At 65.3% G+C, this 51,441-nt stretch carries 57 protein-coding genes and 1 tRNA gene; 26 read left to right on the top strand and 32 right to left on the bottom strand.

Annotated features, from left to right (window positions below):
• Positions 1-444: 444 nt before the first annotated feature.
• Positions 445-1,029 (top strand): RNA 2',3'-cyclic phosphodiesterase, encoded by a 585-nt coding sequence (gene thpR, locus ACFQEY_RS06160; protein ID WP_379765909.1) that lies wholly within the window; start codon positions 445-447, stop codon positions 1,027-1,029.
• 19 nt (positions 1,030-1,048) lie between these two features.
• Here thpR and ACFQEY_RS06155 read toward each other — a convergent pair whose 3' ends face one another.
• Complete coding sequence (locus ACFQEY_RS06155; RefSeq protein ID WP_379765906.1) at positions 1,049-2,470, bottom strand: hemolysin family protein; 1,422 nt, start codon at positions 2,468-2,470, stop codon at positions 1,049-1,051.
• 289 nt (positions 2,471-2,759) lie between these two features.
• Here ACFQEY_RS06155 and serA point away from each other — a divergent pair, with 289 nt between their 5' ends.
• A complete protein-coding gene (gene serA / locus ACFQEY_RS06150; protein WP_379765903.1) occupies positions 2,760-4,364 on the top strand; it encodes a phosphoglycerate dehydrogenase in 1,605 nt (534 codons plus the stop codon).
• Position 4,365: 1 nt separating this feature from the next.
• Here the strand turns inward: serA and ACFQEY_RS06145 are convergent, their stop codons facing one another.
• From ACFQEY_RS06145 to ACFQEY_RS06120, 6 genes are all read right to left on the bottom strand, one after another.
• The gene (locus ACFQEY_RS06145) at positions 4,366-4,767 is read right to left on the bottom strand and encodes a type II toxin-antitoxin system VapC family toxin (RefSeq protein WP_379765900.1); all 402 of its coding nucleotides are present in this window, start codon (positions 4,765-4,767) and stop codon (positions 4,366-4,368) included.
• Positions 4,764-5,126, bottom strand: a complete 363-nt coding sequence (locus ACFQEY_RS06140) for an antitoxin VapB family protein (RefSeq protein WP_379765897.1) — start codon at positions 5,124-5,126, stop codon at positions 4,764-4,766. Before ACFQEY_RS06140 ends, ACFQEY_RS06145 begins: the two co-directional genes overlap by 4 nt.
• Before the next feature lie 76 nt (positions 5,127-5,202).
• Positions 5,203-6,486, bottom strand: a complete 1,284-nt coding sequence (thrC, locus tag ACFQEY_RS06135) for a threonine synthase (RefSeq protein ID WP_379765894.1) — start codon at positions 6,484-6,486, stop codon at positions 5,203-5,205.
• Between the two features lie 96 nt (positions 6,487-6,582).
• Entirely contained in the window at positions 6,583-6,795 is a 213-nt protein-coding gene (locus tag ACFQEY_RS06130; protein ID WP_379765891.1) for a DUF7569 family protein, read from the bottom strand.
• A gap of 118 nt (positions 6,796-6,913) precedes the next feature.
• Positions 6,914-7,591, bottom strand: coding sequence for a uracil phosphoribosyltransferase (gene upp / locus ACFQEY_RS06125; protein WP_379765888.1), 678 nt, complete (start codon positions 7,589-7,591; stop codon positions 6,914-6,916).
• A gap of 58 nt (positions 7,592-7,649) precedes the next feature.
• Entirely contained in the window at positions 7,650-7,865 is a 216-nt protein-coding gene (locus ACFQEY_RS06120) for a hypothetical protein (RefSeq protein ID WP_379765885.1), read from the bottom strand.
• 104 nt (positions 7,866-7,969) lie between these two features.
• Between ACFQEY_RS06120 and ACFQEY_RS06115 the strand changes: the two genes are divergently transcribed.
• The gene (locus ACFQEY_RS06115; protein ID WP_379765882.1) at positions 7,970-8,284 is read left to right on the top strand and encodes a hypothetical protein; all 315 of its coding nucleotides are present in this window, start codon (positions 7,970-7,972) and stop codon (positions 8,282-8,284) included.
• Between the two features lie 218 nt (positions 8,285-8,502).
• On the opposite strand, the gene ACFQEY_RS06110 is transcribed toward ACFQEY_RS06115, so the two are convergent.
• A complete protein-coding gene (locus ACFQEY_RS06110) occupies positions 8,503-9,807 on the bottom strand; it encodes a CobW family GTP-binding protein (protein WP_379765879.1) in 1,305 nt (434 codons plus the stop codon).
• Positions 9,808-9,953: 146 nt separating this feature from the next.
• Here ACFQEY_RS06110 and ACFQEY_RS06105 point away from each other — a divergent pair, with 146 nt between their 5' ends.
• From ACFQEY_RS06105 to ACFQEY_RS06090, 4 genes are all read left to right on the top strand, one after another.
• Positions 9,954-10,160: a hypothetical protein gene (locus ACFQEY_RS06105; RefSeq protein WP_379765876.1), complete on the top strand. Its 207-nt coding sequence runs from the start codon at positions 9,954-9,956 to the stop codon at positions 10,158-10,160.
• 94 nt (positions 10,161-10,254) lie between these two features.
• Positions 10,255-10,551, top strand: a complete 297-nt coding sequence (locus ACFQEY_RS06100; protein WP_379765873.1) for a DUF7990 family protein — start codon at positions 10,255-10,257, stop codon at positions 10,549-10,551.
• The gene (locus ACFQEY_RS06095; RefSeq protein WP_379765869.1) at positions 10,551-11,549 is read left to right on the top strand and encodes an ArsA family ATPase; all 999 of its coding nucleotides are present in this window, start codon (positions 10,551-10,553) and stop codon (positions 11,547-11,549) included. The genes ACFQEY_RS06100 and ACFQEY_RS06095 overlap by 1 nt, the downstream gene beginning before the upstream one ends.
• A gap of 139 nt (positions 11,550-11,688) precedes the next feature.
• Entirely contained in the window at positions 11,689-13,530 is a 1,842-nt protein-coding gene (locus ACFQEY_RS06090) for a carbon starvation CstA family protein (protein WP_379765866.1), read from the top strand.
• 94 nt (positions 13,531-13,624) lie between these two features.
• On the opposite strand, the gene ACFQEY_RS06085 is transcribed toward ACFQEY_RS06090, so the two are convergent.
• Together ACFQEY_RS06085 and ACFQEY_RS06080 are read right to left on the bottom strand one after the other, a co-directional pair.
• The gene (locus ACFQEY_RS06085) at positions 13,625-14,287 is read right to left on the bottom strand and encodes a DUF8052 family protein (RefSeq protein ID WP_379765863.1); all 663 of its coding nucleotides are present in this window, start codon (positions 14,285-14,287) and stop codon (positions 13,625-13,627) included.
• A complete protein-coding gene (locus ACFQEY_RS06080; RefSeq protein ID WP_379765860.1) occupies positions 14,280-14,660 on the bottom strand; it encodes a cupin domain-containing protein in 381 nt (126 codons plus the stop codon). The genes ACFQEY_RS06085 and ACFQEY_RS06080 overlap by 8 nt, the downstream gene beginning before the upstream one ends.
• Positions 14,661-14,778: 118 nt before the next feature.
• Here ACFQEY_RS06080 and ACFQEY_RS06075 point away from each other — a divergent pair, with 118 nt between their 5' ends.
• The 4 genes from ACFQEY_RS06075 (at position 14,779) to ACFQEY_RS06060 (ending at position 16,633) form a co-directional block, all read left to right on the top strand.
• Positions 14,779-15,012: a hypothetical protein gene (locus ACFQEY_RS06075; RefSeq protein ID WP_379765857.1), complete on the top strand. Its 234-nt coding sequence runs from the start codon at positions 14,779-14,781 to the stop codon at positions 15,010-15,012.
• 86 nt (positions 15,013-15,098) lie between these two features.
• Positions 15,099-15,785: a DUF5828 family protein gene (locus ACFQEY_RS06070; protein ID WP_379765854.1), complete on the top strand. Its 687-nt coding sequence runs from the start codon at positions 15,099-15,101 to the stop codon at positions 15,783-15,785.
• Between the two features lie 111 nt (positions 15,786-15,896).
• Entirely contained in the window at positions 15,897-16,136 is a 240-nt protein-coding gene (locus ACFQEY_RS06065) for a hypothetical protein (protein ID WP_379765851.1), read from the top strand.
• 119 nt (positions 16,137-16,255) lie between these two features.
• Entirely contained in the window at positions 16,256-16,633 is a 378-nt protein-coding gene (locus ACFQEY_RS06060) for a helix-turn-helix domain-containing protein (RefSeq protein WP_379765848.1), read from the top strand.
• Between the two features lie 72 nt (positions 16,634-16,705).
• Here ACFQEY_RS06060 and ACFQEY_RS06055 read toward each other — a convergent pair whose 3' ends face one another.
• Entirely contained in the window at positions 16,706-17,338 is a 633-nt protein-coding gene (locus tag ACFQEY_RS06055) for an IMP cyclohydrolase (RefSeq protein ID WP_379765845.1), read from the bottom strand.
• Between the two features lie 215 nt (positions 17,339-17,553).
• Here ACFQEY_RS06055 and ACFQEY_RS06050 point away from each other — a divergent pair.
• Positions 17,554-17,626: transfer RNA gene (locus ACFQEY_RS06050), tRNA-Gln, on the top strand.
• A gap of 133 nt (positions 17,627-17,759) precedes the next feature.
• Here ACFQEY_RS06050 and cgi121 read toward each other — a convergent pair.
• The 3 genes from cgi121 to ACFQEY_RS06035 all read right to left on the bottom strand — a co-directional run bounded on the left by cgi121 (position 17,760) and on the right by ACFQEY_RS06035 (position 22,045).
• Positions 17,760-18,413, bottom strand: coding sequence for a KEOPS complex subunit Cgi121 (gene cgi121, locus ACFQEY_RS06045; RefSeq protein WP_379765841.1), 654 nt, complete (start codon positions 18,411-18,413; stop codon positions 17,760-17,762).
• Positions 18,410-20,914: an ATP-dependent DNA helicase gene (locus ACFQEY_RS06040; RefSeq protein ID WP_379765838.1), complete on the bottom strand. Its 2,505-nt coding sequence runs from the start codon at positions 20,912-20,914 to the stop codon at positions 18,410-18,412. The genes cgi121 and ACFQEY_RS06040 overlap by 4 nt, the downstream gene beginning before the upstream one ends.
• Before the next feature lie 453 nt (positions 20,915-21,367).
• On the bottom strand, positions 21,368-22,045 hold the full coding sequence (locus ACFQEY_RS06035; RefSeq protein ID WP_379765835.1) for a class I SAM-dependent methyltransferase: 678 nt from the start codon (positions 22,043-22,045) through the stop codon (positions 21,368-21,370).
• 155 nt (positions 22,046-22,200) lie between these two features.
• Between ACFQEY_RS06035 and ACFQEY_RS06030 the strand changes: the two genes are divergently transcribed.
• Complete coding sequence (locus ACFQEY_RS06030) at positions 22,201-22,644, top strand: DUF2391 domain-containing protein (RefSeq protein ID WP_379765832.1); 444 nt, start codon at positions 22,201-22,203, stop codon at positions 22,642-22,644.
• A 52-nt stretch (positions 22,645-22,696) separates the two neighbouring features.
• Here ACFQEY_RS06030 and ACFQEY_RS06025 read toward each other — a convergent pair whose 3' ends face one another.
• Together ACFQEY_RS06025 and ACFQEY_RS06020 are read right to left on the bottom strand one after the other, a co-directional pair.
• Positions 22,697-23,212 (bottom strand): magnesium transporter, encoded by a 516-nt coding sequence (locus tag ACFQEY_RS06025; protein ID WP_379766071.1) that lies wholly within the window; start codon positions 23,210-23,212, stop codon positions 22,697-22,699.
• A 140-nt stretch (positions 23,213-23,352) separates the two neighbouring features.
• On the bottom strand, positions 23,353-23,925 hold the full coding sequence (locus tag ACFQEY_RS06020) for a magnesium transporter (RefSeq protein WP_379765829.1): 573 nt from the start codon (positions 23,923-23,925) through the stop codon (positions 23,353-23,355).
• A gap of 193 nt (positions 23,926-24,118) precedes the next feature.
• On the opposite strand from ACFQEY_RS06020, the gene ACFQEY_RS06015 reads away from it, so the two are divergent.
• A complete protein-coding gene (locus tag ACFQEY_RS06015; RefSeq protein ID WP_379765826.1) occupies positions 24,119-24,697 on the top strand; it encodes a DUF7090 family protein in 579 nt (192 codons plus the stop codon).
• A gap of 16 nt (positions 24,698-24,713) precedes the next feature.
• On the opposite strand, the gene ACFQEY_RS06010 is transcribed toward ACFQEY_RS06015, so the two are convergent.
• Together ACFQEY_RS06010 and ACFQEY_RS18775 are read right to left on the bottom strand one after the other, a co-directional pair.
• A complete protein-coding gene (locus tag ACFQEY_RS06010) occupies positions 24,714-25,583 on the bottom strand; it encodes a DUF7089 family protein (RefSeq protein WP_379765823.1) in 870 nt (289 codons plus the stop codon).
• Positions 25,583-25,672: a hypothetical protein gene (locus ACFQEY_RS18775; protein WP_459863860.1), complete on the bottom strand. Its 90-nt coding sequence runs from the start codon at positions 25,670-25,672 to the stop codon at positions 25,583-25,585. Before ACFQEY_RS18775 ends, ACFQEY_RS06010 begins: the two co-directional genes overlap by 1 nt.
• A 175-nt stretch (positions 25,673-25,847) precedes the next feature.
• Here ACFQEY_RS18775 and ACFQEY_RS06005 point away from each other — a divergent pair, with 175 nt between their 5' ends.
• The gene (locus ACFQEY_RS06005; RefSeq protein ID WP_379765820.1) at positions 25,848-26,276 is read left to right on the top strand and encodes a hypothetical protein; all 429 of its coding nucleotides are present in this window, start codon (positions 25,848-25,850) and stop codon (positions 26,274-26,276) included.
• A gap of 136 nt (positions 26,277-26,412) precedes the next feature.
• On the opposite strand, the gene ACFQEY_RS06000 is transcribed toward ACFQEY_RS06005, so the two are convergent.
• The 4 genes from ACFQEY_RS06000 to ACFQEY_RS05985 all read right to left on the bottom strand — a co-directional run bounded on the left by ACFQEY_RS06000 (position 26,413) and on the right by ACFQEY_RS05985 (position 29,825).
• Entirely contained in the window at positions 26,413-27,594 is a 1,182-nt protein-coding gene (locus ACFQEY_RS06000; protein WP_379765818.1) for an aspartate kinase, read from the bottom strand.
• Between the two features lie 367 nt (positions 27,595-27,961).
• The gene (locus ACFQEY_RS05995; RefSeq protein WP_379765815.1) at positions 27,962-28,738 is read right to left on the bottom strand and encodes an OapC/ArvC family zinc-ribbon domain-containing protein; all 777 of its coding nucleotides are present in this window, start codon (positions 28,736-28,738) and stop codon (positions 27,962-27,964) included.
• Positions 28,739-28,749: 11 nt separating this feature from the next.
• A complete protein-coding gene (locus ACFQEY_RS05990) occupies positions 28,750-29,184 on the bottom strand; it encodes a DUF2073 domain-containing protein (RefSeq protein ID WP_379765812.1) in 435 nt (144 codons plus the stop codon).
• The gene (locus ACFQEY_RS05985) at positions 29,184-29,825 is read right to left on the bottom strand and encodes an Era-like GTP-binding protein (protein ID WP_379765809.1); all 642 of its coding nucleotides are present in this window, start codon (positions 29,823-29,825) and stop codon (positions 29,184-29,186) included. The genes ACFQEY_RS05990 and ACFQEY_RS05985 overlap by 1 nt, the downstream gene beginning before the upstream one ends.
• Positions 29,826-30,967: 1,142 nt before the next feature.
• Here ACFQEY_RS05985 and ACFQEY_RS05980 point away from each other — a divergent pair.
• Positions 30,968-32,752 (top strand): Cdc6/Cdc18 family protein, encoded by a 1,785-nt coding sequence (locus tag ACFQEY_RS05980; RefSeq protein WP_379765806.1) that lies wholly within the window; start codon positions 30,968-30,970, stop codon positions 32,750-32,752.
• A 93-nt stretch (positions 32,753-32,845) separates the two neighbouring features.
• Here the strand turns inward: ACFQEY_RS05980 and ACFQEY_RS05975 are convergent, their stop codons facing one another.
• Positions 32,846-33,994 carry a S24/S26 family peptidase gene (locus ACFQEY_RS05975; RefSeq protein ID WP_379765802.1) on the bottom strand — a complete coding sequence of 383 codons (1,149 nt, stop codon included), beginning with the start codon at positions 33,992-33,994 and terminating at the stop codon, positions 32,846-32,848.
• Between the two features lie 116 nt (positions 33,995-34,110).
• On the opposite strand from ACFQEY_RS05975, the gene ACFQEY_RS05970 reads away from it, so the two are divergent.
• A complete protein-coding gene (locus ACFQEY_RS05970) occupies positions 34,111-35,766 on the top strand; it encodes a DNA-directed DNA polymerase II small subunit (protein ID WP_379765799.1) in 1,656 nt (551 codons plus the stop codon).
• An 85-nt stretch (positions 35,767-35,851) separates the two neighbouring features.
• On the opposite strand, the gene ACFQEY_RS05965 is transcribed toward ACFQEY_RS05970, so the two are convergent.
• From ACFQEY_RS05965 to ACFQEY_RS05950, 4 genes are all read right to left on the bottom strand, one after another.
• Entirely contained in the window at positions 35,852-36,484 is a 633-nt protein-coding gene (locus tag ACFQEY_RS05965) for an IMPACT family protein (RefSeq protein ID WP_379765796.1), read from the bottom strand.
• Positions 36,481-37,038 (bottom strand): hypothetical protein, encoded by a 558-nt coding sequence (locus ACFQEY_RS05960; protein WP_379765793.1) that lies wholly within the window; start codon positions 37,036-37,038, stop codon positions 36,481-36,483. Before ACFQEY_RS05960 ends, ACFQEY_RS05965 begins: the two co-directional genes overlap by 4 nt.
• A gap of 4 nt (positions 37,039-37,042) precedes the next feature.
• Entirely contained in the window at positions 37,043-37,648 is a 606-nt protein-coding gene (gene pspAB, locus ACFQEY_RS05955; protein ID WP_379765790.1) for a PspA-associated protein PspAB, read from the bottom strand.
• A gap of 90 nt (positions 37,649-37,738) precedes the next feature.
• A complete protein-coding gene (locus tag ACFQEY_RS05950) occupies positions 37,739-38,653 on the bottom strand; it encodes an MBL fold metallo-hydrolase (RefSeq protein WP_379765787.1) in 915 nt (304 codons plus the stop codon).
• A gap of 173 nt (positions 38,654-38,826) precedes the next feature.
• Between ACFQEY_RS05950 and ACFQEY_RS05945 the strand changes: the two genes are divergently transcribed.
• A complete protein-coding gene (locus ACFQEY_RS05945) occupies positions 38,827-39,786 on the top strand; it encodes an NAD(P)H-binding protein (protein WP_379765784.1) in 960 nt (319 codons plus the stop codon).
• Positions 39,783-40,460 (top strand): DUF7530 family protein, encoded by a 678-nt coding sequence (locus tag ACFQEY_RS05940; protein ID WP_379765781.1) that lies wholly within the window; start codon positions 39,783-39,785, stop codon positions 40,458-40,460. Before ACFQEY_RS05945 ends, ACFQEY_RS05940 begins: the two co-directional genes overlap by 4 nt.
• A 163-nt stretch (positions 40,461-40,623) precedes the next feature.
• Here ACFQEY_RS05940 and ACFQEY_RS05935 read toward each other — a convergent pair whose 3' ends face one another.
• Positions 40,624-40,791: a DUF5786 family protein gene (locus ACFQEY_RS05935; RefSeq protein ID WP_379766068.1), complete on the bottom strand. Its 168-nt coding sequence runs from the start codon at positions 40,789-40,791 to the stop codon at positions 40,624-40,626.
• A gap of 148 nt (positions 40,792-40,939) precedes the next feature.
• Between ACFQEY_RS05935 and ACFQEY_RS05930 the strand changes: the two genes are divergently transcribed.
• On the top strand, positions 40,940-41,989 hold the full coding sequence (locus ACFQEY_RS05930) for a DUF5784 family protein (protein ID WP_379765778.1): 1,050 nt from the start codon (positions 40,940-40,942) through the stop codon (positions 41,987-41,989).
• A 105-nt stretch (positions 41,990-42,094) separates the two neighbouring features.
• Here the strand turns inward: ACFQEY_RS05930 and ACFQEY_RS05925 are convergent, their stop codons facing one another.
• Complete coding sequence (locus ACFQEY_RS05925; RefSeq protein WP_379765776.1) at positions 42,095-42,379, bottom strand: DUF5789 family protein; 285 nt, start codon at positions 42,377-42,379, stop codon at positions 42,095-42,097.
• Between the two features lie 173 nt (positions 42,380-42,552).
• Here ACFQEY_RS05925 and ACFQEY_RS05920 point away from each other — a divergent pair, with 173 nt between their 5' ends.
• From ACFQEY_RS05920 to hemB, 3 genes are all read left to right on the top strand, one after another.
• Positions 42,553-43,362, top strand: a complete 810-nt coding sequence (locus tag ACFQEY_RS05920) for a PHP domain-containing protein (RefSeq protein WP_379765773.1) — start codon at positions 42,553-42,555, stop codon at positions 43,360-43,362.
• Positions 43,363-43,496: 134 nt separating this feature from the next.
• Positions 43,497-43,661 (top strand): DUF6757 family protein, encoded by a 165-nt coding sequence (locus ACFQEY_RS05915; RefSeq protein ID WP_379765770.1) that lies wholly within the window; start codon positions 43,497-43,499, stop codon positions 43,659-43,661.
• Between the two features lie 137 nt (positions 43,662-43,798).
• A complete protein-coding gene (gene hemB / locus ACFQEY_RS05910) occupies positions 43,799-44,779 on the top strand; it encodes a porphobilinogen synthase (RefSeq protein ID WP_379765767.1) in 981 nt (326 codons plus the stop codon).
• Between the two features lie 352 nt (positions 44,780-45,131).
• Here hemB and ACFQEY_RS05905 read toward each other — a convergent pair whose 3' ends face one another.
• The gene (locus ACFQEY_RS05905; RefSeq protein ID WP_379765764.1) at positions 45,132-45,374 is read right to left on the bottom strand and encodes a ferredoxin; all 243 of its coding nucleotides are present in this window, start codon (positions 45,372-45,374) and stop codon (positions 45,132-45,134) included.
• Positions 45,375-45,499: 125 nt separating this feature from the next.
• Between ACFQEY_RS05905 and ACFQEY_RS05900 the strand changes: the two genes are divergently transcribed.
• Both ACFQEY_RS05900 and ACFQEY_RS05895 read left to right on the top strand, forming a co-directional pair.
• On the top strand, positions 45,500-45,754 hold the full coding sequence (locus ACFQEY_RS05900; RefSeq protein ID WP_379765761.1) for a DUF7967 family protein: 255 nt from the start codon (positions 45,500-45,502) through the stop codon (positions 45,752-45,754).
• Positions 45,755-46,252: 498 nt separating this feature from the next.
• Complete coding sequence (locus ACFQEY_RS05895) at positions 46,253-48,895, top strand: valine--tRNA ligase (RefSeq protein ID WP_379765758.1); 2,643 nt, start codon at positions 46,253-46,255, stop codon at positions 48,893-48,895.
• A 51-nt stretch (positions 48,896-48,946) separates the two neighbouring features.
• On the opposite strand, the gene ACFQEY_RS05890 is transcribed toward ACFQEY_RS05895, so the two are convergent.
• Together ACFQEY_RS05890 and ACFQEY_RS05885 are read right to left on the bottom strand one after the other, a co-directional pair.
• Complete coding sequence (locus ACFQEY_RS05890) at positions 48,947-50,002, bottom strand: quinone-dependent dihydroorotate dehydrogenase (protein ID WP_379765755.1); 1,056 nt, start codon at positions 50,000-50,002, stop codon at positions 48,947-48,949.
• Between the two features lie 148 nt (positions 50,003-50,150).
• Positions 50,151-50,354 (bottom strand): AbrB/MazE/SpoVT family DNA-binding domain-containing protein, encoded by a 204-nt coding sequence (locus ACFQEY_RS05885; RefSeq protein WP_050024870.1) that lies wholly within the window; start codon positions 50,352-50,354, stop codon positions 50,151-50,153.
• A gap of 439 nt (positions 50,355-50,793) precedes the next feature.
• Between ACFQEY_RS05885 and ACFQEY_RS05880 the strand changes: the two genes are divergently transcribed.
• Positions 50,794-51,123 carry a non-histone chromosomal MC1 family protein gene (locus tag ACFQEY_RS05880; protein ID WP_379765751.1) on the top strand — a complete coding sequence of 110 codons (330 nt, stop codon included), beginning with the start codon at positions 50,794-50,796 and terminating at the stop codon, positions 51,121-51,123.
• Positions 51,124-51,441: the final 318 nt, after the last annotated feature.

Below are 51,441 nucleotides of genomic sequence, written 5' to 3'. Positions count from 1 at the left end.
CGAGGCTGGGGAGGCGTGAGGTGCGGGGCGGTTGCGGTGCGGTGCGGTTGCGGTGCGGGGAGGGACTCAAAGGGGCAGCCGCGAGGCGGGCACAGGCGACGTAAGCAGGGAGGGACCGAAGGTCCCTCTTGAAGCCGGCGCGGAGCGCCGGCGACAGTGAGGCGCGAAGCGCCTCTGGCAGCCGGACGTAGTCCGGCGACATCGAAGGAACGAGCGAAGCGAGTGACGAGGAGCACAGCGAGCGTGCGCCCGCCTCGTGGCTGGGGCTTTGGACGTGTTCACCGAGCCGTCAACGATTTATAAGCGAGCGACGAGAGCTTTTGGGGTGTCCGCCGCCACTTCATCAGCAACCATTCATAAGCAACCGGCTGGGGCGTTGAAGGCAGTCAGTGCAGATCTGAGCGAAACTGTTTATAAGCGACCGCGACCGATCCGTACGCGATCATGCGCGCGTTCTTCGGTGTCGAACTGCCCGGCCACCTCGCGGATCCCATCGCCGACGTGCAGGCCACCTTCGACGGCGTCGAAGGACTGCGATTCGTCGACCCCGAACAGACGCACGTGACGCTGAAGTTCTTGGGAGAAATCGGTGATGGCGGAGATGGCGACGACCAGACCGAACCCGCACTCGACGACGTGATCGCGGCCGGCGAGCGCGCGGTCGAAGCCGCCGGCGTCGATCCGTTCGAGTGCACCGTCGAGGGGCTCGGCGTCTTTCCGCGCCTCGACTACATCTCCGTCGTCTGGACGGGTATCGACGAGGGGAGCGCGGAGTTGACCGGGCTTCACGAGGCCCTCGAAGCGGAAACGATGGCGCTCGGCGTCGACCCCGAGGACCACGAGTTCACTCCACACGTCACCCTCGCGCGGATGAACGACGCCCGGGGGAAGGAACTGGTTCAGCGCGTCGTTCGCGAGCGCGATCCTGAGATCGGACGATTCACGGTCGAAGACGTCAGTCTCGTGACGTCGACGCTGACGGCCGACGGGCCGGAGTACGAGACGGTCGCGTCGCTCCCGCTCGGGTAGCGACGCCCGGCGGCACCGCTCACTCGGGCTCCTCGGTTTTCTCGGAATCGTACCCGGTTTCCACGGTTCCCTGCGGGCCCTCGTCGTCCACCTCCGACTCCGCGTCCGCATCTGACTCCGCGTCCGCATCTGACTCCGCGTCCGCATCCGACGCCGCGCCCGTGGTATCTCCGGGCGTCGAGGCGGCGTCGCTCACCGTTCCGGGGTGCTCCACGCGAACGCGCGTGACCCGCGTCGCCGTCGCACCGGTGACCGTGAGCGAGACGTCACCGAACGCAACCCGGTCGCCTTCGTTTGGGACCCGGCCGACCTGTTGGGTGATCAGCCCGGCGATCGTCTGGCTCCCGTCGCTCGGAAGGCCGAGGCCGAGCGTCTCGTTGAGGTGCGCGACCGTCGTCCACCCGCGGACGACCGCGGCGTCGGGCGCGACGACGTCGACGTGATCGGTCTCCCAGCGTCCGACCAGCTCGCCGACGACCTCCTCGACGACGTCCTCCACGGTGACGATCCCGACGACCGCGCCGAACTCGTCGACGACGACCGCCATCCGAAGCTCCGACGAGCGCATCGCCGCGAACAGCTCGTCGACCGGCTGCGTCTCCGGGACGAACGTTGGCTCGCGGAGGGCGCTCGAAAGCGGCTCGCCGCGCTCGTCGGCGCGGATCGCGTCGCGAACGTCGACGATCCCGACCACGTCGTCGCGGTTCTCGCCGTAGACGGGGATCCGGGTGACGCCCTCCCGCCCTGCGGTCGAGAGGACCTCGGCGGGCGTCGCGGTGTCGGGCAGCGTGACAAGGTCGGTGCGGGGGACCATCACCGCGGAGACGCGGGTCGACTCCAGATCGAGTATCCCGCGGATCATCGCGCTCTCGTCGGGATCGAGCGCGCCCGCCTGCTGGCCCGAGAGCACGAGCGTCTCGATCTCCTCGCGGGTGAGGTACGACTCGATCGCGGACTCGCCGCCGGTGAAGCGATTGACGACGCCGGAGAGCGCCTCGAAGGCGTACAGGATCGGACGGAGGACGCGCTGAAGTACGACGACCGGCCGGGAGACGCGCAGCGCGTGTTTCTCCGCGTTCGCGACCGCGTAGGACTTCGGCGCTATCTCGCCGAAGACGATGACGAACACGGAGGTGACGAGCGTCGAGCCCGTGGCCGCCCCGCCCGCCGAGAAGCCGAACCGGACGAACACCGCGGTCGCGACCGAAGCGGCCGCGATGTTGGCGACGTTGTTGCTCACGAGGGCCGTGACGAGAAAGCGGTGCGAGTCCTCCCGGAGCGTCGCGAGCGCCCTCGCACCCGGCACGTCGGCGGCGACGAGCGAGTCGACGCGGTGGCTCGCGACCGAGAAGACGGCGAGCTCGGAGCTGGAAAAGAAGGCGCTTATCGCCGTCAGCACGAGGATGGCGGCAACGCCGACGAACGCGATCGTGAGATCCATGTCGAATCATTCGGGCGGATACAAAAGGCAGTACCGCCACCGGCCCCGAGCGAGCGCGAAGCACCCGGGCCCCCGAGCGAGAACCGCGCAAGCAGCCGCAAGCAAGGATCGCGCCGGCAACCACAAGAAAGCGAGAATCGCGCCGTCGACCGCTCCGACGCGAGTGAGCACGAACGGGGGATGTTCCACCGGAAACGAAGGGGTAGTCGATCACGATCGCGGATCGTTATGGACGGCAAAACGGCGCGATGAGGAAAGCGTTAACCTCGCCCCGCCGATGGATACGCGCATGAAGGTACTCGTGACCGACCCCATCTCAGATGCGGGGTTGGACCGACTCCGAGACGCCGGCCACGAGGTCGAAACGGACTACGAAGTCGAGGGCGACGCCCTCCTCGACGCCGTGAACGACGCTCACGCGCTCATCGTGCGCTCCGGAACCGACGTGAACGAGACCGTCTTCGAGGCCGCGAGCGATCTCGTCATCGTCGGCCGCGCGGGGATCGGCGTCGACAACATTGACATCGAGGCCGCCACCGACCACGGCGTCATCGTCGCCAACGCGCCCGACGGCAACGTTCGGGCCGCCGCCGAGCACACCGTCGCGATGACGTTCGCCGTCGCGCGCTCGATCCCGCAGGCGCACGGCCGCCTCCTCGACGGCGAGTGGGCGAAAGGCGAGTTCCTCGGCACCGAAGTGAACAACAAGACGCTCACCATCGTCGGGCTCGGTCGCGTCGGGCAGGAGGTCGCAAAGCGGCTCGACTCGCTCGGCATGGATCTCGTCGTCTTCGACCCGTACATCTCCGAGGAGCGCGCCGACCGGCTCGGGGCAGAACTCGTCGAGGATCTCCACGAGGCGCTCGGCCGCGGCGACTTCGCGACGATCCACACCCCGCTCCTCCCCGAGACCGAGGGGATGATCGGTGAAGACGAGCTGGCTCAACTGGAGGGTGGTTACCTGATCAACTGCGCCCGCGGCGGTATCATCGACGAAGCGGCGCTGGCCGAGGCGGTCGAGGACGGCGTCCTCGCGGGAGCCGCGCTCGACTCCTTCGCGGAGGAGCCGCTCTCGCAGGACTCGCCGCTGCTCGACGTCGAGGAGATCGTCGTGACGCCGCACCTCGGCGCGTCGACCGAGGCGGCCCAGGAGAACGTCGCCGTCGACACCGCCGAGGCCGTCATCGCGGCGTTCGACGACGAGCCCGTCCTGACGGCGCTCAACGCACCGTCGGTCGACGAGACCGCCTTCCCGCGGATCAAGCCGTACATCGCCGTGGCGGAGACCGCCGGGAAGGTCGCCGCGCAGCTGCTCGACGGTCGCATCACCGAGGTCGAGACGACCTACGAGGGCGACATCGCCGACGAGGACGTCGAGCTCGTCACCGCGAGCGCGCTGAAAGGGGTCTTCGAGCCGCTGGAGTGGCAGGTGAACGCGGTGAACGCGCCGCGACTCGCCGAGGAGCGCGGCATCGAAGTCATCGAGTCGAAGACCCGCCAGACCGACGACTTCCAGAGCCTCGTGCGCGTCACCGTCCGCAACGGCGACGACGAAATCTCGGTCGAGGGGACGCTGTTCGCCGGCGAGGACCCCCGTATCGTCCGCATCGACGGGTTTCGCGTCGACGCGGTTCCGTACGGACACATGCTCGTCGCGCGCAACACCGACGAACCCGGCGTCATCGGCCTCATCGGCACCGTTCTCGGCGACCACGACGTCAACATCGCCGGGATGTACAACGCCCGCGAGACGCAGGGCGGGGAGGCGCTCACCGTGTACAACCTCGATCAGGACGTGCCGGACGCCGCGATCGAGGCCCTGCTCGACGACTCCCGGATCGTCGAGGTCACGGAGATCACGCTCGACGAGGCCGAGGAGCGGCCGGCGGAGTAGTTCAGTAGACGGCGACCGGAACAAACGAGTCGAAATCGTCGACGTTTCGGGTGACAACGGTCATTTCTTCGGCGTCGGCAACGCCGGCCATAAGCAGATCCGCGGTGGCGGCGTCGACGCCCCGTCTCGTGTGATCGTCGGAACGGTACAGTTCCGCTTCGAAGCCGCTCGCGGGAACGGCGTGCTCGCTCGTTATCGGGATCACGTCGAGCCAGTCGAACGTCACCGAGAGGGTCTGCGGGTCAAACGTGTCGTTCAGACGCCAACCGACCGCAATCTCCTTGTAGTTCATCGCGGTCGTCGCAAACTCGTCTTCCGCGTGTGCTTCGAGAAACCGCCGAACGTCGTCGGATCCCTGCAAATAATCAATCAGGAACGTAGTGTCGAGCAGATACCGAGTCACGCCGATCCTCCGGTTTCGATGCGCGCGTCGTCGGGGTCTGTCTCGTCGGAGTCAGCGTCGTCGTCCGAACGGCCACTGCCATCGCCACCCTCGTCACCGTCAGAGGAGTCCGCAAACCGGTCGATCGCCGCCGCCTGCCGCTCGGCCGCTGATTCGTTGAACCGCTTCCGCGATGCGGTCGCACTCTCACGGATCGACTCGACCTCTTCCGTCGACAGCGATCCGAACCCGTCGCGCCAGTCGCCCTCGCTCTCGTCGATTAGCCGATCGAGGAGGTCGGTGAAGCTCTCATCGTCGCGTTTTCGCGCGCGAAGCCGCTCGTACACCTCCTCGCGAACGCCGATCGTCTTGGTAGCCATTTTGTGTTTGTATATGTGTTTGTGTGTATAAAAGTAGCAGGGGAAAGTGGGGGAGAAACGCGCGTAGACGACTCGGTTACTCGCGCAGGTGCTCGACGACCGCGTCCACGTCGTTCGGGACGGGCTCGGGATCGGAGCCGGCCTCGTAGGCCGCGTCGGGGTCCTTTAAGAGGTGACCAGTCGTCAGGCAGACGACCCGCTCGTCGTCGTCGACGACGCCCTCGCGGCGGAGCTTCTTCAGGCCGGCGAGGCTGGCGGCGGAGGCGGGCTCGACGCCGACGCCCTCCTCGGCGAGCTCGCGCTGCGCGTCGGTGATCGCCTCGTCGCTGACGGCGACGGCGGTACCGCCGGTGTTCCTGATGCCCGGGATCGCCTTCGGCGCGTTGACGGGGTTGCCGATGCGGATCGCGGTCGCGCGCGTCTCGACCTCCTCCCAGCGCCGGACCTCGTCGTTGCCCGCCTCGATCGCCTCGACCATCGGCGCTGCGCCCTCGGCCTGCACGCCGGTGAGCTTCGGGACCTCGTCGACGTCGAGCGCGCCCGACTGGACGAGCTCGCGGAACGCCTTGTACAGCGCCGAGGTGTTCCCCGCGTTGCCGACGGGGAGGACGACCCGGTCCGGGAACGTCCCGTAGTCGTCGCGGAACGCCTCCAGTATCTCGAAGCCGATCGTCTTCTGGCCCTCCAAACGGAACGGGTTCAGCGAGTTGAGCAGGTACGCCTCGCCGCGGGCGGCCAGCTCCTGCACGATGTCGAGGCAGGCGTCGAAGTTGCCGTCGACCTCTAGGATGCGAGCGCCGTGAAGGCTCGCCTGTGCGATCTTCCCCGCCGCGACCTTCCCCTGGGGGAGGAGCACGAGGGTCTCCATGTCGCCGCGGCCGCCGTAGGCCGCGAGCGCCGCCGAGGTGTTCCCGGTGGAGGCGCACGCGAGCGCGCCGACGCCGAGCTCCTCGGCGACGCGCACGCCGACGGTCATCCCGCGGTCCTTGAACGAGCCGGTCGGGTTCATTCCCTCGTGTTTGATCCGGAGCGCCTCGACGCCGACCGACTCCTCGATCCGCGGGACGCGGTGCAGCGGGGTGTCGCCCTCGGGGAGCGTCACGCCCAGGTCGAACGGGAGCGCCTCGCGGTAGCGCCAGACGCCCCGATCGGGACCGTCGGTGGACGCGCCCGCGCCGAAGTCGTCGAACGTCGGCGGGTCCGTGTAGCGAACCTCCAGCAGGCCGTCGCACTCGTCGCAGGTGTACCGCACGCCCTCGAAGGGGGCGAACGTCTCGTCGCACTCGATACAGGCGAGCCACGTCCCGTCGGCGGCGCGGTCGGGCGTCGCCGGAGCGGGGGCGTCGATGGCGAGATCCATTACGTCGGCGTCCGTTCCGGCGGGGCTTAAGACGGGCGGTCCGGACGGACGTTGCCGAGGGAATCACCGGATCTGCCGTACGGAAACGGATCCCCCTCAGTCGACGATGATCTCGGAGCTCCCGTCGGACTCTTGCCCGGACCCCAGTCGATCCTGATAGCGCTGGATCCAGTCGGCGAAACAGTCGGGACAGAGCCGCTGAGTGTCGATGTTCGCCCGGTCGACGCTCAACCGGACGGTCCGCGAGAGCGCGTCCGTCGTGGGGTCGCCGCAGGCGTCGCAGGGGTCGGTCGTCGGCGCGTTGCTCATACCGATCGGTCTCGGGGGCGGCTCTTAAAAGTACGTCGCGGGGGTGACAGTCTGGATCGCCCGCGCGACCGGCGGTCGATGTGAACGCTTGCCGGCTCGGACACCGGATGGCGCGAACTCAGACCGTTCGGAACGCGCGGTCGCCGGCGTCGCCGAGGCCCGGAAGGATGAACCCGTCGTCGTCGAGCCGGTCGTCGATGGCGACCGTCAGCAGGTCCGCCTCGGGCACCGACTCGCTGACGCGGACGAGCCCGTCGGGCGCGGAGACCGCCGAGAGGACGAACAGGTCCTCGAAGTCAACGGCGTCGTCGAGGACGTGATCGAGGACCGCGCACATCGTCGAACCGGTCGCGAGCATGGGATCGGCGACGATCACGGTGTCGTCGGGACCGATCTCGGGAAGCTTCACGTAGTCGATGGTGATCGGGAACTCCCCGTCGGCCGTCATGCCGGCCTCCTCGTCGCGGCCGGCGGAGATGACGCCCTGTTTCGCGCGGGGGAACGCCTTGAGCAGCCCCTCGACGAACGGCGTCGCGGCTCGCAGGACGTTGATGATGACCACGTCGTCGAGGCCCTTCACGCGCTCGCCGGTCGTCTCCTGAAGAGGGGTCCGAACGGGAACGTACTCCGTCTCCATCGCGCCGTCGATGATCTCGTAGCCGCAGATGCGCCCGAGCTTCACGAGACCCTTCCGAAAGGCGACCTGCTCGGTCTCGACGTCGCGGAGCCGCGAGAGGGTGTCCTTCGCCAGCGCGTGCGTGATGAGGTACGCGTCGTCGCGGTCTTCGATGGTCATTATCGGGAGACCGGTCGCGTTCGGCTTAAAAGATGGCGAAACTCGCCGGTTCGGGCGGTCAGCGCAAGACCATCACGTACGTCAGCGCGAAGACGATCAGCGCGAGCGTCGCGACGTTCTGCACCGAGAACGCGACCACGTCGAGCAGGTCGAGCCCCCAGATCGTCGTCCACGCTAACCACGTCGACAGGATCGCGTTCAACAGCAGGAGAACCCGCGGGTCGCCCTTCGAGTTCTCGACCCCCTCGCGGATCCCCTTCGGTTCCTTGCTCATACGTCAAACGCCGGAGGAACGCCACTTAGCTCTTGTCCGTGCACTCCGTACGGAGCGTACGGAAGCGCCGCTGTGCGTTCACGACAAATACCCGTCCACGACAAATGCGCATCCACAACAAACACGGGGATCGGATCGATCCGGTCCCGTTCGTCGTGACGGTGGGGCTGGCGTTCATGCTCGCGCTCTCGTTCGGCCCGATATACGGGCTCGCGTACGGCCTCACGCTGACGACGTCGCTGGCGCTGTCGACGCTGGCGTTCGCGGGCGCGGCCGCCCTCGCGTACGATCAGCTCGTTCGAGCGGCCCCCGCTATCGACGCGGGGCCGCTCCCGCCCGGCCCCCGGTTCGAGCGACTGCTGTACGCGGCACTCGGACTGGGCGTCGTGTTGGTCGCGCTGACCCTCCCCTTACTCTGAGCCGCGGCGGGGCGTCGCCGCCGATCGTCGACGGTCGACGAGGAGGGACTCGACCGCGACGGCGACGGAACTCCGGCGTGTCCGGAGTGCGGCGATTCCATGCGGTTCGAACGCGCGAGCGGTACGGGGTGCGCCTGCTGACACCGGTTTTCGGGACGATTCTCGGGAACGTGAGCGCCGACGAGAATCTCGGTCGGCGGAGGGGTGCTCGATCGGCGTCAGGGCTCCCTGAGCGCCAGAGCCTCTCCCTGCTCGGTCGGGAACGGGTAGTCGTCGGTCGCACCGTCCTCGGCGGGTGAAAGGGTGTCCCACTCGTCGTCGGTGACCAGCGCGCCGTCGAGCCGGCTTCGGATCGCCTCCTCGTCGATCCCGGTACCGATGACGACGAACTCCGTCAGGCGGTCGCCGTGCTCGTCGTCCCAGTCGAGGGACGGGCGGTTCGAGCGAAGCATGTCGCGCTCGACGGCGGGGAGGCTCGCGATCCACGGCCCGAGCGCCGCGACGCGGACCGACGCGCCGGCCTGCCCGACTTGTTGGCGTTGGTCGGTTCCCGCGATCCAGAGGGTTCCCTTCGATCGGACGACCCCGGCGGGAAGATCCCGGAGAAGCGCGGCGAGCCGCTCGGGGTGGAACGGTCGGCGGCGTCGGTAGGTGAACGAGGTGACGCCGTACACCTCGTCCGGATGGCGGTGGGCGTGATCGTGGTCGTCACCCTCCGCATGTTCGTCGCCCTCCGCGTGTTCGTCCGCGTGATCGTCGCCCTCCGCGTGGCCGGCCGCGTCGCTCCCGCGGTCGCGATCGCGATCGTCTGCGAGCGCGCGCTTCCACCCCGGCAGGTCGCCGATCTCCCCCTCGTCGAAGATTCCGACGTCCAAGATCCGATCGGGGTCGACGTCGGAGAACTCGGTCACGATCGTCTCCGCGTCGGGCTGGAGCGCGCCGACGAGGTCGATCGCTTCGTCGATCTCGGCGGCGGTACAGAGGTCGGCCTTGTTACACACGACCACGTTCGACACCTCGATCTGCTCGACGAGGAGGTCCGAGAGGGGGCGGGCGTCCTCGTCGCCGTCCGCATCGACGCGGCGCTCAGGGACGTCGTCCCCGGAGAAGGCGTCGATGAACTGCCGCGTATCGATCACGGTGACGAGCGCGTCGACGCGGTAGCGAGCCGCCGCTCGCGACTCCGTCGTGAACAGCCGCGCGACGGGGGCCGGCTCGGAGATGCCCGAGGACTCGACGATCAGCGCGTCGAACGAGCGCTCGTTGGCGAGTCGGACGACCGCGGTTTCGAGGTCGTCCTGCAGCTCACAGCAGATACAGCCGTTCGACAGCTCCGTGACGCCCTCGACGTCGATCTCTGACTCCTCGGCGATGAGCTCGGCGTCAACGTTCACGTCACCCATGTCGTTGACGAGCACCGCGATGTCGCGGTCGCCGGCGGTGGACAGGAGGTGGTTCAAGAGCGTCGTCTTACCCGCGCCGAGGCTCCCCGAGAGCACGGTCACCGGGATCCGGTCGTCCATGCGATCCGGTCGGTCGGCGGGGCCTTCAACTCCGCGGCGGCGGCACCGACCCCCGGAATCGATGCCCGATCGTTGAACGCTCCAGAATCAACGCCCGATCATCGAAAGCCGATACGTTGATACGTCCCGCCCGCCCACCGCGGACCATGCTCCAGTACCTCACCGTGGTGGGTATCGCCGCGGTCGTCGCGACCCTCCTGATGGTCGGTATCATGCTGTACCTCGTCTGGTGGGCGATGGGCGAGGACGCCCACAGAGCGAGCCCCGGTAACGACGAACAGCCCGAACTCGACGAGGCCGACGGATCGTCGGAGTCGCAGGGAGAACTGCCCGCCGACGGCAACTCGGTCTGATCGAACCGCGAAAGAGGTTCGCATGCGCGACCGCGACAGGGCGGCATGCGCGACCGCGACACCTTTTAACGCGCCCCGGGCGTCACGATGGATAATGACAGTTGCAGACCGGATAGCCGCCTTTCGGGCCGCTCTCGACGAATGGCTCCGCGGGCTGTACCACGGGATGATAACCCACCCGGCCTACGAGAAGATCGAGAAGGAGGCCGAAGACGTCGAAGACGAGTTCATGCTCGCGTGCTTCCCCGACGCGTTCGGGATCCCGTCGCCGGTCTCGTACTACACCGCCGAGCTGCTCCCCTACCTCGAAGACGAGTTCGAGGCATGGGAGCGGCGGCTGTGGGACCGCGAACTGCTCATCGAACGAAAGGGGCAGCAGTACCACTTCTGATGGAGCGATTCGTCTTTTTCGGCGGGAAAGGGGGCGTCGGCAAGACCACGGTCTCCTGTGCGTACGCGTACCGCTGTGCCAACGCCGGAGTGCGGACGCTCGTCGTCTCGACCGACCCCGCGCACTCGGTGTCGGACGTGTTCGATCAGCGGTTCGGCGACGAGCCCGCGTCGGTCGACGGCGTCGAGGGGCTGGACGCGATGGAGATCGATCCCGAAGACGAGATGCAGCGGCACCTCCAAGAGATTCGCGAGGGGCTCTCCGAGCAGGTGTCGTCGTCGATGGTCTCCGAGATCAACCGCCAACTGGAGATGTCACACGGAACGCCGGGGGCGTACGAGGCCGCCCTCTTCGACGCCTTCGTCGGCGTGATGCGCGAGGAGGGGGAGCCGTACGACCGCGTCGTCTTCGACACCGCACCGACCGGCTCCACGCTGCGGCTCCTGGGGCTCCCCGAGTTCCTCGGCGACTGGATCGACCGGCTGCTGTACAAGCGTCGGCAGTCGATCGACCTCTTCGAGAAGGCGGCCATCGGAAACATGGAGCCGCGCCGATTGATGGACGGCGATCCGGTCTTGGAGCGCCTCCAGAACCGAAAGGAGTTCTTCGAGTTCGCCGGCGGCGCCATGCGGAACGACGCCGCGTTCTTCCTCGTGTTGAACCCTGACCAGCTCTCGGTCAACGAGACCGAGCGGGCGATCGAGGGGTTCACCGAACGCGACCTGCGGGTCCGCGGGCTCGTCGCGAACAAGCTGACCCCGGAGCCGGACGACGACGAGGACGGGCGGGGCGCTCGCTACCTCCGCGAGAAGGTCGCGACCGAGCGCGACCGGATCGAGCAGGTCCGGGACGGGTTCGATCCGCCGCTCGTCGCCGAGATCGAGTCGCGGGTCCGCGAGATTCGCGGAGATCTGCTCGCGGATGTGGCCGCGGAGTTGGACGTCGACACCGGTGCCGGAACTCGCGCGCGAGCGGGACCGCCAGGAGACGAGAGTTAATTTCACATGAGATCCCAATAATACGCCGTCGTTCGGCGCTGAGAACCGCACAAGGGCGGGTGGTTTCGGACTGATCATCACGATTGAAGACAATACTTAAGTATTCGATCGTGAATCGGTACCACGAGGCAGGGAATCAATGACAAGCGTAATCTGGATCGTAGTTGCTGTGCTCGGGACGTTCACCGTGGGGTACATGGGGTACTCGCGGTACCTTTCGCGGTTCGTCGACCTCGACGATGAACGGGAGACACCGGCACACAAGTACGAAGACGGACAGGAGTACGTACCGGCGAAGAAACCGGTACTACTGGGGCATCACTTCTCGAGTATCGCGGGCGGCGCGCCGATCGTCGGCCCGATCACGGCGGGGGCCATCTGGGGATGGGTTCCGGCGCTGTTGTGGGTCGCCATCGGCAACCCGCTGATGGGCGCGGTCCACGACTTCATCTCGCTGTCGAGTTCGATCCGACACGAGGGGCGGTCGATCGGGTACATCGTCGGCCAGTACGTCGGCGAGCGGGGCAAGAATCTGCTGTTGTGGTTCGCGTTCCTCACGATCATCCTCGTGGTGGCGGTGTTCGCCCTCGTGGTGGGCATCGTGTTCAACGCGTATCCGCAGGTGACGACCGCGAGCTTCGTGTACATCCTGTTGGCGCTGGGCTTCGGGATGTATCTCTACCAGCTCAACGGTCCGTTCATCCCGGGGACGATCCTGTTCGTCGCCGGCGTGTTCGCGGGCGTGTGGCTCGGCATCCAGTACCCGTTCGCGCTGTTCGCCGGCGACTACCCGGCGGGGACGTTCGTCCTGTTCAGCGGAGCGGGTAACTGGGTCCCCGGTGCGGCCGCGCTCGGCGGCAACACCGCCGCATGGGTCCCGATCGTCATGGTCTACGGGGCCATCGCGAGCGCGTTACCGGTGTGGGTACTGCTCCAACCGCGGGATTACCTCTCGTCGTTCCTGCTGTACACCGGCGTCGGTGGCGGGATCCTCGCGATCATCGTCGGAACGATATTCGCGACTTCCTCACAGCCGCTTGTGGTCGATTCATCGATCGGTATGTTCGAAGGGTTCTGGGGCGTCGAGGCCGCGGGACTGTATCCGCTGTTCCCACTGCTTTTCATCACCATCGCCTGCGGGACCATCAGCGGATTCCATTCGCTGGTCTCCTCCGGGACGACGTCGAAGCAGCTGAACAAGGAGAGCGACGCCCGGCTGATCGGGTACGGCGGCATGCTCGGCGAAGGACTGCTCGCGGCGCTCGCGCTGTCGACGCTCGCGGTGGCCGGATTCGCCGGTGACGCGGCCGCCGGCGGCATCGGCGGGGCGCTGCCCAACTTCGCGAGCGGTGGCGGGATCATCCTCACGAGCCTGGGCATCCCCGAGGCGATCGGGGCGGTGTTCATGGCGCTCGTGCTCGTGAGCTTCCTGCTCACCTCGACGGACACGGCGGTTCGTCTAGGTCGGTACATGATGGAGGAGATCGTCGGGATGGACGACGGGATGACCGTCAGCGGACTCTCCGGTGACCTCGGCTCGATCGGTCGCGGGCGGTACACGAACCCGATCCTTCAGATCGGTATCGCGTACGTGCTCGTCATCTCCGGCGAGTGGGCGACGCTGTGGGGGCTGTTCGGTGGCGCGAACCAGCTGCTCGCGGCGCTCGCACTGCTCACCGGAACGGTCTGGCTCGCCAACTGGGACGAGTCCAAGCAGCTGATCTCCACCGGCGTTCCGATGGCGGTGATGGTCACCATCACCGTGCTCGGACTCGCGTGGCTGGCGATCTACGAGAACCTCTATCTCAACCTGATCGGCGGCGGCGCGGGGACGCTCGGGGCGCAGCTCTCCTCGGGCGCGCAGATGATCCTCGCGCTGGTGCTGATCGGGCTCGCGCTCTCACTCGTGAAGATCGGAATCGGAAACCTCAGATCGGTTCGAAGCGGCGACGCGCCGGCGGCCGAGCCGAGCGACGACTGACGGCGGTACGGTCCGGTCTCCACGGCCCTGCCCTCCATTCAATATATTTTGCTCGTTCGAGCGACTGCCCCGAGGCGCGCGAAGCGAAGCGCGACTACCGCCAGAACCGCTTGGCGAACCGCGAAAAGAACCCCTCGTCCGGTCGCTCCACCCGCTCCCACAGCCGGAATGCGCCCGCGATGTCCGCCGCTTCGCTGGCGACGAGTCGCTCCTCGTCGGGCGCGACGACGACCACGTTCACCTCGTAGTGGCCGTAGTAGCCGAGCTTCAGAAGCGTCCGGTCCCGGAACCCCTCGACGAAGTCGGCGACGTCATCGGGGAGGCGGTCCGCGACAAGGACGACCGTGACGTCGGTGCCGAAGTGCTGTTCGTTCGCTTCGACGCGCTCGTCTGCGACGTCGTGAGCGAACGCGACCAGCCGCTCCAGTTCGCCGACGGTCGGGGTCGACACGCGGCGAGCGAACAGGTACTCCATCATCTCGTGATCCGCGTAGCTCAACGCGGGGTGGAGGAACTGCTTCTGGTTACGCATGCGCATCTCCGCGTACAGCTCGAACCGCTCTCCGTCGACGACGACGTCGGCGTCGAGGTCGTAGCTGTACATCAGCCGGTCGGAGACGCGATCGAGGTACTCGTCGTCGTAGTCGGGGACGTTCTCCCTGATCTCGGGCGGGAGATCCTCGGGATCGTGGGGATTTCCGCCGTCGTCCGCGTCGGCCGGCGGCGCACCGTCGTCCGCGCTCGCGGGCTCACTCATCGTTCGGGTCGTACGGAACGGCGTCCGCGTCGGCCGGCGGTGCGCCGATTGCGAGCACCGTCACCGGCCCGTCGGCATCCTCGCGGTTGTACGCCCGCTGGGGGCTCTCGGAGTCGACGACGAACAAATCGTCCGCGGTGATCTCGTAGGTGTCTCCGGGCGTCTCGACGGCGAGCGTTCCGTCCATGACGTAGAACGCCTCCTGTTGCGTCTCGTGGTAGTGGTACGCGAGCGGGAGTTGTTCGCCCGGCTCCGCCCGAAACCGGTTGATCGCCGCTTCGTCGAGCCCGCCCGGATCGGAGAGCTTCCGGCACTCACAGGGGCGGTCGGGTTCGGGAGCGACTGCGTCCGTGTCGACGACGCGATATCCCATGTGAATAGGTTCCACGGTACGGTAAAAAGGGCGTCGGGTCTCGATCCGACGGGCGGCCGGCTCTCCGGCGAGTATGGGTTTTAACACTACTGAGCGCCTGTTTTCGGGTGAGACACCCATGAGCGACCAAGAGATCCGGACGGAGGCGTGCGGCCGGTGCTCGATGTCGACTGTCGTCGGGGCGGTGAGCGGCGACCAGTCCAACGAGGAGCGAGCGGAACGGGACCCGTTCGGCGGCGAGCGAATCGAGGTGGACGAGTCGTCGATCCGTCGCGTGTCGCCGGCGGGGTACCTGAGCGACCTCAAAGATCGGATCGACGATCTCGGTCGTCGGCTCGCCTACGGGAAGTGAGCGGAATTTTGCGGCACCGTCACCGCGATCGACTCACGTCAGTTCGGAGAGACTTATACGCGTTCGTTCCGTAGCGGGGGCACGCGATGGAAGAGAGCATCTCCGGCTTCAAGGTGCGCGGGGACTGGGGCGACATCGTCGAGCACGGTGAGCGGATCGCCCTCGCCCTCCGCGAGACGGGTGCCGGCGGCGATCCGTTCCACGAATTCGACGACTGGCGACCGAAGTCCCACGAGCGCATCGACGAGGACGTGTCAGCGAAGACCGCAGAACAGGCGTCCGTCAACGAAGGGGAGGGAGAGCAAGCCGGCAAGACCCCCGGCGACGACCTCCAGACGGCCGGAGAGAAGCTCACCGAATCCTACGAGAAGGTTGAAGAGAACGACACGGAGAGCGCGGTGGAGAGCTGGGGCGAATCGATCGAGCACGTCGCCCGCGCCGCCGACTCCGCGAGTCGCAAGGCACTTCGAAAGGTCGAAGACACCGTCTACCAGAAGGTGATGACCCAGATGGCCCCGTACTACTTCGACAACGAGCTCGTCAGCGCCAACGTTCAGGAAGTCGGCCGCGGCGAGGACGGCGAGACGTTCGTCTTCGAAGTGAACATCAACGACGACGAGCTGAAATCGGAAGTGAGCGATATTCTCGCCGAGTACGAGGCGGAGATCGACCGCTGGCACGTCGAGGCCGAGAAGCGAACCGAGGACGTCGCCGCCGCCGAAGGCGTCGAACCGCCCGAGAAGGAGGGCGGACCCGACTCGACGCTGACGTGACGGGCGGTGCTCCGCGGTCGACGCCCGCAGACGGGCGAGCACGCAACCCGACGACGACGGGATGTGCCGTTGATACGTCGAATTTAACTCGCAAACTCTCGAATCGAACCCATGACCGAGGTACTCCGAGTCGAGGCCGGTGAGCTGTCGGCCGACGAGCTGATCGACGCGCTCAACGAGGGGAGACGGATCCTCGTCGACGTCGAGGTCGCCGGCGGAACACACGAGATCGTACTCCGATACGACGGGGAGACGTACCACTGCGACACGCCCACGAACCTTCACCGCCACGCGGAGGAAACGGAGATGCGGGGCTGTATCGTTCGGATGGGATACGCCGCCGACGAGTGACCGAGCGCCATCGACGAACGAACGCCATCGACGAACGAACGCCATCGACGAATGGCGAGTCGAACGTGGCGAGACGCGGCGATGGCGACTTTTAACCCGAACGGGATCGAACGTCGTCCATGAGCAACCCCGAGATCGAGGATCTCGTCGGCGACGTGTCTCCCTCGTTCGAACACGTGCTCTCCTGTGTGTTCGGCGTCCAGGACCACGAGAGCCGTACCTACCTCACGCTGCTCGATCATCCGGGGAGCACCGTCGCCGAGCTCGCCGAGGCCCTCGATCGAGACCGGTCGAACGTGAACCGCTCGCTGTCGACGCTGCGGGACAAGGGGCTCGTCGAGCGCCGGAGGCGGCTTCTCGATTCCGGCGGCTACGTCTACCAGTACACCGCGATCCCGGTGTCGGAAGCGAAGGCACGGCTTCACGATGCGCTCGATGAGTGGGTCGATGGCGTCCACGCCGCGATCGACGAATTCGATCCGAACGGCGAGATGTGAGATCGGCCGGCAGAGACTGATATCGGCCGGCAGAGACTGAGATCGGCCGGCGAGTATCGTTTGTCGCGTCGGCTACTCCGCAGTCGTTTCGTCGTCGTTGTCGTACGCGAGCGCGACACCGTCGGCGGAGACGGCCGCGCCTGCCGCGCACACCGGGTGCTCGAAGTCGGCCCCGAGGACCTCGGCCGCGGCCGCTTTCGCGTTCGCCATCGCACCGGCCGACTCGTCGGCGGCGGCCGAGAGGTCGTACGGTTCGGGGCTGTCTGTCTCGTAGGTGGCGACGATGGTTGGTTCGTCGACCGCCTCGACGAGAAGCGCGTCGCGGCGAACGACGCCGATCGTTGCCGTGTCGACGCCGACGATGCCGGCGATCCGGGGTGTGTCGTAGTCGTCCTTCTCGTAATCGAGCGCGAGCAACGGCGTCGCAAGCGCGTCGCGGGCCGGGTATCCGATTTCCAGTTTCTCCGCGATCGGGTCGACGTGCGAGCCGTTACCGACGACTGCGAGCGGCTCGCCGGCGGGCGTTCGGACCTCGTGGGCACAGTTGTACGAGACGTACGGATTGTCCGTCTCCGGCGCGCCGGGCGTCGGACCGACCGTGAGGGTTCCGTCCCGGTCGATCACGCGGCGGTTCGGGAACGATCGCGAAGACACGCGGTAAGCGCCGATGCCGGGAGCGACGACGACAAATCGTCCGATGTACATACAGCTTCGTGGCTATTCAGCCGGCTAAAGCGCATCGATATACGCACGTTCGTCGATCAGAAGGGAACGACTCGCCGAACCGCGAATCAAGAAGGGAACGACTCGCCGAGTCAGGACGTCGAGGGGGTCGGTGGGAACAGTGCTGTGAACACGTGACAGGGGGCCGGCGACGCGCAACGCTTACAAACACGCGTGGATTACCCGGTGTTGCGCACAGTCCATTGGGGTAGTGGCCAATCCTGTTGCCTTCTGGGGGCAACGACCCTGGTTCGAATCCAGGATGGACTATTCTCTCGGCTCGCTGCGCTCGTTACCGATCGGACGCACCGCTGCCCACTGCCATCGACCTCGATTGATATCCTTTCACGTGGAGCGACATCTCCACCACGTACAGCGTTTTCCAATCGAAGTAAAGGGGTCCCTACTTTTCGACATCGAGCAGCGCGACACGCTCTCGGACGATGTCCGCGAGGTCGCCGTCGACGGCCGAGAGTTCGCGAGCGGAGATGTCGTAGAACTCCCGTACGCGCTCCGCGTCGAACGTGGCCGACGGATTCGATCTGCGCTCCGGCGGCTCCTCGGTCGACGCCGTCGTCGACACCGACCGTTCGGGCGGAGCGGTATCTACCAACCCCTCGGCCGATGCGAGCGCGGCGTCGAGGTCGGCCGGCGGTCGATCGGCCCCTGTCACCTCGCCGAAATCCGCGATGAGGACGGCGATCCGTCGTTCTCCCTCCGCGACGCCGAGCGCGAAGGCTCGGTCGATCTGGCGGCGGCCGGCCGCGTACAGCAGGATTTCGACGCCGGGATCGCGGGCGACGGCCTCGTTTCGAGCGATCGAGCGGGCGGCCAGCCGGGTCGCCTCGCGGAGGTGGGCGTCGGAGACGATGAGGTCGGCGTCGAACGCCTGCACGACCGCGCCCGTCTCCGACGCGATCTCGTCGAGCGACGAGAGGAACGCGTCGAGGTCGTCTACGGCGGCGGTTCCGCGAACGATCCGAGAGGGCGGGACCGGGTTCTGGGCCGAGGCCGAGGTCGAGGCCTGGGTCGGGGTCGATGACGACTCGTCGCTCATCGGAAGTCACCCAGGCTCGCCTGTCCCTCGCCGTCTTCGTCGCTCGCGGAGCCGGCGGTCGCCGCCGCCGAAGCCGACTTATCGGGCCGCACGTCGTCCATCGAGGGGTCCTCGCGGCCGGCGTTTTCGAGGATGCGCTCGGCGGTGCGCTCGCGGCCGCGGAGCGCGCCGAGGACGGTCCCCTTGTCGGCCTCCCGGAGGTCGGCTCGCGTCTTGACCCCGGCTTCGAACAGCCGACGAGCCCGCTTCCGGCCGACGTTCCGGACGCCGGCCAGATCGAGTAACTCCTCTCGGACGCCGTACTCGATCCGCTTTCGGGCCTCGCGAACGGCGACGACGGTGTCGCCGTCGACGCCCTCGACGTCCCGCGCGAGCGTCTCGGCCGCGCGCAGGAGCCACTCGGCGGTGTCGACCTTCCCGCGGATGTCGCCGGGGCCGACGCCGTACCGCTCGGCCATCCGGTCCTCGTCGACCTCGGTCGCCCAGTCCTCCAAGAGACGAGCCGTCTTCAGCGACGCGAGCCAGTCCTCGAAGCGGACGTCCTCGTACTCGGATGGGATGTCGCCGAGGAATTCCTTCTCCCGCTCGTAGCAGAGTTCGGTGTAGGTCTCGCGATCGCCCGACTTCAGGTAGAGTTCGTACATGTCGGGGGTGCGGCTGACGAGGTGATAGATCCCGAGCGGGGTGACTTCGGAGGATGCGGCGGCGGTTTCGTCGCCGTCCTCGGCGTCCGCGTTCGCCTCACCGTCTATGGCCTCCCCGCTCGCATCCCCGTTTTCGGCATCGGCCCGCACGTACGTCCCGAACCCGGGCTCGTCGTCGTCCGTGTTCTCGGCCGTCATGATGAACTCGCCGGTGTCGGCGCTGGTGCCGGTACCGGCGTCGACGACATCGCTCGGGGCGTCACCGGTCGCGACCGTTCGAAGTCCGTCGATCATCTCGGCCGCGCTCATCGGATCGAGGTAGAGCCGCGAGACGGTGTGGCCGATGCCGGTCGCGGCGAGGCTCTCCGCCCCGGCGTCGCGTTCGCGCTCGACGAAGTCGTTGGCGGCGAGGTAGTCCAAGACGGTATCGGTGACCGCAGCGAGTCGGCCCTCGTCGTCCGTCTGGGTCGCGTAGAGGGTGTTATCGAGGAAGGAGAGCAGCCCGTCGCGCGTGGAGGCGAATCCGGAGGCGACGGTGGCGAGCACGTGCGTCCGGAGCGCGGGCTCGGCCGCGAGCTTCGAGCGCACCGGCTCGGCGTCGGCCCAGAGGTAGCGCTCGAACAGCTCCTCTTTCGTGTCGGCGTCGTTCGCGAGCAACACCGCCTCGCCGTACGGGTCGAGCCCGGGACGACCGGCTCGGCCGCACATCTGGTGGATTTCCAGCACGTCGAGCGGCTTCATCCCGCCGAACTCACCGTCGTAGCGCCGCCAGTCGCGGACGATCACCCGACGGGCGGGGGTGTTGACGCCGGCGGCGAGCGTCGGGGTCGCGGAGACGCACTTGATGAGCCGGGCGCGGAACGCGTCCTCGACGAGCGAGCGGTGCTCGCTCGCGAGTCCCGCGTGGTGAAACGCGGATCCCTGTTCGACGGCGTCGGCCAGATCCTCGGAGGTGTCGGTATCGGAGACGCCGCGGATCTCCTCGGCCAGCTCGCGGAGGTCGTCCCGCTCCGGGCCGGTCAGTCTAGGGGCTGTGACGTCCGTCAGCTTGCGCGCCGATGACTCGGCGTTGCGACGGGAGTTGACGAAGACGAGCGAGGAGCCGCCCTGTCCGTCCTCCTCGGTGTCGAGCGCGTCGGCGACGAGTCGGGCGGTCTGGTCCTCGCCGCGGTCGACCGGCACCTCGCGTTTGCTCCCGTCGTCGAAGTCGATGGCGTTACCGAAGTGGACGCCGGTGCGGAGATCGATCGGTCGCCAGTCGGACTCGACGAGTTCGGCGTTGAGCCAGTCGGCGATGACGCCGGCGTTGCCGACCGTGGCCGAGAGCGCGACGGTCTGAAGGCCGGAGTTGACCTTCCGGAGCTTCGCCAGGGTCACTTCGAGAGTCGGTCCGCGGTGCGAGTCGTCGACGAGGTGGACCTCGTCGCTCACGACGCAGGTGAGGTCGTCGATCCACGGCGCGCCGTTGCGGATCAGCGAATCGACCTTCTCCGAGGTGGCGACGATGATGTCGCGGGTCGCCAGCCACTCACCGTCGGACTCGTAGTTCCCCGTGGAGACGCCGATCGTGATCCCGTGGTCCTCCCAGCGTTCGAACTCCGTCTTCTTCTCGCTGGCGAGCGCGCGCAGCGGGACGATGTATAAGGCCGTTCCGCCGCGCTCGATGGCCGAGAGCATGGCGAGCTCGGCGATTAGCGTCTTTCCGGAGGCCGTGGGGACAGCCGCGACGAGGCTGTCGCCGTCGACGACGCCGGCCTCCACGGCGGCCTGCTGGGGCGGGTACAGTTCGGCGACGCCCTCCGCTTCGAGCGCCTCGCCGACGCCCGCGGGAAGCCCGGAGAGCGAACTCGGTTGCATTGACCGTGTTTGGGCCCCGTTGCGGTTTAAATCGTCGGAAGGAAATGGTCTGCTGAAGAGCGGCCGGTACAGGCGACACCGCTGCGGACGGTGATAATTTATAAATGATCGTGGTGCTGCGGTGGCGTGCGCCGGTGAGCGGCCGCGAGGCCGCGAGCCGCCCGCACGAGGGACGCCGCGAGCGCTCGGAGAGCGCGAGCGGCGAGGCTGGGGAGGCGTGAGACTGCGGTGCGGTTGCGGTTGGGTGGGACTCAAAGGGACAGTCGCGAGGACGAAGACGCGCGACGTAAGGACCGCCGGAGCGAGCGGCGAGGACCGCAGCGAGCGCATCGAGTCCTCGCGGCTGGGGCTTTGGAGATGTTCACTGCACCGTCAACAACGTATAACCGAGCGGCTGGGGCGTTGGAGGAGGAGATATCGTCAGCAGCAATTACTTATAAATAAACGGACGATTCAGGGTGCGACGCCGACGGTCAGAAGCGTCCCCCACGTCCGGTACCGGTCGACCATCGCCTCTCGGGTCTCGTAGCCCTCGGTCGGGAACGCGGTGGCGTCCGGGATCTCGATTACCCGATCCGGGACGGCGTCCTGTTCGGCGACGTACAGCCCGGCCTCGCGGAACGCCTCGCGGTACTGCGCGCGCGACCAGAGCGTCATCTCGATGGAGATGTTCTCCTGCCACGCGTGCGTGGACTCGCTCTCTTCGAAGAAGTTCACCGCGCAGTAGAACGTCCCACCCGATTTCAGCACCCGCCGGACTTCTTGGAGGGTGGTGTGCGGGTCGGCCGCGTAATAGAACGCTTCCATCGAGAAAATGTGATCGAGCGAGTCGTCGGCGAGGGGGAGATCGTCGAAGTCGCCGACGAGGAACCCGATCGCGTCGTCGTCGGTGTAACTCCGCGCGTTCCGCGTCATCTCGGGCGCGCCGTCGAGGCCGTACCCGCGGCCGATCCCGCGCTCGCGAAGCGCGCGGAGCGCGTAGCCGGAACCGGTGCCGAGATCGAGGACGGCGTCGCCGTCTTCGACCGGCATCCGCGCGAGGACGTGTTTGGCGGTGTGCCAGTGTCTGTCCTCCATGCCGCGGTCCTTCCCCGACGTCGCCCAGTCGTCGAACTCCTCGCGAACGCTCATACCGGGGGGACGGGGGGACGGGACAAAATCCGTTCGAAGGCGCATCGGGAGCCGTACGGGTCGCGGGAATTGCCGATGAAAGGGGACGAGAGAGCGGCGGCGAAAGGCGACGCGTGAGCGTCGGTGTTTTACCGGTTGGCGTCCCTTCGAGAGATATGAAGCGGCCGACGAAGCTCCGCCGACCGAAGTTCCGCGTCGCCGACTCCGCCCAGCAGGCGGTCGGCGGATTCCTCCTCGCGGGACCGTTCGTCGTCACCGAGGAGGTGTGGGTGCTGGCCGCCGGAATGAACTGGATACAGGGGGCCTTGACCGCCGGGGTCGTCGCGCTGATCGGCTACGCGGCGCTCTACCGGGCCGACACCGGACGCGACCCCGACGACGAGCGGGACATCGCCGGTATTCCGGTCCGATTCGTTTCGCTGATGATCGTCGCGTTCGGCTCCGTGCTCGTGCTCGCGGTGCTGTTCGACGCCCCCGACACCTTCCTCATCCAGGAGGGCGTCGTGGGGGCCGAGCTGTGGGCGACGACGTTCAAAGCCGTCTCGGTCGGTGCCGTGTTCAGCGTGGTCGGTGCCGCGACCGCCGACAGCGTGTTCTGAGACCACGGCTGGATTGGTGGGGTCACAGCGAGGTGTGACCCCGGTCGCGACCTCACACCACCACGGAAACGACGGCGAAGAGGATCAGCACGCCGGCGATGTCACAGACGTTGGTGACGACGGGGATCGTCGTGTCGTCGGGGTTGAGTCCGACGCGGTAGGAGGCCTCCACGGCAGCGACGCTCGTGATCACGACGAGGACGGCGAGGAGCATTCCGGAAACCAGCGAAATCAGGAGTACCCGACCGAGTTCGAGCGTGCCGCCGAGGGCGACGCCGATGGCCCACGCGGCGACGCCGACGACGCCGAAGACGGTTCCCGCGAGGGCGAACACGGCGCTCGCGTTGGCACGGAGATCGGGGTTCGTGGGGCTCAGTTCGTACGTTCCGAGGTGCAGCTGCGTGGTGAGCCGCGAGCAGGTGATCGACGCGAGGTTCCCGGCCGTCCCGATCTGCACCGGCACCAACACGAGGAGCGCGGGATTCCGGACGAGCGTCTCTTCGTACGTTTCGAGCACGGTTCCCGAGACGAGCTGCAGCACCGAAAGGGCCGCCAAGAGCGGGACCATGGTTCGGACGATCCGACGGATCGACCACTCGTCCGTGAACGCCGGCTCGGGCGAGTCGGGTACCGGAGGTTCGCTCGCGGAGTCGGTTTCGGGACTCGGTCCGGACGAGTCGGACACAGATGAATCGCTCGGGGGGACGGTCACAGCACGACCCCCACGACGTAGACGCCAACGAGGAGGAACAGCACCCCGAACACGTCCCCGAGCGTCGTGACGACGGGCCCGATCACGTTGTCCGGATCGAGCCCGCGCCGGTACCCGACGAAGATGACGGATATCAGCACCGAGATCATGAGTACAGCCGAGAGAAATCCGGCGACGAGCATGATTCCGACCAGTTCGAGGAGGCTCCCGCCGTCTCCGAACAGCGCCAGCGAGGCGTACGTGATCGCGGCGATGAACACGGAGACGGTCATGCCGTTGATGAACGACGCGACGATCGCGTTCGTCAGCCGCCTGTCGAGCCGGAATTGGGGCTCGATGAGCCCCTGATGAAGCCCGGTGGAGAGGCGGGCACCGAGCGAGCCGTAGACACCGCCGCGAGTGGCGAGGAACGCGGGTAACAACAGGAGGAGGCCGGGGACGTCCGAGATGAACGAGCGCATCGTCTCGGAGCCGAGAATCGTCCCCGCGAACAGCCCGGCAACGAGGCTGACGAGGATCACCGGCAGCGCCTGTCGGTAGACGTCGCGGGCGGTGGCGTGACCGGGCATCGAGTGTACCGACGCGGGCGACGCTGAAAAAACCGTCCGGGTGCCGCCCGGCGAATTCCGTCTCGCGACGGTACGGGAGAGGCCGGCTTCGCCTCCTCGCGGGAGGAGGCCGACCGCGCGGCATCGCGGAGGGAGATCGACCGCGCCTCATCGCGGCCCGCATCGTTAAGTCGGTCGGGCGATTTCCGATCCCATGGACTACTCGCTCGCCATCGAGAACGGGCCGGAAACGATCCCCGGAGGGACGGGGCTCCTGCTCGTCCACCCGAGCATCGGCGAGACGGATCGGCTCGACACCGACTTTCTGAAGACGGACACCGACGCGTTCCTCGTCGTCTCGACGCGGACGACCGCGCGCGAAGTCGAACAGAAACTGGAGTACTACGACGTCGACGAAACGAAAGCGACCATCCTCGACACACTCTCCGTCGAACGAGGCTACTCCCGACGATCCTCCGAGGAAGTGTACTACGTCTCCGCGCCCGACGACCTAGATGGAGTCGTCGATCGCGTTGAGCGGTTCCTGACCGAAAACGAGGGAAAGCGGCGCGTCTCCGTCGACTCGCTCACCGAGATGGCGTACTACGCCGACGACGACGCGGTGTTCGACGCCGCGGCCGACATTCTCGATCTCCTCGACGAGCACGACGCGGTCGGGATATTCCACCTCTCCGAGGAGGTCCACGAGGTCGCGACCCTCGACCGATTCCGAGAGCTGTTCGAGGGCGTCATCGAACTCGACGGCAGCGGGAACGTGACCGTGACGGTTTGAGAACGGAACGAAGTCGCTACCGCTCTTCTCCGGTCATCGACGCGAACGTCTTCTCCGCCCACGCCACCGCGTAGGGAGCGCCGCGGTCGCGATAGGCCGCGGTGTCGAGCGCGGCGAACGGAGCCGGGAGATCGAGTCCGTGACGAACGGCCGAGCAGGCGTATTCGGTCGCGCTCGCGAAGTCCGTCTCCCCGCGAGCGACCTCGCCGGGGAGGCCCCCGAGTCGTCCGTCGAGTCGGTCGCCGGCGGTAACCCACGCGTCGAACAACCGAGGGCTGGTCCCTTCCCACGACGCGAAGACCTCGCGGGTGTACAGCCCGACCCACGCGTCGAACAGCGCGGTCGCGATCTGGAAGACGTCGCTGGGCCCCAGTCCGGTCGCGGAGGCGTCCGCGTCGGGGGCCGGGCGTCGGATCGCGGCGTCGAGGTCACGGTAGCGTTCGCCGAAAAACGGAAGGAAGCTCTCCGGGAGACGAAACTCTGGCGTGTCCTCCGGAAGCGAGCCGCGAGCGGGTTCGGTTCCGACCTGGACCAGGCGGTCGGCGATCAGCAACGCGAGGAAATCGTCGGGAGTTCCCTCGGCCCGCTTCTTGACGAGCACCGTCTGCGGGTCCGTCTGCGTCGTTCGGACGACGGTTCCGCCGCCGGGGAGCCCGACCGTGAAGGGGGGACCGGCGTACCTTCGGAGGAGTGCAGGAGCGTCGTCCGGGAGCCACTCGACCGGAAACGACGCGGGCGCGAGCCCGTCGACGAAGAGTCCGAGATCCTCTGCGACCGCGGGCGGTAGCGTTTCGAAATTTGCGTCGACGTCGAGGACGGCGGAGTCAGGGGCGTGTCGGTCCCGAACCGCCTCGAGATCGTCGTCGAGCGGACGGGACGAGAACATCACCCGAAGACGTACGAGAGGATGATGAAAACAGACAAGACGGCCGAGACGCTGATCGTTCCGAGCACGATCGTGGTGGGTTTGCTCATACGATTCGTCCGTCCGCCCGTCGTTTAAATCCATCTCAATTCGGGTGGCGGACGTCTCCGAACGACGGAAGCCGGAATTGATGGCACGGAGCGGTCGACAAATCGGACCGATCTCGGTCGAGACTGCCGATCCCGTGCGCGCCGGATTTATACTGGTCCGCTGGATAGCCGTGGTATGCGAATCCGTGACGCACTCGAATCCGACGCCGACGCGCTGGCCGCGGTGATCGATCGGCCGCGAGGTGTCGTGGTCGATATGATCCACGACCGGTCGGTTCGCGTCGCCGTCTCGGACGTCGATCGGGGTGTGGACACCGACGCCGACGAACCGAGCGTGGCGGGATTTCTCGCGTTCGACGTACGCGGAAGGACGGTTCACGTGACCGATTTCGGCGGTGACGAGCCGGCAGTTCAGCGGCTGTTCGAGGAGCCGCGGCGCTTCGCGAGCGGCGAGTCGATGGCCGTCGAAGCCGTCGTCCCGAACGACGAAGATATCGGGGAGATCGTCGAAAGCGTGGGGTTCAATTCCGTCGGGGCCGGTCCGCGATTCGCCGATCGCGAAACAACGCGATACCGTATCGAATCCGAGAAATTGACGGACTGATTCGAGGTGAACCAGTCGAGGTAACTCAAACCAGTAGGATCGAGTTAGTCGAACGAGCCGAACCGTGTCAGTCGAACGAGCCGAACCGTGTCAGTCGAACGAGCCGAACCGTGTCAGTCGAACGAGCCGAACCGTGTCAGTCGAAGCGGTCCTGGACGATTTCGAGCGCTTCTTCTCGATCGTTCCAGTCGACGAACACCGCGACGGACGTCGCGCTCGTGATGAGGTCGATGATGTTGATACCGTCCTTCGCGAGCGGTGCGATGATATCCTGGATGACACCGGGCTGGTTCGGAAGCTCGCCGCCGGTCACTCGAATGACGGCGATAGGGTCGGCGACGCTCACCGACGAGAGCGCTTCGTCCGTGACGACCGCCTCGTGGAGGAGCGCCTCGGCCGTCTCGGCTTTGTCGACGTCGACGTAGAACGTGACGGAATCCATCCCTGAGGCGACCGCGTCGATGTTGATCTCCTCCTCGCGGATCGCGTTCGCGAGCTGCGAGAGGATTCCCGAGCGGTTTCGGATCGCTCGACCGGCGACGGTGAGACACGCGAGGGGTTCCTCGCGCATGTCGATCAGGCTCTCGAACTGCCCCTCTATTCGGGTACCACCCCTGAGAAGGTCCCCGTGCTGGTAATGTACGACTCGGACGGCGAGGTCCTCGTCCTTGTACGAGAGCGCCGACGGGGCGACGACTTCCGCGCCGCGGAACGAGAGGTTCCGCAGTTCGTCGACGGTGATCTGCCCGACGTTTCGAGCTCCTTCGACGACGCGCGGGTCACCGGTCATCACACCTTCCACGTCGGTGACGATCACGACCTCGTCGGCGTCCATGTAGTTGCCGAGCATGACCGCCGTCGTGTCGGAACCGCCGCGGCCGAGCGTCGTGACGTTGCCGTCGTGATCCTCGGCGAGGAACCCGGTTATGATCGGGACGACGCCGTCCATGCGTTCCGCGATCGCGTGTGCGCGCTTCTTCGTCTCCTCCACGTCGACCTCCCCGAGTTCGTTCGTGATGACGGGCCAATCGGGGTGACCAGGTTCGAGGAACACAGCGTCGACGCCGCGAACCGAAAGCGCGGCCTTCAGCATCCTGACACTGGTTCGCTCGCCCATCGAAACGATCTCTGCGCGGTCGGCGTCGTCCGTCTGGAACGTTATATCGTCGAGGAGGTCATCGGTCGTCGACCCCATCGCGCTGGCGACGACAGCGATCTCGTGGCCGGTCTCTACGGCGTTCGCGACGGAATCCGCCGCGCGTTCGATCCGGTCCCCGCTACCGAGACTCGTTCCGCCGAACTTGGCGACTACGCGCATACGGTTACCCCGCTATCAGTCCGTTCGCTATTACTCCGTCCGCCACCAAGTTCTCCACTTCCTTCGGCGGACTCGTATACGGATGCGCGCAGCAGGGACCGGATGCTCGGCAGCGTCCGTGCGGGTCGTCGAATCGGGCGGGAGCCCGATCGAGAATCCGAGGCCGCAACGTGATCGGTAGACATGCGCACCCGTAACAGAGGAAGCCGCATAACTGTGTCTTCTTCGACAATGGTTTACGAAATGACTATTTCGTTCAGTACCACCGGTGTGATGAGTAGTAGAGTGATCATTTATTTAGTAAATGATCCAAAAGGATGGAGATGGGATAGAAAATTCGAACGATACGATCGAGGTGTTACTCAACCTACTCGTCCGAGATCCCCCACGCGTCGGGCATCTCGATCACGTATCGACCGTCTTCTTGCAGGGAGATGATGTATTCCTGGCGGTCGTACAGTTCCATCAAATTCAGCTCGTACTTCCCGGGACTCACGATCCGTATGCTCTCGAACTGTTCGTTGAGTTCTTCTCGAAGTTCACCGATGTCCGGACGGGCGTCATCCGGTCGGTCGGAATCTGGTGCGTCAGGTCGTGTCTGGGTATCGACATCCCGACTCGCTCGGTCCAGTTCGTCGGGGGAGACGACGTCGGTACGGGCGCTCGCCTGAGCGACATCCTCTTCGCTGCGTTCACGTACGTGCTCGGTGTCGTCTTCGGTTGGGGATTCGGAGGTCCGTGGATCAGCGGGTGGATCCTCGGGAGAGGACGATTCAGCAGACTTGGGCTCGCCGGTTTGATTCGGTGGTGAGTCCGATGGGCTGGATTCGTCGGACGTCGTCGGCTGACCCGGTTCATGATCCGATGGACCGGCAGACGATCGACCGGTAGATGCTCGATCGTGCGTCGATGGTTCGGGAGATGATTGATCGGACGACGACGATCCGGACGGTGGTTGATCTGACGACGACGATCCGGAAGGCGATTGATCTGATGCCGGCGAGCCGGAAGGCGGATGCTCAGGTGTCGATGTCCCTTCCGGTTTGAACTGGAACTTGTTTCCACCGCAGTCCGGACAGCCGGAGAGCATCTCCTTGGAGCCGTCCGGGAACGTCCGGCCGCAGCTAGTACACTGGTGAGGCATTTTTGGAGTGGCTATTTTCGGGAGACGAGGGTGCTGATGAGGTTCTCGTCTTTATGTAGCGTCTCGATCCGGTTGGCCGGACCGATGACGGTGAGCTTCTGGGCCGACTTTCGTCCCATCAGCTTATCGAGGAAGCTCTGATCGCTCGTCTCCGCCTTGGGGTACGTCTCGATCTCGATGCCCGTAAAGTCGTCCGGGCTGATCTCGGTCATAGTCACCTCGATAAGTTTCGACTCCTCGTCGGGAGAGAGCCCCTCTTCGAGGATTACGATGTTTCCGTCGCGGACCCCGTCGAGAATGAGACGGATCTTCTCCATGCCGGTGAGCCCCTCCATCCGAGCCCCGCTGATCATGTCGATTCGGACGCCGTCGGACGAGTCCCCGTCCGGAGGGGAGTCGTCGGACGGGAGATCGCCGCCGTCGACGTTAGGGGTTGGTCCGGGCATCAGCCGAAGTACTCCGCTATCTTGGTGTACACTTCGTCCATGTTCTCACCTTCGAGCGCCGACAGCGGGATCGTTTCGTGCTGGGGAAAGGCGTTCGCGATCTGCTGGACGTCCGAGTCCTGGAGGTCCGTCTTATTCGCGAGGATGAGTGCGGGTAGATCCTGCGATTCGATGATCCCGATGAGCATGGTGTTCACCTGCGTGAAGGGATCCGTCGTGGAATCGAGCACGTAGATGACGCCGTCGACGTCCTCACGCAGCCAGTGCATCGCCTCCGCGACGCCCTCCGTCGCTTCGCGAGAGCGACGGACAGCGTCGTCTTTCTCCATGTCGTGATCGAGGAATTCCTTGTAATCGACTTTCGTGGTCACGCCCGGTGTGTCGACGATGTCGATGGTGACCTTTCGGCCGTTCCGTTCGATCTCCACGTTCTCTTTGCGACGGGCCCGTCTAGTTTCGTGTGGAATGTGGCTCTCCGGCCCGACGGCGTCACCCGTCCAGTCGCGTGCGATCCGATTAGCGAGGGTCGTCTTTCCGGCGTTCGGCGGCCCGTAGATCCCGATTCGCTTGGGTTCATCCGCCGCGAACAGTCCGTCGGTGACCCGTGATATGCTGTCTTTAAGATTCGTGAGCAGTCCCATCCTGACCTCCAATCGTATTCTCTCCCAAACACCCTGGCCGTGTGGTAACGTTCGATGCGGAGTAGCCACCGTGTGTTCGGGGAATTGTCGTAGAGTCCACACCCCGCTCACTTAAGAACTGCGTCAGACATACGCGCATCGGTGAGATCCGTTCAGACGGGGCGAAAACGGATGTGAGATCCGGCGAGAACGATTTTCAGACGGGGAGTGTAGGTTTATGGAAATTTCAAGGCTAAACCCCGCCGTTCTGGGCAGGGAAGATGTCAATACTCGACGAAGTGTCAGAAGATCCGATCGGTTGACCATCTCGGCTCGATCGAGCCAGTTTGGAATGTTCGTTCTTCTCTGGCAGGTCGATTCATGCCACGAATCGTATTCTGAATCAAACTCGTTCTTCGTCCCCCACCCCTTTGTTTCGACTGGAGACGGTAACGGTGCGGGGATGGTGCGGGGATGGTGACAGCTATAGTTTGAATGAGTATATGTAGATCTATAAATGAACCACAAACCCCTGCAAAATAATAGAGAGAGTATTATCAAGGGTACTGTTAGATTCCATTGTATATAAAACCCGTGTGAATACAATGCGGGTTCCGGTTTTTCCCCATCCATCAGAACTCTGTTCCACCCGAAACGAAGGGGTTGGGGGGTTGGAGGGTTGGAGGGTTAGGGGAGGGCTGAGGGAGGGGGACAACGAGATAATCTCGATTAACTAACAATAAATCGTGGTGAAGAACGGATGAGACGAGTTGTCGAGACTGGCGTATTGGCGTATACGTGAACGCATGTGAATGTATATACTGGAGAATGGAGTGATACCCGTCCGTAATGGCTGAAGTATTGTGATAACTCAGTAATAGAATTAAATAGCATTAGTTCTAGAAGTAGTGCCAATCGAACACGAGTCCCGTAGCAAACAGCGAGGGGGCTACTCACGCATCTACGCGGAAGCAGTACGTGAACCGTCCCGCTTCGTTTCGGGTCTGGAGAGCAACACTTTTGTACCACCTCTTCATCTGGTTCGACTGCATCAACTGGACGTATCCTCCGACCCAAACTGGCGAATGTCGACGTTTCAGGGCAGGATACAATACATCCTCGTTCCCGTGCGAGGGTTCTCCACCTGAAATAAGGGGGTTCACATGGACGAAGGCGAGCACACATCGCAGACGGACGAATCGGAAGACAGCGACGGGAGTGACAGTAACCCGTCCGTAGCCGACGGTAATACCAGTGAACCGGCATCGGCCGAGACTCCGTCTGAATCGGACGATTCACTCGATGAGGGGTCAACCGAGGACTCCACTTCTGACGGCCTCACCGACACTGATACCCTTGCGGACGCCGACGTCTCCGACTCTTCCCATTCTGGTACCGTCGAACCGGCTTCCGACCGCATCGACTCGAATGTCGATGTCGGAAGCGGAGGACGAGACCGCTCGTCTCCCGATGTTGACTTCGACGGTGTCGTCCTCGACGATGACGGAGACAATCAGGGGCTGTTCGACGATCTGCTCTCAGGCGAGCCGATATTCGAAAACAAAGAGGTCCTCCGTCCCTCCTACACGCCTCACGAACTTCCACATCGAAACGACCAGATCAACCGGATGGCGACGATACTCGTCTCCGCGCTTCGCGGGGAGACGCCGTCCAACATACTCATCTACGGAAAAACGGGAACTGGAAAGACGGCCTCCGCGAAATTCGTTTCCCAAGAACTCGAATCGACGTCACAGAAGTACGACGTCCCGTGTGAGGTCGAGTACATCAACTGCGAGGTGACCGACACGCAGTACAGGGTCCTTGCCCAACTCGCCAACACGTTCATCGAGAAGAACCAACAGGTCATCGCGGAACAGCTCGACCAACTCCGAAACCTTCGCTCTGCGGCCGACGATGATCTGGAAACGTCCGCTGATGACCGTACGGTCGATGATGACGGTCCGATCGAAGGTCGCGACGCGCTCGCCGACACCGAGTTCGAAACACTCGACGACCTCGATGAGCGCATCGAAGAGCTCGAAGCCGACGCCGAGGAAATGGAGGAAGTTCCGATGACCGGGTGGCCGACGGACCGGGTTTATACCACGTTCTTCGAGGCGGTCGATTACCACGAACGCGTGGTCGTGATAATGCTCGACGAGATCGACAAGCTCGTCGAGAAAAGCGGCGACGACACGCTCTATAACCTCTCGCGAATGAACTCCGAGCTCAACCGATCTCGTATCTCCATCATGGGGATCTCGAACGACCTGAAATTCACCGACTTCCTCGATCCTCGGGTCAAATCGAGCCTCGGAGAGGAGGAGATCGTCTTCCCTCCGTACGATGCAAACCAGCTTCGCGACATCCTCCAGCACCGTGCGGACATCGCGTTCAAACAGGACGCCCTCACGGACGACGTGATCCCCCTTTGTGCGGCGTTTGCCGCGCAGGAGCACGGCGACGCCCGTCGCGCGCTCGATCTCCTTCGCACCGCGGGCGAGCTCGCCGAACGGTCGCAGGCGGAGATCGTCGCCGAAAAGCACGTCCGACAGGCGCAGGACAAAATCGAACTCGACCGCGTCGTCGAGGTGGTCCGGACCCTCCCGACTCAGAGCAAAATCGTCCTCTTCGCGGTTATCTTACTCGAAAAGAACGGGGTTCACAACATCAACACTGGCGAGGTGTTCAACATCTACAAACGTCTATGCGAGGAGATCGACGCCGACGTGCTCACTCAGCGACGGGTCACCGACCTCATCAGCGAACTCGACATGCTGGGAATCGTCAACGCCGTCGTCGTCTCGAAGGGCCGCTACGGCCGCACGAAGGAGATGGGTCTATCGGTCCCCGTCGAGGAAACGGAGGCGGTCCTCCTCTCCGATTCTCGTCTCGGCGACATCGAAAACGCCCAACCGTTCGTCCAGGCGAGATTCGACAACTGACAGCGACGGTCTCCGTTTCGACCATGATTTCGACTCCGGTACTCGCTCGTCATCGTAGTAACAAAAACCCGAAGATTCCCACTATTCGCGCATCTACGGAACACCACCGATCTCAGTTCCACCCGAAACGACACCGTTTCCGAACGGCCCGTAGGTCACCGTTCCGAGGGCCGCATCGATCACGTCGCCCGGTTCCGCCTGCCCCGTCGCGATCAGCCGGACGTATCCGAGGTACGGCACGCGTACTCGCGCCACGCCCGTCACCCACTCGGGTTTGACCGGCTCGGACAGCCCCCTTGCTTGGTCGTACGCGCCGTTGTTGTCGCCGAGCGTGATGTACCCGTCGTGCGGAGCGGGACAGTTCCGCAGTTCGTCACAACTTGCGGCGTCGTGATACTCGCCGTCCGCACGGTCGTACCAGTTCTCTCCCGCTTCGACGTGAAACATTGCCCGGTGGATGATCGGGGATGCCGTTCGACCGGGCGGCCGGTAGATCACGACCGATCCGTATGACCCGAACGTTCGGTAATCGACGGACTCTCCGATCTCGTGAGTCACTACTCCGACGTCGTTGTCGGCGGCGTCGGGCGCAAGCCGCCCCGGTTCCGTGACGAAAACGAGATCGCCGACTTCCATGTTCGGCTCCATGCTCCCGGACTCGACGGCGACCATCGGCGGCCACACGCCGCTGACGCCGAACAGAATCAGCCCGATCACGAGCACGATGGCGACGCTGGAGAGCATCTCGCGGATCCACATCAACGCCCCTTCCCTGTCGTGGCGGAAGCGGTACAGGAGACTCCGATCGCCACCGGATTCACCCCTTCCGTTCGGTGTTTCGTCCACCTCGACGCATTCTTCGACGGCCCCTCCGCTCACGGATTCCGGCGGACCGGTCTTGTGATCCGGACCGAGATCCACGGACACTTCTGCGGCCGATCCGGCGGTCGTTTCGTCCCCGCTGTCGTTCGTATCCAACTCATTCGGTTCGTCGAATTCTGCCTCGCGATGTGATTTCTCGCGGCCGTTGAGGGGGTCCGGGTCAGTCTCAAAGTCGTTCGAGTCAGTCTCGAAGTCGTTCGAGTCGGTCTCGAAGTCGTTCGAGCCGGCCGATTTCGTTTGAGGATCATCGTTCTCGCCGGTCCGTTCGTCGTCCTCGGTCGCTTCCGGGTCGTCGCTGGCCGTCGGATCGGTTTCTTCGGAGAGTTCGTCGTCCGGTCTCGGCCGATCCCCTTCGTCCATTACCTTCGGATTGACGGGTTTCAGTCATAAGCTTCCGGGTCCTGGATTTGACTGTTCCCGCGGCGATCGCTCCGGGCTCCGGAACCGTTTTGAGTCACACCGCCGTTTCGACTGTCGTGCCACTGGAGTCGAACGCCCGAATCGTCAAGGAACTCGCGAGACGGGGATATAACGCCGAACGCGAGGCGGTCACCCTGCTGGCGACCGCGTCCGACTCCGCTGCCGCCCTCGATTCTGCGGTCGACGGAGCGCCCGACGATGCCCTCCGAATCACCGCCGAACACGTTCGCGCGGTCACCGACGCCGAACCGTTCGAAGATAGCGACTCGAGTGACGGTTCGTCACCTTCTCAGCACGGCGGAGACGATCCCGTCTCCTCGAAATCGGACGATCGATCTCCAGTCGAAACGAAGGGGTCGTACCCGGATTCACCGAACCCCGCTACCGTCGAGTCAACGGCCGATTCCGGTACTGATTTCCGCACCACTCACGCCGACGCCAACACCGCTCACGCCAACACCACTCACGCCGACGCCGACGCTATCGATCACGTCCGCGATCCGGATCGGCGCGAGCTGACGGTCGGCAACGACATGACCGGTCGAAGCACCGGAACCGGTGAGTACGACGACTTCGTCCGGACGTTCCGCGATCGCTACGAGCGACTTTCGAAACTACTCCGCGGACGCGTTAACCACCGTCCCGCAGATGCGATCGCCGACATGCCCGGTGGGAGCGACGCCGAGATGATCGGGCTCGTAAACGACGTCAGATCGACGAAGTCCGGTCACTGGCTCGTCGAACTGGAGGACACGACCGGCACGTTCCCCGCTCTCGTCATGAAGGACAAGGGGCTCGCGGACGTCGTCGACGAGATCCTGATGGACGAGTGCGTCGCCGTCGAGGGAACGCTCGCGGACGACTCGGGGATCCTCTTTGCCGACTCGTTACACTTCCCCGATATCCCGAGAACCCATAGAACCGGCGGGGCCGACCGCCACGTCCAGGCCGCGCTCATCTCCGACGTTCACGTCGGCAGCGACGAGTTCATGCAAGACGCGTGGAGCCGGTTCACGGACTGGCTCCACACGCCCGAAGCGGAGCCGGTCGAGTACATCTTGCTCGCCGGTGACATGGTCGAGGGCGTCGGCGTCTACCCGGACCAGGACGAGGAGTTGGAGATCGTCGACATCTACGACCAGTACGAGGCGTTCGCGGAGCACCTCAAGGAGGTCCCCGGAGACACCGAGATCGTGATGATCCCGGGCAACCACGACGCGGTCCGACTCGCGGAGCCCCAGCCGGGATTCAACGACGAGATCCGCTCCATCATGGACGTCCACGACGCGCAGATTGTCTCGAACCCGGCCACCGTCAGCGTCGAGGGCGTCGAGGTGCTGATGTACCACGGCGTCTCGCTCGACGAGGTGATCGCGGAGCTCCCCGAGGAGAAGGCGAACTACGACGAGCCGCACAAAGCGATGTACCAGCTACTGAAAAAACGTCACGTCGCGCCGCAGTTCGGGGGTCACACCCGCGTCGCCCCCGAGGATCGCGACTACCTCGTCATCGAGAACGTCCCGGACGTGTTCCACACCGGCCACGTCCACAAGCTCGGCTGGGGGAAGTACCACAACGTCCTCGCGGTCAACTCCGGCTGTTGGCAGGCGCAGACCGATTTCCAGAAATCCGTCAATATCGACCCGGACGCCGGGTACGCGCCCATCCTTGATCTCGACACGCTCGACATGACCGTCCGGAAGTTCGCGTAGGGCGAGGTGGGCGCACCGGCGCAGGAAACCCGAACCCGATCGTCGCCCGACCAGCCGCCGAGCGTCGACCATCGGTCGAGGTTGACTACCGGTCGATATCGACTCGACCGCTCGTCGCGCTGTTGAGCCGCTCGACAAGGTCGGTTACCTCGCTCACCGGTACGCGAAGCTCGAATCGAACGCGCTCGTCGTAATCGGCGTCGAACTCGACGCCGGACGACTCGATCACCCCGCGAACGGTCCCGGAGTCGTCGTACCCGGTTCCGACGATCAGCCGTCGGTGCGGGCGTTCCTCGATCACGCCCGCCTCGTCGACGCCGTCTTTCACCGCTCGCGAGTACGCGCGTGCGAGACCACCGACGCCCAGATTCGGCCCGCCGTGGTACCGTGTCACCACCGCGACGACGTTTCGGATCTCCCGCTGCTGGAGGACGTTGAGCGCCGGCTTCCCGGCCGAACCGGACGGTTCGCCGTCGTCGGACGCGTACTCGCGAAGCATGACCTCACCGTCAGGCGTTCGTTCGGAGGCGTCTCCCGCCGGGACTCGGTACGCCGGAACGTTGTGAGTCGCGTCGTCGTACTCGGTCTCGACGCGTCCAATGAATGCCTCGGCCGCCGAAACGGTGTCGACCGGGGCGACGTGACCGAGAAACTGCGAGCCCTGAACCTCGAACGTCGCCGTCGCGGACTCTCCGACCGTCAGGTACGTGTCGCTCACGAGCTTTCACCCTCGTTGTCGGCGGTGGTTCGCTCGTCGACCGCGACGTCGTCTCTATTCGTTTCGCCGTCGCCACTCGCTTCGCCGTCGCCATTCGTCTCGCTGTTATTCTGTCGTTCGACGACCGCGCTCGTCGGCGGCGCGAATCGGTACAGCGCGAGGAACGCCACAATGCCGACAACTTCCGCTCCCACCGCGACGATCGCCAGCGGATCGCCGGCGAGCGCCGACTGTGCACTCCCCCCGTGCCAGCCGAGGAAGCCGACGAGAAACGCGAGGAGCGTCCCGGCTCCGAGTGCGTACAGACGGCGGTACTCGTCCGCACGCAGCGTCGCGACCGCGACCGCGACGGTCACCGCCGCTCCGAGCAGGAACGCGTACGGACGCGGATCCGGCGGATCGCCGAGCCGCGGCCAGGCCCACAGGAGGTGGACCGCCGCGGTCAACGCGGCCGCCTGCACCGCGACGGACCGGAGGAGGCGCTTCCGCGGCGCGTCCCGCCCCGCGTACTCCCCTGAATCGAGCGGTTCGGTCACCGATCCCCTCTCGCACATCGGGTCACTCCCACGGGTGATCTCCCGGCGTGTCGGGCCACAGCGGATACCAGTAGGACTCGTCGTCCTCGACGCCGAGTTCCCCGTCGAGAACCGATCGGAGCTTGAACTCGATCCGTTGGTTTCGGTCGTCTGAACCCTTCGGGGCGAACGGGTAGTACGCTCCGCGCCGGAACGAGTAGATCCAGTAGGCGTCGCCGTCCGATCCCTCGAATCCGAACACCGCGGCGAGCAGTCGCGAGCCGAATCCCTCCTCGATGAACTGGTCGGCAGCGAAGTGGACGCTCGTCACGAGATCCTCCGGATCGTCGTCCTCGAGCACGAACCACTGGTAGCCGTGGTCGTCCTCGTGGCGATGAAACCCGGTTCCGGTGTCGACCTCCCCGGCTTCGAGGATGGCCTCCACCGTCTCGACGGCGTCGTCGAACCGGGTGCTGTCGACGCCAGAGAAGCACAGGGCGGCCTCGCCGCAGTGGTCGTAGCCGAGGTCGGCCTCCATCGTCATGTACGCGGTCGACATCCCGAAGAGGTCCTCGGGGTCCGCGTCGCGGGTCGCGTCCGTTTCGGCGCTCGTTCCGAGCACGGCGCGGATCGTATCGAAGATACCCATCTCTGTGCAGTCCTACGCGACGTGGGGTTTAGGTCGTTTCCGTCGACGTCGTTCGCTCTCCGTCGACGTCGTTCCCTCAACCGACGCCGTTCACTCCCCGTCGTCGATGTAATCGAGGTACGCCAAGACGCCGCGCGCGTTCAGGCTCGCGTTGGCCCGGGCGCGCTCCGGGTTCCAGTACTCGGCGTCTCGGCTCGCCGTCTCGAAGTGGTCGACGATGGCGTCGTCGTCGCCCAGCTCTTCGCGCTTCGCCCGGATCGCCTCGACCCACTCCACGTACGCGCGTTTCGCCTCACCGGCCAGTTCCGGCTCGTACTCGCGCGGTCCGAAGTGACCGTAACACAGGTACTCGGGGTCGAGATCCTCGACGGTTCGGATGTCCGCGAGACACTGATCGAGATCGAACTGCGGCGGCGGGCTCGTCGCCAGTACGTCGCCGGTCTCGGGGACGTAGATCCCCGCAGCATCGGCCGCGAAGACGACGTCGGCGTCGGGGTCGTGGAACACCGCGTGATGCGGCGCGTGCCCGGGCGCTTCGTACACCACGAGTTCTCGGTCGCCGAGATCGATGCGATCACCCTCCGCGAGCCCGCGTATCCGGTCTTCGGGGACCGGTGCGGGATCGTCGTAGTACCGCCACTGCTCTTCGACCGCGGATTTCGTTCCGGCGACGAGCGCTCCCGGATCGACGAGGTGTCTCACGCCCTTCTCGGGGACGAGGACCTCGGCGTTCGGGTAGCGCTCCGCGAGGTGTCCCGCCCCGCCCGCGTGGTCGAGGTGCGCGTGCGTCGGGAGGATCCACTCCAGTTCCTCGCGACCGATCCCGATCTCGTCGATCGTCTCAAACAGGGCCTCACGGTTCGCGCCCGTGCCGGTGTCGATCACGATCGGGCGCTCCGCGTCGTACACGTACACGGCTCCGTACTCGTCGGTGTCGAACATCCCGGTGTCGTGGACGTACAGGTCCGCGACCCCGCGAACCGGTTCGAACTCGCCAGCGTGCATGTCGCACCCACTGATGCGGGATCCCTTTTACCAATCGGTACCGGCTCGGTTTGCTCCGCTTCTCCCAATTCTCGCGCGAGCTTCGCTTCTCCCCAGTTGCTCGCGAGTTTCTCTTCGTCTCGGGAGCGGTCCCCGTGGCAGGGTCTTATGGTCGCTGCAGCCGATGGATCGGTATGCGCGTGCTCGTCACCGGAGCCACGGGATTCGTCGGGAGCCGATTGGTCCCGGCGCTCCTTGAACGCGGTCACCGGGTGATCTCGCTCGTCCGCGACGCCGACGGCTACGCTCCGCCGGAGGGGTACGAAGGGCGCGTCCGCGTCGTCGAGGGCGATCTCCTCGATCCCGACTCTCTCCCCCCGGCGTTCGAACTGGACGGCGAACCCGTCGACGCCGCGTACTACCTCGTCCACTCGATGGACGGCGGCCCCGGATACGAGAAGCGGGACCGAAACTGCGCTCGCAACTTCGCCGAGGCCGCCTCGGCGGCGGGCGTCGACAGGGTGGTGTATCTCGGTGGGCTCGGCGAGGACCGGGAGGGCCTTTCCGAACACCTTCGATCCCGTCGGGAGGTCGAACGACTCCTCGCCGCCGGTGACCCGTCGCTCACGACCCTGAGGGCGGCGATCATCGTCGGTGACGGCAGCGCCAGCTTCGAGGTCATCTACGGGCTCGCCCGGCGGCTCCCGGTGATGACGACGCCGAAGTGGGTCGACACGCTGTGTCAGCCGATCGCGATCGACGACGTCGTGGCGTACCTCTCGGGCGTCCTCGAGGTCCCCGAGACCGCCGGAGAAACCTTCGAGATCGGCGGCCCGGACGTGTTGACGTACGCGGAGATCCTCCGCCTGACTCGCCGTCAGCTCGGACATCGACTGTGGATAGTTCGGGTTCCCGTATTGAGCCCGGCGCTCTCGGCGAAGTGGCTGCGGCTGGTGACCGATGTGAATCCCTACCTCGCTCGTTCACTCGTCGAGGGTCTCCGTAACACCGTGATCGTCGAGGATGACCGGATCCGCGATCTCGTCGCGGTCGAACCCACCCCGTTCGAGGTCGCCGTCGCGCGGGCGATCGACGACATGAACGCGGACGCATCGACTGATGTCCCCGTCACCGACGAGGAGCGTCGGTCGTGAGTCGGAACTACGGGGAGACGTGGGTGTACGAGAGCCTCGTCGGTGGCATCCCCGGAATCAGGATCTCACGCGCACTCGCGGTCGCGATCCAGTTCGCCCTGTTCGAGATCGGGGTGGTGGCGCTCGGTTGGTACTACGGGCTGTGGGACGCCGTCCTCGCCGGGACCGTCGCCGTGGCGGTGGCTGCCGCCGGCAGCGTCGAGATGCACCGACTCGGAGCGATCAATCGAAACCTCTCGACACCGCCCGAGCACAAGCGACTGCTGTTCGGATCGAGCGTTGAAATCGTCTTGAGCGTCCTCGCGTTCATCGCGCTCGTGACATACCTTATCAGCTGGGACGGGGCGCTCCTCGATCGCCTATTCGGTCCGAGCCCACCGCTTTCGGTCGTCTACCTCACGCTTTTGATCCTCTGGGATCTCACCTACCGGATCGGAACTTCCTGGTGGAGCGCCGTCGTCGCGCTGTGGCGAGCCGTTCACGTTGATCTCCCTGAGACAGAGGCGGCGCGTGCCCGTCGACTCGACGCGGAGAACGTCGCCTTCTCCGGGCTTCAGTTGGCGCTCGTTCCGTTCCTGCTCGCGGATCCGGTCCTCCTCGGTGCCATCGTGGGCCACGTCCTCGCCGTTGCGGCCGTCTGTACGGCCGCGATCACGATCTCGCGACGGCGGTGACTATGTTGACTGCGGTGACTACGTTGACTGCGATGACTGCGGTGACTACGTTGGCTGCGGTGGTTCCGTTGCCAGCGATCGCGATGCCCAGGCACTACTGGCGACGCGCTCGAACAACTTCGAAAATCGTCCGATCAGCAGAATGGTGGCGTCCGATCTCCGCTCACTTCCCCTGCAGCTCCTGGAACTTGTCGAGGAGTGCCTCCGCGGAGTCGCCGGAGTCGTACGTGAGCGATCCGGAGTACTCCGGCCGCTCGGCGTCGAAATCGGCATCGACTTCACTGGTCTTCTTCTCGCGACGCTCGTGTTCGGCCTCGTCATAGGCACCCATTGACATGGTACACGCTCACTTAGAAACAATCCGTCATATATGTGTCGATAAGCTGTCTAATATGTGAAATGAACCGTCGAGGCGGATTCGAAACGGGGCCGTCCCGAACGACCGGAACCAATTAACCCCGGCGTGCGGTAGCACGGTCGTGGCACAACCGCTCCGATTCAGGCGCTCGTCCGGTCGCTGGAGCGCCGACCGGGTCCGATCGCAGCTCGAACGACCGCTCGACGAGAACCTCGGAGCGACCGCCGGTTCCCCGTGGTTCGGTGCCCCGCCCGGTTACGAGGCTCGACGGTTCGACATGGACGACGGCTCGTTCGCGCTGTTCTGCTGGACCGACCGCGACGACGACCCGCCGCCGGGGGCGGACGGCGGACCGGCCGGCTACTGGATCGGGAACACGGAGACGCCGAGCGAACTCTGGCGGACGGACAAGTACGGCTTCGACGAGGCTCCGTACCCCGTCTCTCGGTGGGTGCAACGGGAGCTGCTCGCGGGGCTCCACGACGACGAGCCGTGGCTCGCGGCGTACCCGCACGTCTCGTGGTACTTCCTCCCGGTGTTTTGTTCGAAAGACGGCGCGGAAACGACGCGGGCGTTCTTCCGCGATCACGCCGCCGGCTTTCCGGACGCGAGTCGGGACGAGGGAACGGGATTCGTCGAGGAGACGCTCCGTCCGGGGACGCTCGACGAGTACCGGGCGACGATGGCCGGCAAGCTCGGGACGTCGGCGTCGCTCGATCTGGTGCGAATGAGCGCGACCATCGCGGAGTTCACCGCGGCGCGGATCCTCACCGACGCCGGGTACGACGTGACCCCTGAGATAGAGGTTACGACGGGTCACTCGCTCGACTATCGCGCGACCGACCCCCACACCGGCGAGGCCTGGCTGGTCGAGGTGACCCGTCCGCAACCGGTGTCCGGCCGATCGGCGAACGATCCGGTCGCGGCCGTCCGTGACACCGCGGAGACGAAGACGAGCGGACAGTTGGCGGCTCACGCCGGCGGCGTCATCCTCTTCGTCGACTGCACGTCGTTCCCCGCGGACGACTGGGCGGCGGTCCGCGAGGCCACTCCCGACGTTCGTCACCGGCCGGCCGTCGTGCTCCGTGCGCGCCCGAACGGGCATGTCGAAGGGTATCGAAAGGGGTCGGTGCCGCTCGACTTGTCGGCCGTTATCGATTGGATCGCGTAGCTGCAGATCGCGTAGCTACCGCCGAGCGGCTCCGGAACTGACCGCGCCAGACCAGCCGGTCCTGACGTAAGTTCTCGAAAAACGACCGGACGTTCCGACTACGGCTCAGAACGAGACCGGCGACGGTCCGTCCTCGGCGTCGGTCGTCGGGTCCCGGTCCGAGTAGAACCGTCGACCGATCCCGCGATGACAGACGCCGGCCCGGAGCGTCGTGAACACGTCCTCGACGTCGTCGAACGTCTGGTCCCCGAACCGCTCCAGCACGTCTCCGAGACGCTCGGAGCCGTCGGCGAGCTCTACGGTCGCGTTCCCGTGGGCCGCGATCAGTTCTTCCGAGGTCGTCGGATATTGGTGCCGTTCGAGTCGATCGTCGACGCTGTTCAAGCGCATCAACTACTGCAAATCACCGCCGGTTCTTAATGATTGTCCATGTACAACCTTAGTCGGGGTGCATTCATTAAACGTCATTATATTCCATGATGTTTCATGACGTTCGGTATCTTCGACCGCCGCTGCCGACCGCCGACCGCCGCCGCTTAGTACGGGGCTGTCGAAGGGATTCCATGGATACGGACCGGATCGTCGCCGACCTCCACGCGCACACGACGGTCTCCGACGGGACGATGACGGCCGCGGAGCTCGCCGGCGTCGCTCGCGAGGTCGGACTCGATTGGGTCGCGATCACGGATCACGACCGGATCCATCCGGATCTCGACGCGGCCGTCGTCGAGCGCGCCGGGGTTCGGGTCGTTCGAGGGATCGAACTGCGCGTCGACGCCGGGTTCGAACGACTCGATCTCCTCGGCTACGCGGTCGAACACACCACCGAACTCGACGCCGAGATCGAGCGTCTCCAGACCGATCGCGAGCGGCGCGGGGCCGCGATCCTCGACGCTGTCGAGGAGCGGTTGGGTCTCGAACTCGGCGTCGATCCCCGTCCGGGGCTCGGACGCCCGCACATCGCCCGCGCGATCGAAAACTCCCCGGCCCCGTACGACTACGCCGACGCCTTCGACGAACTGATCGGAAACGACGGTCCGTGCTTCGTCGCCCGTGACGTGACCGACCTGGAGCGCGGGGTCGAACTCCTCCGTAACGCGTCCGCGATCGTCGGCCTCGCACATCCGTTCCGCTACGACGACGTCGACGCCGCCATCGACGTCGCTCGCGACCTCGACGCGATCGAGCGCTTCTACCCGTACGGTCGCGCGGTCGACGACGCCCGCATCGAGCGCGCCGCCGTCGAGGACGACCTCCTCCTGACCGGCGGGACCGACGCCCACGACCGGACGCTCGCCGAGGCAGGGGTGACCGCCGAGGCGTTCGCGCCGATCCGCGAGCGGCTCCCCGATCCGGTGGTCGACGTCGCCTGATCGGACCGATCTCGTTTTGAACCCATCACGAACTTCCCGGTGTGAACCACCTTTCGTCCGAACTACCTCTCGGAGCGATCGCGCCATCCCGATCGACGAACAGGGTTAAGCCCGACGCCGATAGAGGTGGCGACATGCGGTGTCACTACTGCGAGCGGGAGGCCACGTACGAGGCGGAGCAGAGCGGCGTGGTCGTCGGACTCTGCGAGAATCACTTCAAGCAGCGCGTCGAGGAGCTCGCGGAATCTGACGAACTCGCTTCCCTCCGCGATCGGATCGACATCGAACCGTCGGAGTAGCCGCGCTGTCACGGAATCGACGCTCCCGATATCGAAATCGCCGCACTCTTGTCGGAGTCGCCGTCCTGTCGTCGTTCCCCGCTCCTCCTTTCGCCGCGGACGGATCATAAAAGACCGCTCGGGGCCAACGCGAAGGTATGTACCCCACCGACCGGCCGCGACGCCTCCGGACCGACGGCGTTCGTCCGCTCGTCAGCGAGACCTCGCTGTCGGCGTCGGATCTCGTCGCGCCCGTCTTCGTCGACGCCACGACAGATGAACGCGTGCCGATCGAGACGATGCCGGGCCACGAGCGCGTGCCGGTGGACGAGGCCGTCGACCGCGTCGAAGAAATTCTGGAGCCCGGCGTCGAGGCCGTGATCCTCTTCGGAATCCCCGAGTCGAAGGACTCCGAGGGCAGCCGGGCGTACGCCGAGGACGGCGTCGTCCAGCGCGCGATCCGTCGGATCGCCGCCGAGACCGACGCGTACGTGATCGGTGACGTCTGCCTCTGTGAGTACACCGACCACGGACACTGCGGCGTGATCGAGGAGTCGGCGGCGACGGACCCGACGCTCACCGTGAAGAACGACGAGACGCTGGAGTTGCTCGCCCGGACCGCGGTCTCGCAGGCGGATGCGGGTGCGGACATGGTCGCGCCCTCTGCGATGACCGACGGCCAGGTCCGCGCCATCCGCGAGGCGCTCGACGACGGGGGCTACGAGGACGTGGCGCTCATGAGCTACGCCGTCAAGTACGAGTCGGCCTTCTACGGCCCCTTCCGCGACGCCGCCGACGGCGCGCCCGCCTTCGGCGACCGCCGGCACTATCAGATGGATCCGGCGAACCGCCGGGAGGCGCTCCGCGAGGCCCGGATCGACGCCGAGGAGGGCGCGGACGTCCTGATGGTGAAACCCGGGCTCCCCTACCTCGACGTCGTCGCCGACCTCCGCGAGGAGTTCGATCACCCAATCGCCGCGTACAACGTCTCCGGCGAGTACGCGATGTTGCACGCGGCCGCCGAGAAGGGGTGGCTCGACCTGGACGAAACCGCCCACGAGTCGCTCCTGTCGCTCAAGCGCGCGGGCGCGGACATGATCATCACCTACTTCGCCGAGGACCTCGCCGACCGCTTATAAATGATATCGGGCGGGGATCGACGCGCTCGCTACTCATTCACCGTGGCGCGCGCCTGCGAGCGCCCCGCGGGCGCGAGCCAGCCCGTGCGAGGGACGCGGTGAGCGCGCGAAGAGCGCGAACCGCGAGGCTAGGGAGGTGTGAGGTGCTGTGCGGGGTGGGATTCAAAGGGGCAGCCCCGCTCGGCGAACCCCAGCGACGCAAGCACCGCAAGGAGTGAGTGAAACGAACGACTGAGGAGCGCAGCGAGCTGTGGGAGCCGAGCGTGGCTGGGGCTTTGTACGTGTTCACCGCGGAGTCAACGATTTATACGTAAGCGGCTGGGGCTTTGGAGGCAGTCACCGCCAAGTCCTATTACACGACTTGCTCGCCGTCGTCGTCGTATACCTCGATGGCGTCGACCGGGCAGACCCGTGCCGCGAACTTCGCGTCGAACTCCTCGCCGTCCGGCACGTCGACCACGAACACGTCCTCGTCTTGCTCCTCGCTCCCCCGGAGGTCGGCTTTCCCGTCGTTCAGGTTCTTCTCGAAGGCGTCCCACTCGGCGACGCACTGGTACATCCCGACGCAGGTGTCGCGGTCGAACTTCACGCGCATGCCTCCCGGTTCGACGAGGCGGTACAAAGCGCTGGCGACGAGGCGATGAAGCGATCGAGAACGTCCCCGCACGGGCACCCGCCGCGACCGTCCTTTTTAAGCATCGCAGGATTCGATAGTCGCGCATGACCACGGTCTGGCTCGTCGATCGACAGTTCGACTCGAAGGGGCTCGTGCGGCTCACCTACGCCACGGAGGACGGCGAGCGGATGCACACGAAGGAACTGGCCGAGCAGCGACTCGTCACGGGCGGCGGGATCACCGCCGGACGCGACGTCGACGAGACCGCGCTCGGGGAGAGTCCGGACGACGAGATCGAGCGGTTCGCCGCGGAGGCGTCGCGGATGGCGGCCGAACACGACCTCGACGACGTGGTTTAAGACCTGGTGTACGGTGTTCCGGGTGTTCGACCCCGATGTCGCCGGCGATCGATAACGTCGACGACGAGGCCCCCCGGAACGGTTCTGCTCCCCGGCCGCTCGTTTATAAATGGTTGCCGACACCAGTTCGACCGTGAACACCTCCAAAGCCCCAGCCACTCACTTATAAACGGTTGACAGCGGATCGACGGGGAACACCTCCAAAGCCCCAGCTACGAGGAACGCGCAGGCTCGTTGCGCGCCTTTGAGTCCCGCCCCGCCCCGCACCGCACAGCGACCGCGCCTCACGCCTCCCCAGCCTCGGGGCTCCTTTCAGTCGCCCCGTCCCTCGCGGGCTCCTCGCGGCCTGTCGGCCGCTCGGAGGCGCGCCACCGCTCGGAGGCACGCCACCGGTCCGTTCATTCATAAACGGCCGTTCCAGGTGGCTCGCACGTGTTCTCGAAGCGAGCCTACCCAACCGAGGCCGTTAAGGGGGAACCGCCGGAAGGTGAGCGTGAAATGCCCAGTGGTGAGTACGACCCGGACGCCGCCGAGCCGCGGTGGCAGCGGCGATGGGTCGACGAGGAGACGTACGCCTACCCCGACGACGACCCGGTCGATCCGAACACCGTCTTCTCCATCGACACGCCCCCGCCGACGGTATCGGGGAGCCTCCACATGGGCCACCTGTACGGTTTCACCCTCCAGGACTTCGTCGCGCGCTTCGAGCGCATGAACGGCGGCGAGACGTTCTTCCCGTTCGGTTACGATGACAACGGGATCGCCTCCGAGCGCCTCACCGAGGAGGAGCTCGACATCCGCCACCAGGACTTCGAGCGCCGCGAGTTTCAGGCGAAGTGCCGGGAGATCTGCGCGCAGTACGAAGAGCAGTTCACCGAGAACGTCCAGTCGCTCGGCGTCTCGGTCGACTGGAACCACACGTACCAGACCATCGAACCCCGCGTCCAGCGCGTCTCCCAGTTGTCGTTCGTCGACCTGTACGAGCAGGGACGCGAGTATCGCGAGAAGGCCCCCGCGATCTGGTGTCCCGAGTGCGAGACGGCGATCTCGCAGGTCGAGACCGAAGACGACGAGCAGGCCAGCCACTTCCACGACATCGCCTTCGACGTCGTCGGGGGCGGAGCGAGCGACGACACCCCCGCAAGCGAGGAGTTCGTCATCTCCACGACGCGTCCGGAGCTCCTCCCGGCCTGCGTCGCCGTGTTCGTCCATCCCGACGACGACGAGAATCAGGACCTCGTCGGCGAGTCCGCGGAGGTCCCCTTATTCGGCCACGAGGTGCCGATCATCGCCGACGAGCGCGTCGACATGGAGACCGGCTCCGGGATCGTGATGTGCTGTACGTTCGGCGACCAGAACGACATCGAGTGGTACCAGGTCCACGACCTGGACCTCCGGGTCGCTATCGACGAATCCGGTCACATGACCGAGGTCGCCGAGGCGTACGAGGGGATGGACTCCGACGAGGCTCGTGAGAGCATCGTCGAGGACTTAGACGCCGCGGGCGCGCTGCTCGACCGCCGTGATATCACGCACACGGTCAACGTCCACGAGCGCTGCGGGACGAGCGTCGAATTCCTCGTCACGGAACAGTGGTACATCGAGATGCTCGACAAGACCGACGAGTACCTCGAGATCGGTCGGGAGATGGAGTGGTCCCCCGAGAAGATGTTCACTCGGTACGAACACTGGGTCGAGGGGCTCCAGTGGGACTGGCTCATCTCTCGACAGCGCTCCTCGGGCATCCCGTTCCCGGTGTGGTACTGCGAGGACTGCGGCGAGGTCGTCGTCGCCGAGAAAACGGACCTCCCCGTCGATCCCCTCTCCGACGATCCGTCGGTCGACGCCTGTCCCGAGTGCGGCCACGACGCGTTCGAACCGGAAGACGACGTGCTCGATACGTGGGCGACGTCAAGTCTGACACCGCTCATCAACGCCGGCTGGGACTGGGACGAGGTGGCCGAGGAGTTCACGATGGAACACCCGGAACTGTATCGATTCGACCTCCGCCCACAGGGTCACGACATCATCAGCTTCTGGCTGTTCCACACCCTCGTCAAGTGTTACGAGCACACCGGTGAGGTCCCGTTCGAGGAGACGATGATCAATGGGCACGTCCTCGACGAGAACCGCGAGAAGATGTCCAAATCCGTCGGTAACGTCGTCGAACCTGATGCGGTGCTGGAGGAATTCCCGGTCGACGCCACGCGTTACTGGGCCGCCGGCACCGCCGTCGGCGACGACTTTCCGTTCAAGGAGAAGGACCTCCGCGCGGGCGAGAAGCTCATCCGAAAGCTGTGGAACGCCTCCAAGCTCGTCGAGTCGCTGGCTCCGGAGCCGTATCCTGACGCACCGGCCGACGGGGACCTCCGCGAACTCGATCGGTGGCTGCTGGCCGAGCTCGACGACGAGATCGATCGCCTCACCGAACTGTTCGAGAACCGCGCGTTCTCGAAGGCTCGAGACGAACTCCGGAGCTTCTTCTGGAACACCTTCTGTGACGATTACCTCGAGATCGCGAAGCAACGCGAGGACGACGCCGCGGCGTACACGCTCCGGACGGTGCACCGACGCTTCTTGAAGCTGTTCGCCCCGCTCCTCGCGCACGTCACGGAAGAACTGTGGCACGACATGTACGCCGACGGGGCGAGTGATTCGATCCACCGCACCGACTGGCCGACGCCCCTCGGACTCGACGCGGACCACGACGCGGGCGCGGCGGCCACATCGGTCGTCGGCACCCTCCGGAAGTACAAGAGCGGGAACCAGCTTCCGCTGAACGCCGAACTTGACGCAGTCGAGGTTTACGCCGACGTCCGCGGCTTCGAGGCCGACATCACCGGCGTGATGCACGTGGCCGATCTCACGGTCCACCCCGACGGCGACGCGCCGGTCGAGACGGTGATAACCGGAATCGACCTCGACTACGCGACCGTCGGTCCGAAGTACGGTGATCGGGTCGGAGACATCGAGGCTGCGCTCGCCCAGGGGGACTACGAGATCGACGGCGACGAACTGCACGTCGCGGACGTCACGCTCGTCGGCGACGAGTTCTCGATCGAGGAGGAGCGGCAGTACCGGGGTGAGGGCGAACTGTTGGAGGCCGACGACGTCGTCGTCATCGTCCGCAACGAGGCGTAGGCCGTTTGACCATCGGCGATCTCCCCGGACTACCGCTCGGCGAGGGACCTGTCAGAGATCCGCGCCGACCGCATCGTCCACCGAGTCGAAGCCGTCACGGTCGAGCAGGTCGAGAATCCCTTCGTTGATATCGCGCGCGAGGCCCGGTCCCTCGTACACGAGCCCGGTGTACAACTGCACGAGCGACGAACCAGCCCGTATCTTCTCGTAGGCGCTGGCCGCGTCCGAGATTCCGCCGACACCGATTACCGGAACGTCAGTGCGTTCGGCGACGAATCGTATTCGATCGGTGGCGATAGCCTCGATCGGCTTTCCGGAGAGTCCTCCCCGCTCGGCCCGATGTGGGCTCTTCAGCGATCCGGGTCGCGACGTGGTCGTGTTGGTTGCGATGACGCCGTCGAGATCGAGCTCGTCGATGACGCCGAGCGCGTCTTCGACGGCGGGCTCGGGGAGATCGGGCGAGAGCTTCACGAGGAGGGGGGCTGCACCCGAGTCCACGAGCCCGCCGAGTATCTCAGCTAACGCGTCTCGGTTCTGAAGCTCGCGCAGCCCGGGGGTGTTCGGGCTGGAGACGTTGACGACGAAGTAATCACCCGCACCCGCGACGCGCTCGTAGGTGTACAGGTAGTCGTCGGGTGCCTCGGAAAGCGGGGTCGACTTCGATTTTCCGATATTGATCCCGAGCGGAACGTCGGGCGTCGGTTCGCGATCGAGGCGTTCACCGACGGCGTCCGCGCCCTCGTTGTTGAACCCCATTCGGTTTATCAGCGCCTCGTCCTCTCGGAGCCGGAACAGTCGCGGTCGCGGGTTCCCGGGCTGTCGTTCGGCCGTCACGCCGCCGATCTCGACGTGCCCGAACCCGAGGGCTGCGAGCGCTCGCGGGATTTCCGCGTTCTTGTCGAATCCGGCCGCGATGCCCACGGGATTCGCGAAGTCGCGTTCGAACGCTTCGACCGCCAGCCGGGGATCGTCGACGACGTACCGGCTACTGAGGAGTCGCGTCGCCGGGGTTCCCTGTACGGCTCGTAACAGTTGGTGTGTCAGTCCGTGTGCCGTCTCCGGTGGGAGTCCGAACAGCGCCGGTTTCAACAGATCGTACGCGCCCATCGTTTCGGCCTCGTCGCGGATGCGTATCAATCCGCCGACCGACCAAGGGTATCCCCCATCGACTCTCCTGTGGACACGAGAGATTGTTGGAGAAAGCGGCGATTCGGCTGGACCTCGGTACGACAGACGTCGAAAACGGAGGGATGGCTCAGAAGTCGTGTTCGAGATCTTCGGGGCTGGAGTCCGCCTTCTGGATGATTATCTTTCCGTCTCGGACCCGAACGAACACCTCGTCGCCAATCTCCATGCCGGCGACGGCGAGTTCGTCCTCGTGGAGGTTCACGTGGACGTTGTGGTACTCCCCGTCGTCGTCCTTCGCGCCACTCGGGCTGAGCTTCTTTTTACGAACCATCGCGGTTGTACTGGTCGCACTTCGCCATAGCAGACACATAAGTGTTGTTTACGTAAGTGCACGGAGGAAGCCCGGCCTGCAGGGGAAACGAACCCGATAACTCTTCCCAAAACTCCTCCACAAACCGTGCTGTACGCGTCGGACGGCTGTTTTGCATTCGTACCGCTCTCGCATTTCCCGACTAACCCGCCTTCAGGCCCCGGTTCGTTCCGAGCCCCCGCTCGCATCCTCGGAATGTCGCTACTACCGCCCCGATCGGGGTCGCGCCGCCACCCTACTGATCGCATCAATCCCTCGAGCGAGAATCTCCCGTTCGACCGGCGAGGTCCCAAATCGCTAGCCGCTGTAGAGTTAATATATAAATGTTTTGCTGAGCAGCTTTCATTTCCCCGATATATTTATTACAGACTGTGTGCTGGGTTCGCACGGAGGATAAACCATGGTACGTGAAGACGGTAAGCGAAACTTCGCCCTTCGAGAGGAAGACGGATCGGAACCGAGCGAGTTTTCCGGCAACATGCCTCGGCAAGCCGCGCTCAAGGCGGCTCGCACGCTCGACCCCGCACCTTCGGAAGCGGAGGCGGAGCGTGTCACGCTCCGCCTCCGCGAGAAGGGGACGGAGAAGATCCACGAATACGAGGGTTGGGCGTGGAAAGACAGCGCTCCCGAGGTCGACGATGCAGAAGACGACTTCTGGCTCAACGACCTCGACGACATCACGAAAGCCAACGTCTCGAAACAGGGTATCGAGTATATCGACGAGGAATAGCCTAACGCTCGTCTGAGTTTTTTCGACAGGTGTCCACACCGCTTGAGCTGTGGGCTCGCTCACAGTTCCCCGCCATGAAACCGCATGACGTGGCGTCGATAGTTCGACGGGGTTAAATACAACCCGGGCATCGTGACTAATGCGAAGAACGCATCCGCGAATTCGGGCCGTTCAACTCGGCCCGGTTTCGCTGGGTCTGATACGCTTCGATGGGTTTATGACCTCTCGAAGGGTACATTCAGATCCGCGAAGATGAGGATTCCGCCCCCTGCGCTCCGGCGTAAGCGGGAATCTGATGTGAGCTTTGGTAGTTCGGTG

This window comes from Halorubrum trueperi, from assembly GCF_042662525.1.
In the GTDB taxonomy this organism is placed as follows: domain Archaea; phylum Halobacteriota; class Halobacteria; order Halobacteriales; family Haloferacaceae; genus Halorubrum; species Halorubrum trueperi.
This window is presented reverse-complemented; position numbering and strand designations above follow the sequence as displayed.

What these genes read in the sequence shown, in the direction of transcription:
- serA (WP_379765903.1), top strand. Translation starts at nt 2,760, where the DNA reads ATGAAGGTACTCGTGACCGACCCCATCTCAGATGCGGGGTTGGACCGA.
- ACFQEY_RS06005 (WP_379765820.1), top strand. Translation starts at nt 25,848, where the DNA reads ATGCGAATCCGTGACGCACTCGAATCCGACGCCGACGCGCTGGCCGCG.
- ACFQEY_RS05905 (WP_379765764.1), bottom strand. Translation starts at nt 45,374, where the DNA reads ATGCGCGTGAAGTTCGACCGCGACACCTGCGTCGGGATGTACCAGTGC.
- ACFQEY_RS06030 (WP_379765832.1), top strand. Translation starts at nt 22,201, where the DNA reads ATGAAGCGGCCGACGAAGCTCCGCCGACCGAAGTTCCGCGTCGCCGAC.
- cgi121 (WP_379765841.1), bottom strand. Translation starts at nt 18,413, where the DNA reads ATGAGCGACGAGTCGTCATCGACCCCGACCCAGGCCTCGACCTCGGCC.
- ACFQEY_RS06120 (WP_379765885.1), bottom strand. Translation starts at nt 7,865, where the DNA reads ATGAGCAAGGAACCGAAGGGGATCCGCGAGGGGGTCGAGAACTCGAAG.
- ACFQEY_RS05880 (WP_379765751.1), top strand. Translation starts at nt 50,794, where the DNA reads ATGGTACGTGAAGACGGTAAGCGAAACTTCGCCCTTCGAGAGGAAGAC.
- ACFQEY_RS05925 (WP_379765776.1), bottom strand. Translation starts at nt 42,379, where the DNA reads ATGCGCTTGAACAGCGTCGACGATCGACTCGAACGGCACCAATATCCG.
- ACFQEY_RS05915 (WP_379765770.1), top strand. Translation starts at nt 43,497, where the DNA reads ATGCGGTGTCACTACTGCGAGCGGGAGGCCACGTACGAGGCGGAGCAG.
- hemB (WP_379765767.1), top strand. Translation starts at nt 43,799, where the DNA reads ATGTACCCCACCGACCGGCCGCGACGCCTCCGGACCGACGGCGTTCGT.
- ACFQEY_RS06105 (WP_379765876.1), top strand. Translation starts at nt 9,954, where the DNA reads ATGCTCCAGTACCTCACCGTGGTGGGTATCGCCGCGGTCGTCGCGACC.
- ACFQEY_RS06130 (WP_379765891.1), bottom strand. Translation starts at nt 6,795, where the DNA reads ATGAGCAACGCGCCGACGACCGACCCCTGCGACGCCTGCGGCGACCCC.
- ACFQEY_RS05980 (WP_379765806.1), top strand. Translation starts at nt 30,968, where the DNA reads ATGGACGAAGGCGAGCACACATCGCAGACGGACGAATCGGAAGACAGC.
- ACFQEY_RS06025 (WP_379766071.1), bottom strand. Translation starts at nt 23,212, where the DNA reads ATGGTCCCGCTCTTGGCGGCCCTTTCGGTGCTGCAGCTCGTCTCGGGA.
- ACFQEY_RS06020 (WP_379765829.1), bottom strand. Translation starts at nt 23,925, where the DNA reads ATGCCCGGTCACGCCACCGCCCGCGACGTCTACCGACAGGCGCTGCCG.
- ACFQEY_RS05885 (WP_050024870.1), bottom strand. Translation starts at nt 50,354, where the DNA reads ATGGTTCGTAAAAAGAAGCTCAGCCCGAGTGGCGCGAAGGACGACGAC.
- ACFQEY_RS05950 (WP_379765787.1), bottom strand. Translation starts at nt 38,653, where the DNA reads ATGCACGCTGGCGAGTTCGAACCGGTTCGCGGGGTCGCGGACCTGTAC.
- ACFQEY_RS06115 (WP_379765882.1), top strand. Translation starts at nt 7,970, where the DNA reads ATGCGCATCCACAACAAACACGGGGATCGGATCGATCCGGTCCCGTTC.
- thrC (WP_379765894.1), bottom strand. Translation starts at nt 6,486, where the DNA reads ATGGATCTCGCCATCGACGCCCCCGCTCCGGCGACGCCCGACCGCGCC.
- ACFQEY_RS06070 (WP_379765854.1), top strand. Translation starts at nt 15,099, where the DNA reads ATGGAAGAGAGCATCTCCGGCTTCAAGGTGCGCGGGGACTGGGGCGAC.
- ACFQEY_RS05895 (WP_379765758.1), top strand. Translation starts at nt 46,253, where the DNA reads ATGCCCAGTGGTGAGTACGACCCGGACGCCGCCGAGCCGCGGTGGCAG.
- ACFQEY_RS06100 (WP_379765873.1), top strand. Translation starts at nt 10,255, where the DNA reads ATGACAGTTGCAGACCGGATAGCCGCCTTTCGGGCCGCTCTCGACGAA.
- ACFQEY_RS05890 (WP_379765755.1), bottom strand. Translation starts at nt 50,002, where the DNA reads ATGGGCGCGTACGATCTGTTGAAACCGGCGCTGTTCGGACTCCCACCG.
- ACFQEY_RS06010 (WP_379765823.1), bottom strand. Translation starts at nt 25,583, where the DNA reads ATGTTCTCGTCCCGTCCGCTCGACGACGATCTCGAGGCGGTTCGGGAC.
- pspAB (WP_379765790.1), bottom strand. Translation starts at nt 37,648, where the DNA reads ATGGGTATCTTCGATACGATCCGCGCCGTGCTCGGAACGAGCGCCGAA.
- ACFQEY_RS06090 (WP_379765866.1), top strand. Translation starts at nt 11,689, where the DNA reads ATGACAAGCGTAATCTGGATCGTAGTTGCTGTGCTCGGGACGTTCACC.
- ACFQEY_RS05900 (WP_379765761.1), top strand. Translation starts at nt 45,500, where the DNA reads ATGACCACGGTCTGGCTCGTCGATCGACAGTTCGACTCGAAGGGGCTC.
- ACFQEY_RS06140 (WP_379765897.1), bottom strand. Translation starts at nt 5,126, where the DNA reads ATGGCTACCAAGACGATCGGCGTTCGCGAGGAGGTGTACGAGCGGCTT.
- ACFQEY_RS05995 (WP_379765815.1), bottom strand. Translation starts at nt 28,738, where the DNA reads ATGCCTCACCAGTGTACTAGCTGCGGCCGGACGTTCCCGGACGGCTCC.
- ACFQEY_RS05975 (WP_379765802.1), bottom strand. Translation starts at nt 33,994, where the DNA reads ATGGACGAAGGGGATCGGCCGAGACCGGACGACGAACTCTCCGAAGAA.
- ACFQEY_RS06000 (WP_379765818.1), bottom strand. Translation starts at nt 27,594, where the DNA reads ATGCGCGTAGTCGCCAAGTTCGGCGGAACGAGTCTCGGTAGCGGGGAC.
- ACFQEY_RS06110 (WP_379765879.1), bottom strand. Translation starts at nt 9,807, where the DNA reads ATGGACGACCGGATCCCGGTGACCGTGCTCTCGGGGAGCCTCGGCGCG.
- ACFQEY_RS06155 (WP_379765906.1), bottom strand. Translation starts at nt 2,470, where the DNA reads ATGGATCTCACGATCGCGTTCGTCGGCGTTGCCGCCATCCTCGTGCTG.
- ACFQEY_RS06095 (WP_379765869.1), top strand. Translation starts at nt 10,551, where the DNA reads ATGGAGCGATTCGTCTTTTTCGGCGGGAAAGGGGGCGTCGGCAAGACC.
- ACFQEY_RS05935 (WP_379766068.1), bottom strand. Translation starts at nt 40,791, where the DNA reads ATGGGTGCCTATGACGAGGCCGAACACGAGCGTCGCGAGAAGAAGACC.
- ACFQEY_RS06055 (WP_379765845.1), bottom strand. Translation starts at nt 17,338, where the DNA reads ATGTACATCGGACGATTTGTCGTCGTCGCTCCCGGCATCGGCGCTTAC.
- ACFQEY_RS06080 (WP_379765860.1), bottom strand. Translation starts at nt 14,660, where the DNA reads ATGGGATATCGCGTCGTCGACACGGACGCAGTCGCTCCCGAACCCGAC.
- ACFQEY_RS05945 (WP_379765784.1), top strand. Translation starts at nt 38,827, where the DNA reads ATGCGCGTGCTCGTCACCGGAGCCACGGGATTCGTCGGGAGCCGATTG.
- ACFQEY_RS05985 (WP_379765809.1), bottom strand. Translation starts at nt 29,825, where the DNA reads ATGGGACTGCTCACGAATCTTAAAGACAGCATATCACGGGTCACCGAC.
- ACFQEY_RS06060 (WP_379765848.1), top strand. Translation starts at nt 16,256, where the DNA reads ATGAGCAACCCCGAGATCGAGGATCTCGTCGGCGACGTGTCTCCCTCG.
- ACFQEY_RS06015 (WP_379765826.1), top strand. Translation starts at nt 24,119, where the DNA reads ATGGACTACTCGCTCGCCATCGAGAACGGGCCGGAAACGATCCCCGGA.
- thpR (WP_379765909.1), top strand. Translation starts at nt 445, where the DNA reads ATGCGCGCGTTCTTCGGTGTCGAACTGCCCGGCCACCTCGCGGATCCC.
- ACFQEY_RS05990 (WP_379765812.1), bottom strand. Translation starts at nt 29,184, where the DNA reads ATGCCCGGACCAACCCCTAACGTCGACGGCGGCGATCTCCCGTCCGAC.
- ACFQEY_RS06040 (WP_379765838.1), bottom strand. Translation starts at nt 20,914, where the DNA reads ATGCAACCGAGTTCGCTCTCCGGGCTTCCCGCGGGCGTCGGCGAGGCG.
- ACFQEY_RS05920 (WP_379765773.1), top strand. Translation starts at nt 42,553, where the DNA reads ATGGATACGGACCGGATCGTCGCCGACCTCCACGCGCACACGACGGTC.
- ACFQEY_RS06075 (WP_379765857.1), top strand. Translation starts at nt 14,779, where the DNA reads ATGAGCGACCAAGAGATCCGGACGGAGGCGTGCGGCCGGTGCTCGATG.
- ACFQEY_RS06065 (WP_379765851.1), top strand. Translation starts at nt 15,897, where the DNA reads ATGACCGAGGTACTCCGAGTCGAGGCCGGTGAGCTGTCGGCCGACGAG.
- ACFQEY_RS06085 (WP_379765863.1), bottom strand. Translation starts at nt 14,287, where the DNA reads ATGAGTGAGCCCGCGAGCGCGGACGACGGTGCGCCGCCGGCCGACGCG.
- upp (WP_379765888.1), bottom strand. Translation starts at nt 7,591, where the DNA reads ATGACCATCGAAGACCGCGACGACGCGTACCTCATCACGCACGCGCTG.
- ACFQEY_RS18775 (WP_459863860.1), bottom strand. Translation starts at nt 25,672, where the DNA reads ATGAGCAAACCCACCACGATCGTGCTCGGAACGATCAGCGTCTCGGCC.
- ACFQEY_RS05960 (WP_379765793.1), bottom strand. Translation starts at nt 37,038, where the DNA reads ATGTGCGAGAGGGGATCGGTGACCGAACCGCTCGATTCAGGGGAGTAC.
- ACFQEY_RS06035 (WP_379765835.1), bottom strand. Translation starts at nt 22,045, where the DNA reads ATGAGCGTTCGCGAGGAGTTCGACGACTGGGCGACGTCGGGGAAGGAC.